The organism is Variovorax sp. 10L426, from assembly GCF_056395305.1.
This window is the reverse complement of record NZ_JBFTJF010000006.1, coordinates 281,004-325,097: the sequence shown is the minus strand read 5'-3', so window position 1 is coordinate 325,097 and position 44,094 is coordinate 281,004. Positions and strand designations below refer to the sequence as shown.

The 44,094-nt window shown below is 66.3% G+C and carries 35 protein-coding genes (1 of these 35 cut by a window edge); 18 read left to right on the top strand and 17 right to left on the bottom strand.

Features of this window, described 5'->3' with window-relative positions:
- Positions 1 to 151: 151 nt before the first annotated feature.
- Entirely contained in the window at positions 152 to 1,111 is a 960-nt protein-coding gene (locus tag AC1DHL_RS11830) for a LysR family transcriptional regulator (RefSeq protein ID WP_478098703.1), read from the bottom strand.
- Between the two features lie 89 nt (positions 1,112 to 1,200).
- Here AC1DHL_RS11830 and AC1DHL_RS11825 point away from each other — a divergent pair, with 89 nt between their 5' ends.
- From AC1DHL_RS11825 to AC1DHL_RS11785, 9 genes are all read left to right on the top strand, one after another.
- Positions 1,201 to 2,652 carry an aldehyde dehydrogenase family protein gene (locus AC1DHL_RS11825; protein ID WP_478162092.1) on the top strand — a complete coding sequence of 484 codons (1,452 nt, stop codon included), beginning with the start codon at positions 1,201 to 1,203 and terminating at the stop codon, positions 2,650 to 2,652.
- Positions 2,653 to 2,701: 49 nt separating this feature from the next.
- A complete protein-coding gene (locus AC1DHL_RS11820) occupies positions 2,702 to 3,667 on the top strand; it encodes an ABC transporter substrate-binding protein (RefSeq protein WP_478098699.1) in 966 nt (321 codons plus the stop codon).
- Positions 3,668 to 3,696: 29 nt separating this feature from the next.
- Positions 3,697 to 4,770 carry a multiple monosaccharide ABC transporter substrate-binding protein gene (gene chvE / locus AC1DHL_RS11815; protein ID WP_478098697.1) on the top strand — a complete coding sequence of 358 codons (1,074 nt, stop codon included), beginning with the start codon at positions 3,697 to 3,699 and terminating at the stop codon, positions 4,768 to 4,770.
- Positions 4,771 to 4,842: 72 nt separating this feature from the next.
- Positions 4,843 to 6,366 (top strand): multiple monosaccharide ABC transporter ATP-binding protein, encoded by a 1,524-nt coding sequence (mmsA, locus tag AC1DHL_RS11810; protein WP_478162099.1) that lies wholly within the window; start codon positions 4,843 to 4,845, stop codon positions 6,364 to 6,366.
- Positions 6,356 to 7,579 (top strand): multiple monosaccharide ABC transporter permease, encoded by a 1,224-nt coding sequence (gene mmsB / locus AC1DHL_RS11805; protein ID WP_478098695.1) that lies wholly within the window; start codon positions 6,356 to 6,358, stop codon positions 7,577 to 7,579. The genes mmsA and mmsB overlap by 11 nt, the downstream gene beginning before the upstream one ends.
- Positions 7,576 to 9,105, top strand: coding sequence for a sugar ABC transporter ATP-binding protein (locus AC1DHL_RS11800; RefSeq protein ID WP_478162091.1), 1,530 nt, complete (start codon positions 7,576 to 7,578; stop codon positions 9,103 to 9,105). The genes mmsB and AC1DHL_RS11800 overlap by 4 nt, the downstream gene beginning before the upstream one ends.
- A complete protein-coding gene (locus AC1DHL_RS11795) occupies positions 9,102 to 10,145 on the top strand; it encodes an ABC transporter permease (protein ID WP_478162090.1) in 1,044 nt (347 codons plus the stop codon). The genes AC1DHL_RS11800 and AC1DHL_RS11795 overlap by 4 nt, the downstream gene beginning before the upstream one ends.
- Positions 10,142 to 11,170 (top strand): galactofuranose ABC transporter, permease protein YjfF, encoded by a 1,029-nt coding sequence (gene yjfF / locus AC1DHL_RS11790; protein WP_478162089.1) that lies wholly within the window; start codon positions 10,142 to 10,144, stop codon positions 11,168 to 11,170. Before AC1DHL_RS11795 ends, yjfF begins: the two co-directional genes overlap by 4 nt.
- 20 nt (positions 11,171 to 11,190) lie before the next feature.
- Positions 11,191 to 12,927, top strand: a complete 1,737-nt coding sequence (locus tag AC1DHL_RS11785; RefSeq protein WP_478162088.1) for an IlvD/Edd family dehydratase — start codon at positions 11,191 to 11,193, stop codon at positions 12,925 to 12,927.
- Positions 12,928 to 12,933: 6 nt separating this feature from the next.
- On the opposite strand, the gene AC1DHL_RS11780 is transcribed toward AC1DHL_RS11785, so the two are convergent.
- The 5 genes from AC1DHL_RS11780 to AC1DHL_RS11760 all read right to left on the bottom strand — a co-directional run bounded on the left by AC1DHL_RS11780 (position 12,934) and on the right by AC1DHL_RS11760 (position 20,233).
- Positions 12,934 to 14,433, bottom strand: a complete 1,500-nt coding sequence (locus AC1DHL_RS11780) for a CYTH and CHAD domain-containing protein (protein ID WP_478162087.1) — start codon at positions 14,431 to 14,433, stop codon at positions 12,934 to 12,936.
- A gap of 30 nt (positions 14,434 to 14,463) precedes the next feature.
- Positions 14,464 to 14,715: a hypothetical protein gene (locus AC1DHL_RS11775; RefSeq protein ID WP_478098682.1), complete on the bottom strand. Its 252-nt coding sequence runs from the start codon at positions 14,713 to 14,715 to the stop codon at positions 14,464 to 14,466.
- 108 nt (positions 14,716 to 14,823) lie between these two features.
- On the bottom strand, positions 14,824 to 15,177 hold the full coding sequence (locus tag AC1DHL_RS11770; RefSeq protein ID WP_478162086.1) for a hypothetical protein: 354 nt from the start codon (positions 15,175 to 15,177) through the stop codon (positions 14,824 to 14,826).
- A 186-nt stretch (positions 15,178 to 15,363) separates the two neighbouring features.
- Positions 15,364 to 17,931 (bottom strand): cyanophycin synthetase, encoded by a 2,568-nt coding sequence (gene cphA / locus AC1DHL_RS11765; RefSeq protein WP_478098678.1) that lies wholly within the window; start codon positions 17,929 to 17,931, stop codon positions 15,364 to 15,366.
- A 61-nt stretch (positions 17,932 to 17,992) separates the two neighbouring features.
- Positions 17,993 to 20,233, bottom strand: a complete 2,241-nt coding sequence (locus tag AC1DHL_RS11760) for a cyanophycin synthetase (protein ID WP_478162085.1) — start codon at positions 20,231 to 20,233, stop codon at positions 17,993 to 17,995.
- Between the two features lie 127 nt (positions 20,234 to 20,360).
- Here AC1DHL_RS11760 and AC1DHL_RS11755 point away from each other — a divergent pair, with 127 nt between their 5' ends.
- The 3 genes from AC1DHL_RS11755 (at position 20,361) to queC (ending at position 23,880) form a co-directional block, all read left to right on the top strand.
- Positions 20,361 to 22,634 (top strand): cyanophycin metabolism-associated ABC transporter, encoded by a 2,274-nt coding sequence (locus tag AC1DHL_RS11755; protein ID WP_478098675.1) that lies wholly within the window; start codon positions 20,361 to 20,363, stop codon positions 22,632 to 22,634.
- The gene (locus AC1DHL_RS11750) at positions 22,631 to 23,107 is read left to right on the top strand and encodes a cyanophycin metabolism-associated DUF1854 family protein (protein ID WP_478098673.1); all 477 of its coding nucleotides are present in this window, start codon (positions 22,631 to 22,633) and stop codon (positions 23,105 to 23,107) included. Before AC1DHL_RS11755 ends, AC1DHL_RS11750 begins: the two co-directional genes overlap by 4 nt.
- A gap of 71 nt (positions 23,108 to 23,178) precedes the next feature.
- Entirely contained in the window at positions 23,179 to 23,880 is a 702-nt protein-coding gene (gene queC / locus AC1DHL_RS11745; protein WP_478162084.1) for a 7-cyano-7-deazaguanine synthase QueC, read from the top strand.
- Here queC and AC1DHL_RS11740 read toward each other — a convergent pair.
- Positions 23,859 to 25,631: an ABC transporter ATP-binding protein/permease gene (locus AC1DHL_RS11740; protein ID WP_478162083.1), complete on the bottom strand. Its 1,773-nt coding sequence runs from the start codon at positions 25,629 to 25,631 to the stop codon at positions 23,859 to 23,861. The two genes, queC and AC1DHL_RS11740, sit on opposite strands and share 22 nt — an antisense overlap.
- A 248-nt stretch (positions 25,632 to 25,879) precedes the next feature.
- Between AC1DHL_RS11740 and AC1DHL_RS11735 the strand changes: the two genes are divergently transcribed.
- The 5 genes from AC1DHL_RS11735 to phnX are packed head-to-tail and all read left to right on the top strand — an operon-like array spanning position 25,880 to position 31,677.
- Positions 25,880 to 26,914 (top strand): putative 2-aminoethylphosphonate ABC transporter substrate-binding protein, encoded by a 1,035-nt coding sequence (locus AC1DHL_RS11735; protein WP_478162082.1) that lies wholly within the window; start codon positions 25,880 to 25,882, stop codon positions 26,912 to 26,914.
- Positions 26,866 to 27,975, top strand: coding sequence for an ABC transporter ATP-binding protein (locus tag AC1DHL_RS11730; protein WP_478162081.1), 1,110 nt, complete (start codon positions 26,866 to 26,868; stop codon positions 27,973 to 27,975). Before AC1DHL_RS11735 ends, AC1DHL_RS11730 begins: the two co-directional genes overlap by 49 nt.
- A gap of 23 nt (positions 27,976 to 27,998) precedes the next feature.
- Positions 27,999 to 29,711, top strand: a complete 1,713-nt coding sequence (locus AC1DHL_RS11725; RefSeq protein ID WP_478162098.1) for a putative 2-aminoethylphosphonate ABC transporter permease subunit — start codon at positions 27,999 to 28,001, stop codon at positions 29,709 to 29,711.
- Positions 29,708 to 30,835 (top strand): TIGR03364 family FAD-dependent oxidoreductase, encoded by a 1,128-nt coding sequence (locus AC1DHL_RS11720; protein WP_478162080.1) that lies wholly within the window; start codon positions 29,708 to 29,710, stop codon positions 30,833 to 30,835. The genes AC1DHL_RS11725 and AC1DHL_RS11720 overlap by 4 nt, the downstream gene beginning before the upstream one ends.
- 14 nt (positions 30,836 to 30,849) lie before the next feature.
- Positions 30,850 to 31,677: a phosphonoacetaldehyde hydrolase gene (phnX, locus tag AC1DHL_RS11715; RefSeq protein ID WP_478162079.1), complete on the top strand. Its 828-nt coding sequence runs from the start codon at positions 30,850 to 30,852 to the stop codon at positions 31,675 to 31,677.
- Positions 31,678 to 31,694: 17 nt separating this feature from the next.
- On the opposite strand, the gene AC1DHL_RS11710 is transcribed toward phnX, so the two are convergent.
- The 3 genes from AC1DHL_RS11710 to gspF are packed head-to-tail and all read right to left on the bottom strand — an operon-like array spanning position 31,695 to position 35,284.
- Positions 31,695 to 33,113, bottom strand: a complete 1,419-nt coding sequence (locus tag AC1DHL_RS11710) for an 8-oxoguanine deaminase (RefSeq protein WP_478162078.1) — start codon at positions 33,111 to 33,113, stop codon at positions 31,695 to 31,697.
- Positions 33,114 to 33,145: 32 nt separating this feature from the next.
- Positions 33,146 to 34,045 carry a 5'-nucleotidase gene (locus tag AC1DHL_RS11705; RefSeq protein ID WP_478098661.1) on the bottom strand — a complete coding sequence of 300 codons (900 nt, stop codon included), beginning with the start codon at positions 34,043 to 34,045 and terminating at the stop codon, positions 33,146 to 33,148.
- 3 nt (positions 34,046 to 34,048) lie between these two features.
- Positions 34,049 to 35,284 (bottom strand): type II secretion system inner membrane protein GspF, encoded by a 1,236-nt coding sequence (gene gspF / locus AC1DHL_RS11700; RefSeq protein WP_478098660.1) that lies wholly within the window; start codon positions 35,282 to 35,284, stop codon positions 34,049 to 34,051.
- Positions 35,285 to 35,380: 96 nt separating this feature from the next.
- Here gspF and AC1DHL_RS11695 point away from each other — a divergent pair, with 96 nt between their 5' ends.
- Positions 35,381 to 35,950, top strand: a complete 570-nt coding sequence (locus AC1DHL_RS11695; protein ID WP_478098658.1) for a hypothetical protein — start codon at positions 35,381 to 35,383, stop codon at positions 35,948 to 35,950.
- 124 nt (positions 35,951 to 36,074) lie between these two features.
- On the opposite strand, the gene gspE is transcribed toward AC1DHL_RS11695, so the two are convergent.
- The 7 genes from gspE to AC1DHL_RS11660 form a co-directional block, all read right to left on the bottom strand.
- Positions 36,075 to 37,493: a type II secretion system ATPase GspE gene (gene gspE, locus AC1DHL_RS11690; protein ID WP_478162077.1), complete on the bottom strand. Its 1,419-nt coding sequence runs from the start codon at positions 37,491 to 37,493 to the stop codon at positions 36,075 to 36,077.
- Positions 37,494 to 37,570: 77 nt separating this feature from the next.
- Positions 37,571 to 39,859 carry a type II secretion system secretin GspD gene (gene gspD / locus AC1DHL_RS11685; protein ID WP_478098654.1) on the bottom strand — a complete coding sequence of 763 codons (2,289 nt, stop codon included), beginning with the start codon at positions 39,857 to 39,859 and terminating at the stop codon, positions 37,571 to 37,573.
- 2 nt (positions 39,860 to 39,861) lie between these two features.
- Entirely contained in the window at positions 39,862 to 40,659 is a 798-nt protein-coding gene (gene gspN, locus AC1DHL_RS11680) for a type II secretion system protein N (RefSeq protein WP_478162076.1), read from the bottom strand.
- Between the two features lie 5 nt (positions 40,660 to 40,664).
- Entirely contained in the window at positions 40,665 to 41,219 is a 555-nt protein-coding gene (gene gspM, locus AC1DHL_RS11675; RefSeq protein ID WP_478098650.1) for a type II secretion system protein GspM, read from the bottom strand.
- Positions 41,216 to 42,418, bottom strand: a complete 1,203-nt coding sequence (gspL, locus tag AC1DHL_RS11670; protein WP_478162075.1) for a type II secretion system protein GspL — start codon at positions 42,416 to 42,418, stop codon at positions 41,216 to 41,218. The genes gspM and gspL overlap by 4 nt, the downstream gene beginning before the upstream one ends.
- 136 nt (positions 42,419 to 42,554) lie before the next feature.
- The gene (gspK, locus tag AC1DHL_RS11665; protein WP_478162074.1) at positions 42,555 to 43,649 is read right to left on the bottom strand and encodes a type II secretion system minor pseudopilin GspK; all 1,095 of its coding nucleotides are present in this window, start codon (positions 43,647 to 43,649) and stop codon (positions 42,555 to 42,557) included.
- On the bottom strand, positions 43,646 to 44,094 hold the 3' portion of the coding sequence (locus AC1DHL_RS11660; RefSeq protein ID WP_478098644.1) for a PulJ/GspJ family protein. The gene runs 199 nt beyond the window's last position; the window shows 449 of its 648 coding nt (coding positions 200-648); its start codon lies beyond the right edge, outside the window; it ends in the stop codon at positions 43,646 to 43,648. Before AC1DHL_RS11660 ends, gspK begins: the two co-directional genes overlap by 4 nt.

Below are 44,094 nucleotides of genomic sequence, written 5' to 3'. Positions count from 1 at the left end.
GCGCAGCGGTACGCGGATCAGGGCTGCGCGTGTTTGAGCGAAGCGAGTTTCGCGCGGACCCCGCGTACCGTGAGCAGCGCAGGGCAGCCGCGAAGCGGCCGGTGACGTCGGCCGGCCCAGCGCACACCGCCCGCCTCCGCCACCCCAAACCTCAATCAGCCTCAAGCCGACGCCCATAGGCAGTGAAGCTCTCCGCCTTGAGCGCCCTCATCATCACCTTCGCTGCCGGCGACAAGAGACGATCGGTGCGGGTGATGATGCCGAACGCATCCATATGACAAGGCATCTCGATGGGCAGCAGCGCAACGATCCCGTGCGCCGCGTAGTAGCGAGCCACGTCGGTCGCGAGCACGGCCACCATGTCGCTCTGCTGCAGCATGCGTGTGATGAAGAGCAGCGCCGCCGTCTCGATCACGTTCAGCGGCGGCGGAAGGCCTTCCTCCTGGAACATCAGTTCGAAGCGATGCCGCAACACGCTGCCTGCGGGCGGCACGATCCAGCCCGCAGACACCAGGTCGCGCAGGCCCAGGCCCGTCATGCCCAGCAGCGGATGGCCGGGTCGAACGAGCGCACAGACGGGCTCCTCGGTGAGTGCTTCGTAGCGTACGTTTGTCTTATCGTGTTCCGCGAAGAGGCGTGCGACAAGCAGGTCGAGCTTGCCCTGTTCGAGCCGCTCCAGCAGCACCGGGCTGGTCTCGATCTCCAGCGACACACGCAGGTTCGGGTGATCGCGCTTGACCGCCGCGACCGCCGGCGGTAGCAACACCAGCCCAGGCGCCGTGATGGCGCCGATGTTGACCTGCCCCGCACTGCCGGCCTTGAGAGCCGTGAGTTCGTCATGTGCCTGGTTCAGGCTCGCAAGCGCGACGCGCGCGTGGCGGATCATGGTTTCCCCGTACCACGTCGGCCGCATGCCGCGCGGCAGGCGGTCGAACAGCGGCACCTCCAGCACGTCCTCGAGGTCCTTCAGCAGCTTCGAAGCCGCGGGCTGCGTCATGTTCAGCACCTGCGCGGCGCGATGGATGTTGCCTTCTTCGGCCAGTGCCACGAGCAGCAGCAACTGGCGGGTCTTGAGTCGCGCACGGATGAACCAGTGCGTGTAGTTGGTCATGGGGGTTTACCTGAATGCTTCTTCTGATATCCATTCCATCCAAATATTGATTGGAAAGATATTGGTGCGATTCCTACACTCGCCCCACTTTGAAGCGCAGCGACCTCCAGCAGAATGCACGGCAGCTCATCAACGGGCGCTGGGAGACGGGCGTGACCACGGGCGTCAGCCGCAACCCGTCCGACACCCGCGAGGTCGTCGCCGAATATGCGCGCGCCGATCGCAGCCAGACCGAGCGTGCCATCCGCGCCGCGGCCGATGCCTTTCCTCACTGGAGCCTGACCACGCCACAGCGCCGCGCCGATGTGCTCGACCAGATCGGCAGCGAGATCCTCGCGCGGCGCGAGGAACTCGGCATGCTGCTGGCGCGCGAAGAAGGCAAGACCTTGCCGGAGGCCGTCGGCGAGGCGGCACGTGCAGGCCACATCTTCAAGTTCTTTGCCGGCGAAGCCCTGCGCGGCGGCGGCGAGGCGCTGGCTTCCGTGCGGCCCGACGTGCTGGTCGACATCACCCGCGAGCCGGTCGGCGTGGTCGGCTTGATCGCGCCGTGGAACTTTCCGCTCGCGATTCCCGCATGGAAGATCGCGCCGGCGCTCGCGTACGGCAACAGCGTCGTCTTCAAGCCTGCAGAACTGGTGCCTGCGTGCGGATGGGCGCTGGCTGAAATCATCAGCCGCGCGGCACTGCCGGCGGGTACTTTCAATCTCGTGATGGGCAGCGGGCGCGAAGTGGGGCAGACGATCGTCGACAGCCCGCTCGTGGATGCCATCAGCTTCACGGGCTCGGTCGCCACCGGCGAGCACATCCTGCAGGCCGCCACCCAGCGTCGCGCCAAGGTTCAGTTGGAGATGGGCGGCAAGAACCCGCTGGTGGTTCTGGCGGATGCCGATCTCGACCGTGCGGTCGACTGCGCCGTGCAGGGTGCCTACTTCTCCACCGGCCAGCGGTGCACGGCGTCGAGCCGGCTGATCGTCGAAGCGCAGATCCACGATGCCTTCGTCGCGCGCCTTCGTCATCGTCTCGCTGCGCTCAAGATCGGCCACGCGCTGGAGCGCGGCACCGACATCGGCCCCGTGGTCGATGCCGCCCAGCTCGAACAGAACCTCACCGCCGTCGCCAATGCGAGCGAAGAGGGTGCCGAACATGTCTGGGGCGGCGAACGGCTGAAGCGCGCGACCGCCGGTCACTACATGAGTCCGGCGCTGTTCCTGGCCCGGCCCGAGCATCGCGTTGCGCGCGACGAGATCTTCGGGCCTGTTGCCTGCGTGCTGCGCGCCGACGACTACGCGCATGCGCTGGAGCTTGCCAACGACACGCCCTTCGGCCTGTGCGCCGGCATCTGCACCAAATCGCTTTCGCGCGCAATGCACTTCAAACGCCACGCCAAGGTCGGCATGACCATGGTCAACTTGCCGACGGCGGGCGTCGACTACCACGTGCCCTTCGGCGGCCGCAAGGCGTCCAGCTACGGTCCGCGCGAGCAAGGCCGTCATGCCGCGGAGTTCTACACCACCGTCAAGACCGGCTATGTGCTGGCCTGAGCGGACCGACAACCAGGGTTTCTTTCACCACGTTCAACAAGGAGACAACATGAAACTGAACCGTCGCACGCTCAACATCGCCCTCGCAACCGCGTCGCTCTCATCGCTGCTGCCGCTGAAGGCACTGGCGCAGCAGAAGATCGTCCTGGGCTTCGCCCAGGTCGGCGCCGAAAGCGAATGGCGCACGGCCAACACCGAGTCGATCAAGTCGGCGGCGAAAGAGGCCGGCATCGATCTCAAGTTCTCCGATGCGCAGCAGAAGCAGGAAAACCAGATCAAGGCCATCCGCTCGTACATCGCGCAGAAGGTCGACGTCATCGCCTTCTCGCCGGTCGTCCAATCCGGCTGGGACCCGGTGCTGCAAGAGGCCAAGGCCGCCGGCATTCCGGTGGTGCTGACGGACCGCGCGGTCGACAGCAAGGACACCTCGCTCTACGTGACCTTCATGGGCTCGGACTTCGTCGAGGAAGGCCGCAAGGCCGGCAAATGGCTGGTCGAGAAGGAGAAGGGAAACCCGGGACCGATCAACATCGTCGAGCTGCAGGGCACCGTCGGTTCGGCACCCGCGATCGACCGCAAGAAGGGCTTCGAGGAAATCATCAAGTCCGATCCGAAGTTCAAGATCATCCGCTCGCAGACCGGCGACTTCACCCGCGCCAAGGGCAAGGAAGTGATGGAAGCCTTCCTGAAGGCTGAGGGCAAGAAGATCAACGTGCTCTTCGCGCACAACGACGACATGGCGATCGGCGCCATCCAGGCCATCGAGGAAGCCGGCATGAAGCCGGCGCAGGACATCATCATCATCTCGATCGACGGCGTGAAGGGTGCCTTCGAGGCCATGATGGCCGGCAAGCTCAATGTGTCGGTCGAATGCAGCCCGCTGCTTGGCCCGCAGCTGATGAGCGCGGTCAAGGACATCAAGGCCGGCAAGCCACTGCCGAAGCGCATCCTGACGAAGGAAGGCATCTTCCCGATGGAAGTCGCCAAGGCTGAATTCCCCAGCAGGAAGTACTGAGCCGCCGATCCCAAAAAGGAGATTTCCCGATGAAAAGAAAATTTCTCAAAACCTTGCTTGCCGGCGCCGCGGCTACGTTGCTCGTCGGCGTCGCGCCGCTCGTCTACGCGCAGGACAAGGGCCTCGTTGCAATCTCGATGCCGACGAAGTCGTCGGCGCGGTGGATTGCCGATGGCTCGAACATGGTCAAGTACTTCAACGAGAAGGGCTACAAGACCGACCTGCAGTACGCCGAGGACGACATCCCGAACCAGCTCGCGCAGATCGAGAACATGGTCACCAAGGGACCGAAGGTGCTGGTGATCGCGGCGATCGACGGTACGACGCTGTCGGACGCGCTGCAGAAGGCGGCCGACAAGGGGGTGAAGGTGATCGCCTACGACCGGCTCATCAAGGGCTCGAAGAACGTCGACTACTACGCCACCTTCGACAACTACCAGGTCGGCGTGTTGCAGGCGCAGTACATCGAGAGTGCGCTGAAGCTGAAGGAGGGCAAGGGCCCGTACAACATCGAGCTCTTCGGTGGTTCGCCCGACGACAACAACGCCTTCTTCTTCTACAACGGCGCGATGTCGGTGCTCAAGCCCTACATCGACAGCGGCAAGCTGGTGGTGCGCAGCAAGCAGATGGGCATGGACAAGGTCTCGACGCTGCGCTGGGACGGCGCCGTGGCGCAGGCGCGCATGGACAACCTGCTGTCGGCCTACTACACCAAGGACCGGGTCGATGCGGTGCTGTCGCCCTACGACGGCCTGTCGATCGGCATCATCTCCTCGCTCAAGGGCGTGGGCTACGGCTCGGCCCAGCAGCCGATGCCGGTGGTGACGGGGCAGGACGCCGAAATCCCCTCGGTCAAGTCGATCCTGAAGAAGGAGCAGACTTCCACCGTGTTCAAGGACACGCGCGAGCTGGCGAAAGTCACGGTGGGCATGGTGGACTCCATGCTCGCTGGCAAGCAGGTGGAAGTGAACGACACCAAGACCTACAACAACGGCGTCAAGGTCGTGCCGTCCTACCTGCTCAAGCCCGTGAGCGTGGACGCGTCGAACTGGAAGCAGGCGCTGGTCGACAGCGGCTACTACAAGGAGAGCCAGATCAAGTAGCCGACAGTGCGATGCGGGGTCGGCCGGCCCCGCAGGCTCGAAGGAGACAGGGTGAACGATGTGATTCTGGAGATGCGCGGCATCACCAAGAGCTTTCCGGGGGTGAACGCGCTGGACAACGTCAACCTCGCGGTGCGCGCGGGAGAGATCCACGCCGTGGTCGGCGAGAACGGCGCGGGCAAGTCCACGCTGATGAAGGTGCTCAGCGGCGTGTATCCCTGCGACTCCTACGAGGGCGAGATCCACTTCGAGGGCGAGTTGCGCCGCTTCAAGGGCATCGCCGACAGTGAGAAGCTCGGCATCATCATCATCCACCAGGAGCTGGCGCTGGTGCCGTTGCTGTCGATCGCGGAGAACATCTTTCTCGGCAACGAGACGGCACGCGGCGGAGTGATCGACTGGTTCGAGGCCTATGCCCGCACGCGGGAGTTGCTGGCCAAGGTCGGACTCAAGGAGCCGCCGACGGCGCTCATCACCAACCTGGGCGTTGGCAAGCAGCAGATGGTCGAGATCGCGAAGGCGCTCTCGAAAGAGGTGAAGCTGCTGATCCTCGACGAGCCGACCGCCAGCCTGAACGAGAGCGACAGCGATGCCTTGCTGCGCCTGCTGCTGGAACTCAAGGCGCAGGGCATCGCGTCGATCCTCATCTCGCACAAGCTCAACGAGATCGCCAAGGTGGCCGATTCGATCACCGTGCTGCGCGACGGCGCCACTGTCGAGACCATGGATTGCCGCAGCGCGCCGATCAGCGAGGACCGCATCATCCGCGGCATGGTCGGACGCGACATGGCGCACCGCTATCCGGAGCGCACACCGGCCATCGGCGAGACAATCTTCGAGGTGCGCGACTGGCGCGTGCACCATGCGTTGCACGCCGACCGCGAGCAGATCAAGGGCGTGAACCTGCACGTCCGGCGCGGCGAGATCGTCGGGATCGCGGGGCTGATGGGCGCGGGGCGCACGGAGTTCGCAATGAGCGTGTTCGGGCGTTCGTACGGGCAGCGCATCAGCGGCTCGGTGCACATGCACGGCAAGGAAGTCGACGTCGGCACGATCCGCAAGGCGATCGACCACGGCATCGCCTACGTCACCGAGGACCGCAAGAGCTTGGGCCTGGTGCTGGAGGAGGACATCCGCAAGAACGTGAGCATGGCCAACCTGGCGGCCATCTCCGAGCGTGGCGTGATCGACGATGGCCGCGAGTTCAAGGTGGCGAACGACTACCGGCGCGCGCTCAACATCCGCTGCGCCGGGGTGAACCAGCGCGTCGTCAATCTCTCGGGCGGCAACCAGCAGAAGGTGGTGCTGAGCAAGTGGCTCTTCGCCAAGCCCGAGTTGCTGATCCTCGACGAGCCCACGCGCGGCATCGACGTGGGTGCCAAGTACGAGATCTACACCATCATCGACCAGCTCGCGAGCGAGGGTAAGGGCATTCTCTTGATTTCTTCCGAACTGCCGGAGCTGCTTGGCATGTGCGACCGTATCTATGTGATGAACGAGGGGCGCTTCGTCGCCGAGTTTCCTGTGGCCGAGGCTTCCCAGGAAAAAATAATGCGAGTGATCGTGGCCTCCGGGAGCAGCGTCCATGCCGCCTGAAGCAGAAGCCGTCAAACCGGCAACACCGATCACGCCGCCGGCGTCCGGCACGGCGACGGCCGAGCATGCAGGGTTCATCAAGAACAACCTGCGCGAATATGGGATGCTGATTTCGCTGGTTGCGATCATGGCGCTGTTCCAGGTCCTGACCGACGGCACGCTGATGCGGCCGCTGAACCTCACCAACCTGCTGCTGCAGAACAGCTACATCGTGATCATGGCGCTGGGCATGCTGCTTGTGATCGTTGCGGGCCACATCGACCTTTCGGTGGGCTCGGTGTGCGGCTTTGTCGGCGCACTCGCGGCGGTGTTGATGGTGGAGTACGACTGGCACTACGTGCCAACATTCATCGTGTGCCTGATCGCCGGTGGCGTGATCGGCGCGGCGCAGGGCTGGTTCGTGGCCTTCTTCCGTATACCGTCGTTCATCGTCACGCTGGCGGGCATGCTGGTGTTCAAGGGGCTCACGCTGGCGTTGCTGGCAGGGCAGTCGGTAGGGCCGTTCCCTGAAACCTTCCAGAAGCTGAGTTCGGGCTTCGTGCCTGACGTGATCGGCGGCGAGAGCTTGCGGACCACATCGCTGCTGCTGGGTGCGCTGGCCGCTGCGGCGCTCGTGTTCTTCAAACTTCGCGGGCGCGCGAAGCTCGCGGCGCATGGCATGGCGCAGGAGCCCTATGCCTTCTTCCTCGTCAAGAACCTGTTCTTCGCGGCGGCGATCCTGCTGCTGAGCTACCTGCTCGCGACCTACAAGGGTCTGCCCAACGTGCTGATCGTGATGGCGGTGTTGATCGTCGCCTACGACTTCGTCACGAACCGAACGACGGTGGGCCGTCGCATCTATGCGCTGGGCGGCAACGAGAAAGCGGCGCGGCTGTCGGGCATCAAGACCCAGCGGCTGGCGTTTCTCACCTTCGTGAACATGGGCGTGCTCGCGGCGCTGGCAGGCCTGGTGTTCGCGGCGCGGCTCAATACGGCCACGCCCAAGGCGGGGCTGGGTTTCGAGCTCGACGTGATCGCGGCCTGCTTCATCGGCGGTGCGTCGGCCTCGGGCGGCGTCGGCAAGGTCATGGGCGCAGTGATCGGGGCCTTCATCATGGGCGTGATGAACAACGGCATGTCGATCCTCGGCATCGGCATCGACTACCAGCAGGTGATCAAGGGACTGGTGTTGCTGGCGGCCGTCTTCATCGACGTCTACAACAAGAACAAATGAACACGCCCGCCACTCTCGATGTGTCGGTGCTGCAACTCACGGGCATCGACAAGCAGTTCAACGGCGTGCCGGCGCTGCGCGGCGTTGCGTTGCGGCTGCGGGCCGGCGAGATCCATGCGCTGCTGGGGCAGAACGGCGCGGGCAAGTCGACGCTGATCAAGGTGCTGACGGGCGTCTATGCGGCCGATGCCGGAGAGATGACGCTCGCCGGAAGTCCGATCAGGCCATCCTCGCCGATCGACGCGCAGCGCATGGGCATCAGCACGGTCTACCAGGAGGTGAACCTCTGCCCGAATCTCTCGGTGGCGGAGAACATTTTTTCGGGGCGCTACCCGCGCCGTGGCGTGGCGCAGGGCTTCCGCATCGACTGGGCCGCCGTCAACCGCGAGGCGCGCGCACTGCTGGCGCGACTCGACGTGCACATCGACGTATCGCGGCTGCTGTCGAGCTATTCGGTGGCCGTGCAGCAGATGGTCGCGATCGCGCGGGCGCTGGGTTTGTCGTCGAAGGTGTTGATCCTCGACGAGCCGACATCGAGCCTCGACGACGAAGAAGTGAAAAGCCTCTTCGCAGTGCTGCGCCGGTTGCGCGGCGAGGGGCTGGCGATCCTGTTCGTCACGCACTTCCTGAACCAGGTCTATGCGGTGTCGGATCGCATCACGGTGCTGCGAAACGGCGCCTGGGTGGGCGAGTGGCCGACCAGCGAACTGGGCCCACAGGCGCTGATCTCGGCGATGGTCGGACGCGAATTCGCGGCGCAGGCGACGGGGCATGCGGACCTGCCTCCGATCGACGAGAGCGCTGCCGCCGTCCTGGCCGCAGAGGGCCTGGGGCAGCGCGGACAGTTGCAGCCGGTCGACCTGCAGGTGCGCCCCGGCGAGATCGTGGGACTCGCCGGGTTGCTCGGCTCGGGACGTACGGAGTTGGCTCGACTGCTGTTCGGCCTCGCCAAGCCGGATCGCGGCGGCCTGAAGGTCGACGGCGTCGCGGTCGAGCTGGCGAGTCCGGCCGATGCGGTGAAGCATGGCCTTGCCCTGTGTCCTGAAGAGCGCAAGACCGACGGCATCGTGGCCGACCTTTCATTGCGCGAGAACATAGCGCTTGCTCTGCAGGCTCGGCGCGGCGTGCGCAACACGCTGTCGCGCGCCGAGCAGGCGGCGCTGGCGGAGCGTTTCGTCAAGACGCTGGGCATCCAGACCGCCAGCATCGAGACGCCGATCGGATTGCTCTCGGGCGGCAATCAGCAGAAGGCGGTACTGGCGCGCTGGCTGGCGATCGAGCCGCGCCTGTTGATCCTCGACGAGCCCACACGCGGCATCGACGTCGCAGCCAAGCAGGAGATCATGGACGAGATCCTTCGTCTTGCGCGCGGCGGCATGGCGGTGCTGTTCATCTCGTCGGAAATGAACGAAGTCGTGCGCGTGTCGCATCGCATCGTGGTGCTGCGCGAGCGGCGCAAGGTGGGCGAACTGCCGGCCGGAGCCAGCGAGGACGCGGTGTACGAGCTCATCGCGGCGGAACAATGACTCGCATGTTTCGCCATCGGCTGGCGTGGCCGATCATCACGTTGCTGATTCTGCTGGCGATCAATGCGGTCTTCAACCCGAGCTTCCTGCATCTGGAAGTGCGCAGCGGGCATCTGTACGGCAGCCTGATCGATATCCTCAACCGCGCGGCGCCGCTGGTGCTGGTCGCGCTCGGCATGACGCTCGTGATCGCGACGCGCGGGATCGACATCTCGGTGGGGGCCGTGGTGGCCATTGCGGGAGCGCTGGCGGCCTGGATGATCGGCGGCTCGCTGGTCGTGAGCAACGGCGCCGAAGCCGAGGTCAGCCGATTTCCGATGTGGCTGGCCATCGTCGCGGCGCTCGGCGTGGCGCTGGTCTGCGGACTGTGGAACGGCCTGTTGGTCGCGCGCGTAGGGATGCAGCCGATCATCGCGACCCTGATCCTGATGGTGGCCGGACGCGGCATTGCGCAGCTGATCACGGGCGGGCAGATCATCACGATTTACTACTCGCCGTTCTTTTTCGTCGGCAACGGCTATCTCCTCGGACTGCCGTTCTCGGTTTATGTGGCTGCTGCGGTGTTCGCGCTGGTCTATCTGGCGATCACGCGCAGTGCGCTGGGTCTTTTCGTGCAGTCGGTGGGCATCAATCCGAACGCGGCACGCGTGGCCGGCGTGCGGGCGCGCCGCATCATCGTGGGCGCATACATGTTCTGCGGCTTCTGTGCGGGTGTGGCGGGGCTGCTGATCAGCTCCAACGTCAAGAGTGCGGACGGCAACAACGCAGGCCAGCTGCTGGAGCTCGATGCCATCCTGGCCGTCACGCTCGGCGGCACGGCGCTCACCGGCGGGCGCTTCAGCCTGGTGGGCAGCGTGATCGGTGCACTGATCATCCAGACGCTGACCTACGGCATCTATTCGCTCGGCGTACCGCCGGAGATCAACCTGGTGGTGAAGGCGGCGGTTGTCTTCGCGGTCATGCTGCTGCAGTCGGCCGAGTTCCGCGCGAGCATCCGTCAGCTCGTGCAGCGGCCTGCGCGTGGGGAGATGGTTAGATGAGCGCAGTCGTACCCGAATCGGCGGTACCTGAATCGGACGCGCCCGCGAGGCGGCCGCGCACGCGGCTCAACCCGAAATACCTGCCGCTGGCCGCGACCATCTCGCTCTTCGTGCTGATGGCGACGCTGGGCTCGGTCTTCTACAACGGTTTCTTCTCGGCGCAGGTCTTCCTCAATCTCCTGATCGACAACGCCTTTCTCTGCATCGTCGCGGTAGGCATGACCTTCGTCATCCTCTCCGGCGGCATCGACCTGTCGGTGGGCTCGGTGGTCGCATTGACGACGATGGTCTCCGCGGCGCTTGTCGAGAAGCACGGCTGGAGTCCCGCGATCGTGATTCCGCTGGTGCTGGTCATGGGCACGCTGTTCGGCGCCTTCATGGGGGTGCTGATCGAGCGCTTCCGGCTGCAGCCTTTCATCGTGACGCTGGCGGGGATGTTCCTCGCGCGCGGGCTCTGCTATCTGATCAGCATCGATTCGATCAGCATCACCAACGAGGCCTACTCGCAGATCTCGCAGTGGCTCCTGCCGGTGTGGGGCACGGCATCGATCTCGCTCAGCGGCCTGATCGCGCTGGCGATGGTCGCGCTCGCGGTGTTCGTCGCGCACTACACGCCGTTCGGCCGCACGGTGTACGCGATCGGCGGCAACGAACAATCGGCGGTGCTGATGGGGCTGCCGGTGCGCTCGACCGTCATCGGCGTCTACACGCTCTCGGGCTTCTGCTCGGCACTGGGCGGCGTGGTGTTCACCTTCTACATGCTTTCGGGCTATGGGCTGCACGCGGTGGGGATGGAGCTGGATGCGATCGCGGCGGTGGTGATCGGCGGCACGCTGCTCACCGGCGGTGTCGGCTACGTGATCGGCACGTTGTTCGGCGTGCTGATGCTCGGGATCATCCAGACGCTCATTTCCTTCGACGGTACCCTGAGTTCGTGGTGGACGCGCATCGTGGTCGGCGTCCTGCTCTTTGTCTTCTGCCTGCTGCAGCGCCTGTTCTCGGCGCGTGCGGCGGAGCGTCCCTAGGCTTCACCGAAATCCCCCGCATGTCCGACACACCGAAAAAACTGCGCTCGACCGAATGGTTCGGGTCGGCCGACAAGAACGGCTTCATGTACCGCAGCTGGATGAAGAACCAGGGCATTCCTGATCACGAGTTCGACGGGCGGCCCGTCATCGGGATCTGCAATACGTGGTCGGAGCTGACGCCCTGCAATGCGCACTTCCGCAAGATCGCCGAGCACGTGAAGCGCGGCATTTCGGAAGCAGGCGGGTTTCCGGTGGAGTTTCCGGTGTTCTCCAACGGCGAGTCCAATCTGCGGCCGACCGCGATGCTGACGCGCAACCTCGCGAGCATGGATGTGGAGGAGGCGATTCGCGGCAACCCGATCGATGCGGTGGTGCTGCTCACGGGCTGCGACAAGACCACGCCGGCATTGCTGATGGGCGCGGCGAGTTGCGACATTCCGGCCATCGTCGTCACGGGCGGGCCGATGCTCAACGGCAAGCTCGAAGGGCACGACATCGGTTCCGGAACGGCCGTTTGGCAACTGCACGAGGCGATGAAGGCCGGCGAGATCGACGTGCACCAGTTTCTTTCGGCCGAAGCGGGCATGTCGCGTTCGGCAGGCACATGCAACACCATGGGGACCGCCTCGACCATGGCCTGCATGGCCGAGGCGCTGGGCGTCTCGCTGCCGCACAACGCGGCGATTCCGGCGGTGGATTCGCGCCGCTATGTGCTCGCGCAGATGTCGGGCATGCGGGCCGTGGAGATGGCGCGCGAAGGGCTGACGCTGTCGAAGATCCTCACGCGCGAAGCGTTCGAGAATGCGATACGTACCAACGCCGCGATCGGCGGCTCGACCAATGCGGTGATTCACCTGAAGGCCATCGCAGGGCGCATCGGCGTCGCGCTCGAACTCGAAGACTGGACGCGCATCGGACGCGGCACGCCGACACTGGTCGACCTCATGCCCTCGGGGCGCTTCCTGATGGAGGAGTTCTACTACGCGGGCGGTCTGCCGGCAGTCTTGCGCAGGCTCGGCGAGAACGGCCTGTTGCCGCATCCCGACGCGCTCACCGTCAACGGCCGGTCGCTGTGGGACAACGTGCGCGAGGCGCCCAGCTACAACGACGAAGTGATCCGCCCGCTCGACAGGCCGCTCATCGACGACGGCGGCATCTGCATCCTGCGCGGCAACCTGTCGCCGCGCGGCGCGGTGCTCAAGCCCTCCGCCGCTTCACCCGAGTTGCTCAAGCATCGGGGCCGTGCGGTGGTGTTCGAGGATTTCGATCACTACAAGACGCGCATCGTCGATGAGTCGCTCGACGTGGATGCGAATTCGGTGCTCGTGATGAAAAACTGCGGGCCCAAGGGCTACCCCGGCATGGCCGAGGTCGGCAACATGGGGCTGCCGCCGAAGCTTCTGCGCGAGGGCATCAAGGACATGGTGCGTATTTCCGATGCGCGCATGAGCGGAACCGCGTACGGCACGGTGGTGCTGCACGTTGCACCCGAAGCGGCCGACGGCGGTCCGCTCGCGGCGGTGCGGGACGGTGACTGGATCGAACTCGATTGCGAGCAGGGCCGCCTGCATCTCGACATCAGCGATGCGGAACTGACCGATCGCCTGGCGTCCATCGCGCGTGCGCCGGCCCATGTGAAAGGCGGTGGCTACCAGCGGCTCTATGTGGAGCACGTGCTGCAGGCCGATGAAGGCTGCGATTTCGATTTTCTGGTCGGGTGCCGCGGCGCTGCCGTGCCGCGGCACTCTCATTGAATCTCACTACCAGAACGGACGTGCCTCGGCCACTTTGTCGAGCGCCTTCCGGCATTCGACGGCGCTGGCGGGCTGGCGCGCGCTGAGCCATCCCACCGCGAACCATGCGTGTCCGTCGTGGGCGGCGTTCTCACGATACGCGGCAATCGCGACCGCGGTGTCGTTGTGTTCGCCGAGCGCATCCTGCGCGGGTTCGAGTTGCTTGAGATAGCGCTTTGCTTTCGCGCCGAACAGCGGAGCGACGAACTCGCCGAGGTAGCGCAGCCGTTTGAGCCGCTTTCGCACGCGATGCTGCGCGGCAGGTTCGAGATCCTCGAATCGGCGGCCGTCGCGTGTCACCTGCCGATGCAGCTTCGAAAGCCGTTCGCGCAGCGCATCGCGAGGCGGTCCGGCGCATTCCGCCTCCTCACGCGTGATCTCGTCCATCGTCTCGACGGGCAGCGATGCAGCGATCAGCGCCATGAGCACGGACTGGAATGCCGGGCCCCGCACCACATCGCGAGGATCAGGCAGGTCGGCGAAGCTGCCGGCCCAATCGACTGGCGGCGCGCCGATGGCTTCGAGCGCCGGCTGCACGGTCTGGGTGAGGTGATCGTGATCGCGCTGCTGACCGAGCGCGCGAAAAGCGTCCGTCAGCGCCGGATCCCACGTGGGGTCGATGGCGGGCGCAAGTTCCGCCATCTCGCGCAGTGCCGTTCGCAGTCGGCGGATGCCGACGCGCAACTGATGCACGTGCTCGGCGTCGGTACTGCCGGCGGCGACTTCGCTTGCATTGGGGAGGATTTGCGCCAGGCAGGTCTTGAGCACGGCGCGGAAGACTTCCGGCGCGTCCAGATCGTTGTGCAGTTCCGGTGCACGGGCTTTCACCGCATCACCAAAGAGCGTGCCTTGTGCCAGCCGCTGGCCGCGTACGGATTTCGACACGGTGTCGAGCCAGAGCTCGTACCGGTTGCGCCAACGCTGGGCGAGTTCGAGCATGGATCGCGGACTGCCGCCTTTCAGCTCGATCTCGAGTTCGCACAGCGCGTGCGCGCGTTCGCCCGCGCGCACTTCGCCGCGATCGAAGGCCAGTTCGACCAGCGCATCGCCGGTGCGCATTTCGCGCGTGGTGCGGCGGACGTCCGTGCCATAGAGGGGAACGAGTTCGACCGTTGCCGGGTCGTGGCCGGCCTTGCGGCATGCGTCGCGGATCAGGTCGCCGACGGGCGTGCCTTCATGCCGCGCGATGCTGGGCACGGGCACATCGCGTGCGCCGGCGGGGGGCAGATCCACATTGTGTTCGTGGCGCTCGAGCAGGCTGTTGGTCGGCGCCTTGGCGGTCTGCCGCCACGCCTGGCCTTCCTTGCGCAAGCGAAGCACCAGGCGCTCGGCGGCCAGCGCGCCGTCCGCCGTGTCGAAGTAGCGGGCGCGCAACCGCTCGACGTGCGAGCGGCCACGGGCCACCGCCGCTTCAACCGCGGCCCGGTGCTGCGGGTCGACCTGGAACTTGAGTTCGAATTCGGTCACTGATCCGTTGTCGCCGCTTGCGCGTCGCAATCAGCCCGGCAAGTCGGTGACCTGCTGCGCCAGATCGAACAACTTGGATTTGCTGGCGTAGTAGCGATCCAGGCGCCATTCCTTCAGGATGTCCATCGCCAGCTGGAAGCTCTTGTAGTCGAGGTCATAGAGCGTGACGAGTTCGAAGCTGTGCTCCGATTCGAGCGCCAGCACCAGGCGGGCAAGGATTTTTGCCGACTCGTTGGTCGGGTCGGTTTCGATGAATCGACGGGCGACCTTGATGGCATTCATGGGGAAGTTTTCCTCGTTGAAACTAGCCCACGACTATATCCAGCGCCGCCGCGCCATTTGTGACAGCCGCGTGACGAAGCGGGATTTCCGTTCAAGCGCAGCAGAAGTCTATTGCGCGGGTACCGGCGTCTCGGTCGTGCGAATCACGCCGCCTCCCAGCACGCTGCCGCTGATGGTGGTCGATCCGGCGCCGGTGATCCGCGCTTCGCAGGCTGCACGGTCGGAGGGCGGCTGCCGGCTGCAGCGCGCAAGCGCGTTCTGCCGCAACGTGGCGTCGTCGACCTTGGGGAAGGACGTCTGGGCCGCCGCGCCTCTTTCGCGAAGGCACGCCTGCTTGTTCTGGTGCACACCGTCGCAGGGGAGCGACGACTTGGAGGAAGACTGGGCAAGGGCGGCCGAGGCGGCAGCGAGGCCACCGGTCGCCACGAGGACTGCGAGACACGAACGAAGAGCGTTCTTCATGGGTACTCCTTGGGTTGCGGCGCGGCCTTGCACCCGAGAGGATGCGCTGCCTCACGCCGGCGGAAATCGGAGTATGCGAGACGAAAGGACCTGAGACCAGCCCCCCTCGCCTCGCCTTCGTGTCGGACCAGTCCGGCAAAAGGGCGGGCAGACGACTCGCAGAAGCATTTCGCCCGCCGCGGCGGGTCAGCCTTCGGCGATGCGCTTGGCCAGGTGGGCGAGCGCTTCCTCGACCTGATCGACCAGGATCAGCGAGAGGTCGCCGGGCTGCAGGCGTGCGAGGGCGGAATCGATGGCGATGAATTCGCCGCGGATCTCGTCGACGAAGCGCGTGCGCTGCGCGCCCTCGAGCCCTTGCCGCAGGAGTGCCATCACCTCGCCGTCGGCGCGGCCACGCTGGGCCGCGTCCTGATAGAGGATGACGTCGTCGAAGGCCTCGCCGAGGATCGCGGTCTGGTCGCGAATGTCGCAATCGCGGCGGTCGCCCGCGCCGCTGATCACGACCGAGCGCTTCTTCGCGGACATCGTGTCGACGGCGGCGACCAGCGCCCGCATGGCGTCGGTGTTGTGGCCGTAGTCGGCGATCACGGTCGCGCCGCGATAGTCCATCACGTTGAAGCGGCCCGGCACGCCCGCGGCGTCGTTCTTGAAGCTGGCGAGGCCGCTGCGGATGGCATCCCAGTCGAGGCCCACGGCCCAGGCCGCGGCGATCGCTGCCATCACGTTGTCGACCTGGAAGCCGATGGTGCCGTTGCGGGTGATCTGCACGTCGCGCAGCGGAATGCGCTCCCGCCACGAGCCTTCCGCGGCGATCACCGCGTCCTGGTCCACATAGACCGTGCGCCTGCCCTGCGCGCGGTGCGTGGCCATCACCGGATGCTGGCGGTCGGCGGTGAAGAAGATCACGCTGCCGGGGCAACTCGCTGCCATCGCGGCGACGTTCGGGTCGGCCGCGTTGAGCACGGCGTAGCCGGTGGGCGCCACGTTGCGCACGATCACGCGCTTGAGAACGGCCAGGTCTTCCACCGTCGTGATGTAGTTCAGGCCGAGGTGGTCGCCGCTGCCGATGTTGGTCACCACTGCCACCTGGCAGCGGTCGAAGCCGAGGCCTTCGCGCAGGATGCCGCCGCGCGCCACTTCGAACACGGCCGCGTCGACATCCGGATGGAGCAGCACGTTGCGCGCGCTCTTCGGGCCGCTGCAGTCGCCGCTGTCGGTCTGGCGGCCGTCGACGTAGACACCGTCGGTGTTGGTCATGCCGGTGCGCAGGCCGCTGGCGGCGAGCAGGTGGTTGATCAGTCGTGCAGTCGTCGTCTTGCCATTGGTGCCGGTCACGGCCACGACCGGGATGCGGCCATCGTCGCCGTGGGCGAAGAGGGTGTCCATCACCGCTTCGCCGACCGCGCGGCCGCGGCCGAACGAGGGCGAGATATGCATGCGCAGCCCGGGCGCGGCATTGACCTCGACCACGCCGCCGTGCTGTTCTTCGAGCGGGCGCAGCACGTTCTCGCAAACCATGTCGACGCCGCAGATGTGCAAGCCGACCATCTGAGCCGCATCGACCGCGCGCGCGGCGACTTCGGGATGCACCGTGTCGGTCACGTCGGTGGCGGTGCCGCCGGTCGAAAGATTGGCGTTGTTGCGCAGCACGACGCGCTGGCCGAGTGCGGGCACGCTCTCGGGTGTCAGGCCTTGCGCTTCGAGGCGGCCGACGGCAATGTCGTCGAGCCGGATCTTGGTGAGCGAGGTCGCGTGCCCCTCGCCGCGGCGCGGGTCCTGGTTGACGATGTCGACGAGTTCGCGAACGGTCTTGGCGCCGTCGCCGATCACCTGCGGCGGATCGCGGCGGGCCGCCGCCACCAGCCGGTCGCCGACGACGAGCAGGCGGAAGTCGAAGCCGGGAAGGAATTTCTCGACCATCACCTCGCCGTAGACCGCTGCCGACGCGTAGGCGGCATTGAGCTGCTCGCGCGACGTGATATTGACCGTGACGCCCTTGCCCTGGTTGCCGTCCTGCGGCTTGACGACCACCGGCAGCCCGATGTCCTGGGCCGCGGCCCAGCCGTCGTCGGCGTCCGTCACCGGACGGCCGAGCGGAACGGGTACGCCGGCCGCGTTGAGCAGTTGCTTGGTGAGTTCCTTGTCCTGCGCGATGGCTTCGGCGACGCCGCTTGTGCTGTCGACTTCGGCCGCCTGGATGCGGCGCTGCCTGGAACCCCAGCCGAACTGCACCAGGCTGCCGCTGGTGAGGCGCCGGTACGGAATGCCGCGTGCGACGGCCGCGTCGACGATGGAGCCGGTGCTCGGGCCGAGGCGTTCGGATTCGTCCAGATCGCGCAGCTCCGTGATAGCCGCCGTGGCGTCGAATCCCGCGCCGTTCTGCGCGGCGTCGATGAGCTGCCTGGCCAACTCCAGCGCGCGGCGGCCGACCGCTTCTTCGCTGTACTGGAAGGTGACCTGGTAGACGCCTTCCTCGATGGTGCGCGAGGTATGGCCGAAGTTGACTGCGCAGCCCGCCTGCGCCTGCAGCGCCACGGCAGCGTTTTCGAGCACATGGGCCAGCGCAAGCGGCTGGCCGAGCACGATCGGATGCAGTTCGCCGATGGTCGGGAAGAGCGCGCGAAGGCGAGGCTCGAAGCCGGCCAGGCGCCCGATGGCGTTCTCGTCGTCCTTGCAGTTGACGATCGCCTCGATGCAGGTGTGGCGGCTCCAGAGATTGGGGCCGCGCAGGGCGCGGATGCGTGTGATGTCCATGTTGTTATCTCCCTCCGTTGCTTCGCGCCGCTTGCGCGGACGCGAAGCGCGGGGGTTTCATCTAGGCAAATTGGTGTTCGGGTGCAACCAGCGTCTGCGACAGTTGCAGCGATGCAAGTGCAGCCTGCAGGTCTGCTTCGAAGGCTTCGACGCCGGCGCCGATCAGGTTGAGCGGGATGCCCAGCGCCCAGGCTGCGGCGACCGCGGCCAGCAGGCTTTCGAGGCTGACGCCGACATGCGTGGCACGCCAGATGGTGAGCCGGCCGAGTCCGGGCAGGAAGGACTCGCTGCTGCCGTTCGCCAGGACCACGCGGTCCTGCCGCACGACAACGGCCTTGCCGCCATCGGCCCGGTGCTTCGCCAGCGCTTCGGCCTGCGGGTCGGCGGCATAGAGGATCACGGCGCCATCGCACAGCGGCGCCAGGCTGGCCACGCGCGGGTCGGCGGCATTGAGAACGGCGGTGCCTTCGGGCAGCACGACGTCCACCTGCGTGCGCAGCACCTTGACCATCTGGTCGCTCTCGGTGATGTCGAATTCGGCAAGCGACTCCGAGCCTTCGAGGTCGGTCACGATGCCGACTTCGCAGCGGTCGTAGGCGAGGCCGTCGCGCAGGATGGTTTCGGCGCCGTTCTCGATCACCACGGCCTGCACGGCGCGGTTCACCAGCAGGCGATGGCCGGCATGCCAGTTGGCGCTCGGGCGCGCGTCGACCCGACGCCGATCGAGGAAGAGGCCGTCGCTGCAAGCCAGGCCGGTATGGCGGCCGCCGAGGCCGATCAGCCAGGCGACCAGCCGCGACAGCACGGCCGTATCGCGCGAGCCGGCCACGCCGACCACGGGGATGCGGCCCGGTGCGTCGTCCGGGAACAGGTGGTCGCAGATCGCGCGGCCGACCGGGCGAGGCGAGCCGACGGCCGGCTTCAGGTGCATCAGCAAGCCGGGACCGGCGTTGACTTCGACGATCGCGCCGCCCTGGGCCGCGAGCGGCTGGGCGATGTCTTGCGCCACGAGGTCGATGCCCGCGATGTCCAGGCCGACCACGCGGGCGGCAAGGACGGCAGCGTGCGCGACTTCCGGATGCACCTGGTCGGTGCAGTCGATCGACATGTTGCCGTTGCGCTGGATCGTGACGACCCGGCCCGATGCGGGCACGGATGCGCCGTCGAGATCCTGGCGCTTGAGTTCGAGCTGAAGCTTGGCGTCGGTCTCGAGGACGATGACGTCCAGCGGATATTCCTCTTCCGCGCCGCGACGGGGGTCGCTGTTGAGCTGGCTGTCGATGAGCTGGACCACGGTCGACGTGCCGTCGCCGGTGACGGTGATGATCTCGCCGCGCGCTGCGGCGACCACCTGGCCGCCGACCACCAGTAGCCGGTGCTCCGACCCGCGGATGAAGCGCTCGACCATCACGTCGCTGCCCTCGGGCTCGGCGACCGCGAAGGCGGCGATGACCTCTTCCCGTGTGTGGAGTTCGAGCGAAACCCCACGGCCGTGGTTGGCGTCGGAAGGTTTGACCGCCACAGGCAGGCCGATGTCCTCGGCGGCGTCCCACGCTTCCTCGGCATTGGCGACGACCTGGCCTTCAGGCACCGGCACGCCGCAGCTCGCGAGCAGTGATTTGGTCAGTTCCTTGTCGCTGGCGATCGATTCGCCGATGGCGCTGGTGTAGTCGGTCTCGGCCGTCCAGATGCGCTGCTGGTTGGCACCGTAGCCGAGCTGCACCAGGTTGCCGCTGTTGAGCCGCATGTGCGGGATGCCGCGGTCGGTGGCTGCGCCCACGATGCAGGCAGTGCTCGGGCCCAAGTAGCAATCCTCGACCTTGGCCTTGACGGCATCGACTGCGCGCTGGACGTCGGCGGCGTCGAAGGGGGCGTTGTTGATGGCAGCCATCAGCAAGCGGTGGCCTTCGGCCAGGGCGACGCGGGCGACCTGTTCATCGCGGGCGCGGAACACCATCCGGTAGACGCCATGCTGCGAGGTGCTGCGCGTCTGGCCGAAGCCGGTCGGCATGCCGGCGAGATTGAGCAGTTCGATCACCACGTGTTCCAGCACATGGCCGGCCCAGGTGCCTTCGGTCAGGCGCTGGATGAAGCCGCCGCGCTCGCCGACGCCGCAGTGGTGCTCGATCAGCGCCGGCAGCAGCGTGGTGAGCCGGTCGGTGAAACCGGCAATGGTGTTGGACGGATGGTCCTCCAGCGCGCCGAGGTCGAGCCAGACCTCCAGCACGGGGCGGTAGGTCCACAGGTTGGGGCCACGCAAATAGTTGATGCGCAGCAGGCGGATGTCGTCGAAACGGGTCATGAAAACGTTCGATGTGCTTTGGCCGAGCACTGCGGCGCCTTCAGGCGCACCCATGGCGATCGGTCAGAATCGGCGCCCGGCGAGCGCCATGAAGGGTCCGGCAGCGGGCCGGAAATATAGAAACACAATGCAACATCACGATCCAGTCGGCACCCCGGAGGGCGAATCAGAAGGAGCTTCGGAAGCTTTAAAAAGCCGGCTCTCTGTCGCGGAAAACGTTCTGGCGACGCTCCCGGTTGACCTCGACGGGGAACTTCGGTTTACATCCGGTCTGCTGGCGCTGACAGACCGCCGCCTGATGGCGCGCGACGCCGGGGGCGCCTGGTCCGAATGGCCGCTGCCGGCGGCGGAGTTGGACCTGCATTTGGCCGATCACGCCGGGATAGGGACGCTCGATCTGCAGGACGGCAGGGGCCGGTTGGCTCGCTGGCGCTACACGCTGGCCCAGCAACCGGCGGCACTGCGCCTTCAGAAACTGTTCACGCAGCAGGTCGCTGGAGTCGCGCAGGTGACAGCCGCCGGCGCCGACGCCGATGAGGCGGCGGTCGAACCCGAACTTCAGACGCCGCCGTCGACCTGGGTGCTGTTGCGCCTGGGACGCTTTGCCAAGCCTTACCGCAAGCAGTTGATCAGCGGCTTTCTCCTGACGCTGGCCTCGACCGCCGCGACGCTGGTGCCACCGTATCTGACGATCCCGCTGATGGACGACATCCTGATCCCGTTCCAGAACGGGCAGAAGATCGCCGTGGCGAAGGTCGTGATGTTCCTCGGCGCGCTGTTGGCCTCGGCCCTGGTGGGCTGGGCGCTGGGCTGGGCGCGCACCTACCTGCTGGCGCTGGTATCCGAACGCATCGGTGCCGACCTGCGCACCACCACTTACGAACACTTGCTGACGTTGCCGCTGGATTACTTCGGCGGCAAGCGCACCGGCGACCTCATGGCGCGCATCGGCTCGGAGACCGACCGCATCAACGTCTTCCTGTCGCTGCATGCGCTGGATTTCCTGACCGACGTGCTGATGATCGCCATGACCGCGGTGATCCTGTTCTCGATCAATCCGCTGCTCGCGGTCGTGACGCTGGTGCCGCTGCCTTTCATCGCGTGGATGATCCATGTCGTGCGCGACCGGCTGCGCACCGGCTTCGAGAAGATCGACCGCGTCTGGAGCGAGGTCACCAACGTGCTCGCCGACACCATCCCCGGCATCCGCGTGGTGAAGGCCTTCGCGCAGGAAAAGCGCGAAGCCAACCGATTCCGGTCCGCGAACCTCTACAACCTGCAGGTCAACGACAAGCTCAACAAGACCTGGTCGCTCTTCACGCCGAGCGTGTCGCTACTGACCGAGATCGGGCTGCTGGTGGTCTGGGGCTTCGGCATCTGGCAGGTGGCGCGCGGCAGCATCACGGTCGGTGTGCTCACCGCGTTCATCGCCTACATCGGCCGCTTCTATACGCGGCTGGATTCGATGAGCCGCATCGTATCGGTCACGCAGAAGGCGGCGGCCGGTGCCAAGCGCATCTTCGACATCCTCGACCATGTGAGCAACGTCCCGGAGCCGGCCAACCCGGTGAAGGTCGAACGCATCCAGGGCCGCATCGAGATGGCCGACCTCGGCTTCCGCTACGGCAGCCGCGCGGTGATCCGCGACCTCGACCTCGTGATCGAACCGGGCGAAATGATCGGCCTCGTCGGCCACAGCGGCTCGGGCAAGAGCACGCTGGTCAACCTGATCTGCCGCTTCTACGACGTGACCGATGGGGCCATCAAGGTCGACGGCACCGACATCCGCCGCTTCGCCGTGTCGGACTATCGGCGGCATGTGGGGCTGGTGCTGCAGGAGCCTTTCCTGTTCTTCGGCACGATTGCCCAGAACATCGCCTACGGCAAGCCCGACGCCACGCGGGAGGAAATCGTGGCCGCGGCTCGCGCGGCGCATGCGCACGACTTCATCCTGCGCCTTGCGCACGGCTACGACTCGCTCGTCGGCGAGCGCGGCCAAGGGCTGTCGGGCGGCGAGCGCCAGCGCATCAGCATTGCGCGTGCATTGCTGATCGACCCGCGCATCCTCATCCTCGACGAGGCCACCTCGGCGGTCGACACCGAGACCGAGAAGGAAATCCAGAAGGCTCTCGACAACCTCGTGAAAGGCCGCACGACCATCGCGATCGCGCACCGGCTCTCCACGTTGCGCAAGGCCGACCGGCTGGTGGTGATGGATCGCGGCGAGATCGTGGAAGTCGGGCCACATGACGCGCTCATGGAAAAGCAGGGTGCCTATTGGCGGCTCTACCAGGCGCAACTTCGGCAGGCTGATGACGAGAGCGCGGGGGCAGCCGCCGAGCGTACGGCGGTGGCAATGGCCCTGGGTGGCCACGCAGCCCATCCGGCGGGGGACGCATGAGCAGCATGAACAAGGGATTCCAACTCGAACGCGATGCTTTCGGGCGCCTCGTGCTGACCGATGCCGAAGGCGTGCGCCACGTTGGCGTCGTGCCGGTGCGGGCCTTTCCGCTCACCGCGCCGGACGACGGTATTTCGCTGGTCGGGACCGATGGACGCGAAATCGTCTGGGTCGACCGCATCGCCGATCTGCCCGCGCCCTTGCGCACGCTGCTCAACGAGGATCTTGTCGCGCGCGACTTCGCGCCGACGCTGCTGAAGCTTCACCGGGTGTCGAGCTTCGGCGTGCCCAGCACGTGGCACGTGAACACTGACCGCGGTGAGACCAGCTTCGTGCTCAAGGCCGAAGAGGACATTCGACGGCTGGAAGGGGGCGCGCTGCTGATTGCGAGCGCGCATGGCGTGCAGTTCCGCATACCCGACGTGAAGGCGCTGGACCGCCCATCGCGCAAGTTGCTCGAACGCTTTCTTTGATACGGATGGTGGTGTAGTCGTCTGCGCCCGGGGGTGCCAAACTCGTGGTTTTTTCCGAAACCGCGATCGCCATGCACACCACCGCACTCGTCCTCTTCTCCGGCGGCCAGGACTCCACCACCTGTCTGGCCGATGCGCTCGACAAGTACGAGCGCGTGGAGACCGTCGGTTTCGACTACGGACAGCGTCACCGGATCGAGTTGGACGTCCGGTCCAAGGTGCTGGACCAGGTGCGGGAGCGCTTCCCGGATTGGGCGCCGCGGCTCGGTGACGACCACATGCTGTCGGTCGATGTGCTGAAACAGGTCAGCGCTTCTTCGCTCACGCAGGACATCGCCTTCGAGATGCAGGCCAACGGGCTGCCGAACACCTTCGTCCCGGGGCGCAACCTGTTGTTCATCACGCTGGCCGGTGCGCTGGCCTATCGGCGAGGTCTGGACGTGATCGTCACCGGCGTGTGCGAGACCGACTACTCCGGCTACCCGGACTGCCGCGATGACACCATGAAGGCGATGCAACTGGCGCTCTCGCTGGGCATGGACCGGCGCCTTGTGGTCGAGACGCCGCTCATGTGGATCGACAAGGCAGAGACCTGGTCGATGGCGCACCGCCTGGGCGGCGAGGCGCTGGTCGAGTTGATCGTCGAGGAGACGCACACTTGCTATCTCGGCGACCGCACCCAGCGCCACGCATGGGGCTACGGCTGCGGCAACTGCCCTGCCTGCGAGTTGCGCGCGCGAGGCTGGGAACGTTACGTGGCTTCGACCCTGTAGCGGGCGGCGCCGCCGTCGGATTCGGGCACCAGCGTCCAGCGCTTGTCGTGGAAGCTGCCGACCGAGGCGCGGTGCGCGATCGAGACCATCGCGCCACCGGCTGCGCGGACGCCGGCTGCGAGGCGCTTGTACAGTGTTTCCTCGGCTTCGGCGTCGAGTGCGCTGGTGGCTTCATCCGCGAACAGCCATGCCGGTTTGCGCAACAACACACGGGCGATCGCGAGGCGTTGCTGCTCGCCGCCTGACAGCTTCTGGCTCCAGGCGTCGCTGTCGTCGAGGCGGCTGGCAAGGTCGGGCAGCAGGGCTTCGTTCAGCGCCTGCACGAGCTGCTCTTCGGTGAACTCGCTGGCCGCGTGCGGATAGGCGAGCGCATCGCGCAGCCGGCCGTTGGGCACGTAGGGCCGCTGCGGAATGAACATCGCGTTCGCGGGCATCGAAACCTGGCCGTTCGCGAAAGGCCAGATGCCGGCGAAGGCACGGAACAGCGTCGACTTGCCGCTGCCCGAAGGACCTTGCAGCAACACGCTTTCGCCGGGCTGCACCGACAGCGCAGCATTGCGGATCAGCGGCGCGCCGTCGGGCAACGCGACGCTGACGCCAGCCGTGCGCAGGCCCTGGCCGCTGACGGCAGGCGTGCGTTCAAGGGCGCTCTTGCTGTCGGCGTGGGCGCGCATGGCGGCCTCGAACGAGGTGAGCCGGTCCGCCGTGGCACGCCAGACGGCGACGCGGTCATAGTTGTCGACGAACCAGCTGAGTGAGTCCTGCACCCGCCCGAAGGCGGAGTTGACCTGCATCAACTGGCCGAGCTGGATGGCGCCGCTGAAGAAGCGCGGCGCTTGCACGATGAAGGCGAAGATCACCGAGGCCTGGCCGAACGAAGCCGTGAAGGCCACCAGGTTCTTCTGCTTGTTGATGAGTTGCAGGTAGTTCTTCAGCACGGAACCGAAGCGCAGCTTGAGTTGCCCGTGTTCGACCTGTTCGCCACGGTCGAGCGCGATGGCTTCGCTGTATTCGCGCACGCGCACCAGGTGATGGCGGAAGTCGGCCTCGAAACGTTGCTGCTGGTAGTTGAGCCCGATCAGCGGCCGGCCGATGTAGTGCGTGATGACAGTGCCCGCGGCGCAGTAGAGCAGCGCAATCCAGACCATCGAGCCGGGAATCGTGTGTTCGGTGCCGAAGAGCGTGAAGCTGGTGATCCCGCTCAGTCCCCACAGGATGCCGATGAAGCTCACCAGCGTGACCACGGCGTTGAGCAGGCCCATCGACAGCGTCATCGTGTAGTCGGTGAAGATCTGCATGTCTTCCTGGATCCGCTGGTCGGGGTTGTCCGGCGACTGGCCGTCGCGCTGGCCGTAGCGCGCCAGTTCGAGATGGTAGAAGGTGTGGTCGGCCATCCAGCGTGCCAGGTAGCTGCGCGTCATCCACGCCCGCCAGCGCAATTGCAACAACTGTGTCAGATAGAACTTGAGGATCGCGATGACGATGTATGCGGCGGCGATCCAGCAGAAGAAGACGATCTCGCGCCAGAACACCGCCTGGTCCTTGTTCTGCAACGCGTCGTAGAAGCGCGCATACCACTGGTTGTTGAGCACCAGCATGTAGACCACGCCGAGATTGAGCGCAACGATCGCGGCGAGCAGGCCGCGGGCGATCCATTTCTCTTCCGATTGGAAGTAGGGCGCCGCCAGTGCGCCGATACGCCGCAGGGTGGAGATGATGTTCTTGGAGCCGTCTGGAGAAGTCATGGGCATGAGCATGGGTGCACGCCCGAACGGCGCGTTGCCTTTCATCGTAGCGCCGGGACGCGCCGCAGTCTTAATCGGCGCTGAAACATGAATTCGATGACTTCGGCGTGACAGCTGGGTGGCGAGCCGTCATTTGGGGGAGGGATTTGACAAACCCTTGTCACATCTCCCTCCCATCATCAGCCGGCTTTGCGCCGAACGCGCACCGATCGGCGGCCTTGCCCGCCATCTATCCAATACCGAAGAGGAATCTCATGTTGCGTCGCACTTTTCAATGGACCCTGCCCGCCCTTCTGCTGACCATCGGCGTCGGCGCGGCCGCGCAAGGCCGTACGGAGCTGCTGGTCTACACCGCGCTCGAAGCGGACCAGGTGCAGGCCTACAAGGCGGCCTTCGAGAAGGACAACCCCAACATCGAGCTGAAGTTCGTCCGCGATTCCACCGGCATCGTCACTGCAAAGCTGCTGGCCGAGAAGGCCAATCCGCAGGCCGACGTCGTCTGGGGCCTGGCCGCCACATCGCTGATGCTGCTCGACAAGGAAGGCATGCTCCAGCCCTATGCGCCGAAGGGCCTCGAAGCCATCAAGCCCACGATGCGTGACAGCGCCAACCCGCCCAAGTGGGTCGGCATGGACGTGTGGTCGTCCGCCATTTGCTTCAACACCGTCGAAGCGCAGAAGAAGAACCTGCCGAAGCCGACGAGTTGGGCCGACCTGACGAATCCCGTCTACAAGGGCCAGATCACGATGCCGAACCCGGCCGCGTCGGGCACCGGCTACCTGATGGTTTCAGGGTGGATCCAGATGATGGGCGAGCAGAAGGCGTGGCAATACATGGACGCGCTGCACCAGAACATCGGCATCTACAGCCAGTCCGGCAGCAAGCCCTGCCGCCAGGCCGGCGCAGGCGAATTCGCGCTGGGCATGTCCTTCGAATACCGCGCCAACAAGACCAAGCGTGACGGCGCGCCCATCGACATCGTGTTGCCCAAGGAAGGTCTCGGCTGGGACATGGAAGCCACCGGCATCATGAAGACCACCAAGAAGCCCGAAGCCGCGAAGGCCTTGGCCGACTGGGCCGCGACGAAGCAGGCCAACGAGCTCTACGCGAAGAATTTCGCGGTGCTCGCGCTGCCGGGCATCCAGGAGAAGCTGGAATTCGTGCCGGGCGACGTCGAAAAGCTGCTGGCCAAGAATGACTTCGACTGGGCTGCCGCGAACCGCGAGCGCATCCTGGCCGAATGGTCGCGCCGCTACGAATCGAAATCGGAGAAGAAGGCGCCGCAGTGAGTTTTCTTTCCCTGCGTGGCATCGGCAAGTCGTTCGGCGCGACGCGGGTGCTGGACGGCATCGACCTGGACGTCGAGCCGGGCGAATTCGTGTGCCTGCTCGGGCCATCGGGCTGCGGCAAGACCACGCTGCTGCGCATCGTTTGCGGCATCGAGCACGCGGACGCCGGCAAGCTGGAACTGAACGGCCAGGACATCGGCGGGCTGCCGCCGGCGGCACGCGGCTTCGGCGTCGTGTTCCAGTCGTACGCGTTGTTTCCCAACCTCACGGCGGCGCAGAACATTGCCTACGGCCTGCAGCCGACCGGCGCGTTGGCGCGCGAGATCGCCAAGCGATCGCGCGAGATGCTCGACCTGGTCGGCCTTGCCGCGCACGCCGACAAGTACCCCGTGCAACTTTCTGGCGGGCAGCAGCAGCGCGTGGCGCTGGCGCGCGCGCTCGCGCCGAATCCGCGGTTGCTCCTTCTGGACGAGCCGCTCTCCGCGCTCGATGCGCAGGTGCGCGCGAGCCTTCGCGGTGAAATCCGCGCGCTGCAGAAGCGGCTCGGCGTCGTCACGATCATGGTGACGCACGACCAGGAAGAAGCGCTCTCGATGGCCGACCGCGTCGTGCTGATGCACGACGGCCGCATCGAACAGGCGGGCACGCCCGGCGAGTTGTATCACCGTCCGCGCACGCGCTTCGTCGCCAGCTTCGTCGGCCGCATGAACATGCTGCCGGCCACGGTACTGCCCGATGGCAAGGTGCGCGTGCGTGACAGCGAACTGCTGTGCCCGTCCGGCGACGTCGGCGTAGGTAGCCAAGCCACGGTTGGCATCCGGCCCGAGCACGTCGTGGTCCGTCGATTCGGCGACGACGTCGGCGCCAACAGTTTCGCCGCCCGATTGCTGGCCACCGAGTTCTTCGGCAACCGCACCGCAGCGCGCCTGGCCTGCGAGCCGCTGGGCATGGAGATCGAGGTGGACTTGCCGATCGACCACCGCGCCGCAGATCCGCTGGTGCCCAGCAGCATGGTGCATATCCAACTGCCGCAGCACGCGTTGTCGGTGTTGGCGCGTTGACCGCGCCCCTTCGCGCCGATCCCGTGGACGTGTCGACGCGCATCGTTCCTGCCGTCGAGCAGGCCAGGCAGCGCGGCGCATTCGATCGCGATCGTTGGCTCGTCGGCATTGCTGCGTTGCTGGCCGTGGCGGCGCTGGTCGTCATCGTGGCGCTGCCGGTGGGCGCCCTGGTCGGCCAGAGTTTCTTCGACCGCGCCGGAGGCTTCGTCGGCCTCGCGAACTTTGCCCGCTATCTCGACAATCCGGCGCTCGTGCGCTCGGCCTTCAACAGCGTCTGGCTTGCGTCGGTGAGCGCGGTGCTGTGCACGGGCATCGCCTATGTCTATGCCTACGGCCTCACGCTCTCGTGCATGCGCGCCAAGGGGCTGCTGAGAGCCATCGCGCTGATGCCGCTGCTCGCACCGTCGCTGCTGCCGGCCATCAGTCTCGTCTACCTTTTCGGCAACCAGGGCGTGTTCAAGGGCTGGCTGGGCGATGTGTCGATCTACGGACCGTTGGGCATCGTGCTCGGCTCCGTGTTCTGGACCTTGCCGCATGCGCTGCTCATCCTGACCACCGCCATGTCGACCTCCGATGGTCGCCTCTACGAAGCCGCGGAGACGCTCGGCGCGTCGCGCTGGCGCGTCTTTCGCACGGTGACCTTGCCGGCGTCGCGCTACGGGCTGATCGTGGCCGGCATGGTGGTGTTCGTCCTCGTCATCACCGACTTCGGCGTCCCCAAGGTGGTCGGCGGCCAGACCGGCGTGCTCGCCACCGACATCTACAAGCAGGTGGTCGGACAGCAGAACTTCCAGATGGGCGCGGTCGTGGGCTTCGTGCTGCTCGTTCCGGCCGTCCTGTCGTTCATGGTCGAGCGCCGTGTGCGCAACCGGCAGGCCGCCGCGTTGTCGGCACGTGCCACGCCGCATGGGCCGGAACCGGTGCCCGTTCGCGACCGCGCGCTGTTGCTCGCCTGCGTTCTGATCGCTGCGTGCATCGTGGTGATGATCGGCATGGCGGTGTTCGCATCGTTGGCGACCTACTGGCCCTACCAGCTCGCGCCGTCGCTCAAGAACTACGACTTCGGCAACATGGACGGCGGCGGCTGGGGCAGCTACGTCAATTCGCTGCGCCTTGCGGTTGGCGCGGCGGCGGTGGGGGCCATCGCGACCTTTCTTTCGGCCTATCTGGTCGAGAAGCCGCGCCATTTCGGTCTGTTGCGCGAGCTGCTCAATCTGCTGGCCAACCTGCCGCTGGCGGTGCCCGGGCTGGTGCTCGGCGTGGGCTACATCTTCTTTTTCAATTCGTCGTCGAATCCCCTGCATGGTCTCTATGGCGGCATGGCGATCCTCGTGGTGTGCACGGTGGCGCATTTCTTTTCGGTTGCCCACCTCACGTCGCTGACCGCGCTGCGCCAGCTCGACCGCGAGTACGAGCTGGTGTCCGAGTCGATGGGGGTGCCTTTCTGGCGCACGCTATGGCGTGTGCACTTGCCGGTCGCACTGCCCACCGTGCTCAACGTCGCGGGCTACTTCTTCGTCAACGCAATGACGACGGTGTCGGCAGTGGTCTTTCTCTACTCGCCGCAGACCACGCTGGCGGCGATTGCCGTGCTGAACATGGATGACGCCGGGGACGTGGCGCCGGCGGCGGCCATGGCCTCGCTGATCATGCTGACGGCCGCGATCGGCCGCGGCCTTTTTGCATTGGCGGCGCGTTCCACGCTCGCCAAGACCCAAGCCTGGAGAAATCGATGAGTGCAGCAGGCACTTCCTTTGATGTGATCGTGGTGGGCGCCGGCATCGTCGGCCTGGCCCATGCCTATACCGCCGCTGCGAGCGGCCTGAAGGTCTGCGTGGTGGAACGCGACGCCGCGTGCATCGGCGCGTCGATCCGCAATTTCGGCTTCGTGACCGTCACCGGTCAGGCGCCTGGCGACACCTGGCGGCGAGCCATGCACTCGCGCGACGTGTGGACGGCCATCGCGCCGCAGGCCGACATCGAGATCGTTCACCGCCATCTGTGGTTGGCGGCCTATCGGCCGGAAGCGCATGCGGTGCTCGAAGCGTTCTTGCGCACGCCGATGGGCGAGGCCTGCCAGCTGATCGAGGCGGCCGAGGCCCAGGCCAAGGCACCCTCGCTGCGTCTGGAGGAAGCGCGCTCGGTGCTGTTCAGTCCGCACGAACTGCGCGTCGAGTCGCGCACCGCCATCGGCCTGCTGACGCGCTGGCTGGCTGAAGTGCACGGCGTGGCGTTCCGTTTTTCCGAGGCCGTGCTCGAAGTCGCGACGCCTCGCGTGCGCACGTCGCGCGAAACCCTGCACGCAGAGCGCGTCGTCGTCTGCACCAACACCGAACTGCACGGCCTCTTCGCGGACCGCATCGCCGCGCACCCGCTGCGACTGTGCCGGCTTCAGATGCTGCGTGTTCAGCCGGAGGCCGGGTTCCGTCTGCCGGGCTCGGTGATGATGGACCTGAGCCTCGTGCGCTACGAGGGCTACAGCACGTTGCCTGAAGCGGCGGCCTTGCGCGCGCGCCTTCAAAAAGAGGAAGCGGCGTCGCTGGCGCATGGCGTTCATCTGATCGTGGTCCAGAGCGCCGACGGGTCTCTAGTGGTCGGGGACTCGCATCACTACAGCGCGGCGCCCGAGCCGTTTGCAATGGAAGAGGTGGACCGGCTGATCCTGCGCCACCTGCGCTCGACGCTCGATCTGGAGCAGGCGCAAATCACCGAACGCTGGACCGGTGTGTACCCTTCGTCGCCTGAATTGCCCTGCGTGATCGATGCACCTGACAATGCCACCCGCGTGGTGCTGGTCACCAGCGGCACCGGTGCGAGCACCGGGTTCGGTATTGCGCGCGACGTCTTCGATGCATGGTGAAAAACATGAGCAACATGAGCAATCAGACCCAATCCCTCAGGGCTGTCGTCTTCGACTGGGCCGGCACCATCGTCGACTTCGGCTCCTGCGCGCCCATGGGCGCCTTCGTGAAGCTGTTCGAACAGTTCGGCGTGCAAATCACGATCGCCGACGCTCGCGGTCCGATGGGCATGGCCAAGTGGGACCACATCAAGGCGGTCGGCAGCCTGCCTTCCGTGGCCGCTCAATGGCAGGACCGGCACGGCCGAGCCTTCACCGATCCTGACGTGGACCAACTCTACGAGGTGTTCACGCCGATGAATGCCGCGAGCGTCCGGGATCACATGGACTTCATTCCCGGCGCGCTCGATGCGGTCAATGCATGCCGCGCCCGCGGACTCAAGATCGGATCGACCACGGGCTACAACAGGCCGATCATGGAAGTCGTGGTGCCCATCGCCGCTGCGGCAGGCTATGCGCCCGACAACCTGGTCTGCGCAGGCGACCTCGCGGTGGGGCGGCCGTCGCCGCTCATGATGTATCGATGCTTCGCCGATCTGGGCGTGTGGCCGCCGCAGACTGTGGTCAAGGTCGACGACACCGGCGTAGGCCTCGCAGAGGGGCGCAATGCGGGCACCTGGACCGTCGGCGTTGCGATCAGCGGCAACGCATTGGGTCTCACGCACGGTGAATGGCTTGCGCTGGATGCGGGCGAGCAAGCCGCGCGGCGTGCTCAAGCGACGGCGCTGCTGCAGGAAGCCGGTGCCGACTATGTGATCGACAGCGTCGCGGACCTGCTGCCTGTGCTGGACCAGATCGAGGCAAGGCTCGCGCGCGGCGAGCGGCCGGCGGCGCCGGACTGATCCGCTTCTCGGCAGATTCAGGCTGTGTGCGGGTGCCTCGCGCGCTCGTACAACGTGCGCGCGAGTTCGCGATGCCGCGCCAGCAGCGGCGCGAGTTCGAAGTCCAGCAGGCGACCTTCGCGAATCCGCACGCGTCCGTTGATCACGCTCAAGGCAGCGCCGGCGGGCTGGCAAAACACCAGCGCGGCGACGGGATCGTGACCGGCGCCTGCGTGCGCGACGCCGCGCAAGTCGAAAGCCACGATGTCGGCCGACATGCCCGGCGCCAGCGCACCGATGTCGTCGCGGCCCAGCACGCGTGCGCCGCCGATTGTCGCGATCTCCAGCGCCTCGCGCGCCGTCATGGCTGCGGGGCCGAAGCCCACGCGCTGAAGCAGCAGCGCCTGGCGCGCTTCGCCCAGCATGTGGGCGCCGTCGTTCGACGCGCTGCCGTCCACGCCCAGGCCCACCGGCACGCCCGCGCGCCGCATCGCGCCGATCGGAGCGATGCCCGAGGCCAGGCGCATGTTCGAGCAGGGGCAATGCGCCACACCGGTGCCGGTGCGGCCGAAGAGCGCAATGCCGGCCTCGTCGAGCTTGACGCAATGCGCGTGCCACACGTCGCGGCCGACCCAGCCCAAGTCCTCGGCGTATTCGGCGGGTGTCATGCCGAACTTCTCGCGCGAATAGGCGATGTCGTTGTCGTTCTCGGCGAGGTGCGTGTGCAGCGAGACACCGCGCTCGCGCGCGAGTTCGGCCGACAGGCGCATCAGGTCGCGCGAAACGGAAAAGGGCGAGCAGGGTGCCAGCACGATGCGGCGCATCGCGTGGCGAGAAGGGTCATGCCAGCGGCCGATGAGCCGTTCACTGTCGCGCAGGATGACGTCTTCGGTCTCGACGACTTCGTCCGGCGGCAGACCGCCGAGGCTCTGGCCGACGCTCATGCTGCCGCGCGACGCGTGAAAGCGCATGCCCATCGCATCGGCCGCCTCGATGGAGTCGTCGAGCCGCGAACCATTCGGGAAAAGATAGAGGTGATCGCTGGTCGTCGTGCAGCCCGAGAGCATGAGCTCCGCCATCGCGGTCTGTGTCGACACGCGGATCATCTCGGGCGTGATGCGTGCCCACAGCAGGTAGAGGTTGGTGAGCCAGCCGAAGAGTTCGGCGTCCTGTGCCTCGGGCACGGCGCGCGTGAGGCTCTGGTACATGTGGTGGTGCGTGTTGACCAGTCCCGGCATCACGACGTGGCCATGCATGTCGATCGCATCGGCCTGGCCGTTTTGCAGCGCCTCGGCGTAGATGGCCGGCAATTCGGATGTGGCGCCTGTCCATGCGACCGCAGGTCCCTCGGTGACGACCGCCCCGTCGAGGATCTCTCGCCGGGCGGAGTCCATGGTGACCAGCACCTCGGCGTGGCGGAGGATCAGTGGCCGATGGTTTGTGGCTGAAGAGGACATGTCGATCGTTCCGCCTGATGAGCGCGCCGTTGTCAGCGCTCGTTGCTGATACCGCTGGCGACGTGTCCCGCGGGCACATGCCGCGCGGCCGCGTCGACGTGGCCCGTCTGGTCGTCGAAGAAAAAGTCGGGTTCGAACTCGCGCAGGAACTCGCCCTTGGGCAGACCGCCGAGGAACATGGCCTCGTCGACCTTGATGTTCCAGTTCATCAACGTGCGGATGGCCCGCTCGTGCGCGGGCGCACTGCGCGCGGTGACCAGCGCGGTGCGGATCCGCATGGCCGGATTGCTCGCCCGCTGCAGCCGGTGCAGTGCTGCGAGCAGTGGCTTGAATGGCCCCTCGGGCAGCGGGAGTTCGGCTTTGCTGGATTCGTGCAGTTGAAAGGCATCGAGTCCTTCGGCCTGGAAGACGCGTTCGGCCTCGTCGCTGAAGAGCACCGCGTCGCCGTCGAATGCGATGCGGACTTCGTTCGGATAGGCATCGCTCGCATGCACCGATTCGACCAGCACGCGTGCGGCCGGGAATCCGGCGCCGAGCGCCTCGCGCACGTCCTCTGCGTTCACCGAAAGAAAAAGATGTGCGCGCAGCGGACGCAGATAGCCGAAGGGCGGCCGCCCTTGCGTGAACACGCCGCGTTGCAGCGTGATTCCGTTGGCCACCCCCGAACGGAACACGCGCATGCCGGAGACGGGATCGTTGCGCGACAGGATCACGACCTCGACGCGCTGTTTGCCGTCGTCGTTGAAGCGCAGCAGCTTGCGCACCAGCGAATAGGCGATGCCCGGTTGCGCCGGCACGTTCAGGCGCTCGAGCTGGAGCTTCATGTAGCCGGCGTCGTCGCCAGATTCGAAGATGCGGTTTTCCTCTTCGAGATTGAAGAGCGCTCGCGACGAGATCGCGACCACCAGCTTGTCGTCGAGGGAGACAGCCATACGCTACTTCACGAATTGGTTGAGTTGGATGATCGGCATGAGCACTGCCAGGACGATCAGCATGACGACGCCGCCCATTGCCACGATCAGCAAAGGTTCGAGGATGGTGGCGAGGTGCATCGCCCGCCGCTGGACTTCGGCACCGAGCTGATTGGCGGCGCGCTGCAACATCAACGGCAGGGTACCGGTCTGCTCTCCGAGACGCGCGAACATCGAGACGATGCCCGGAAAGCGTTTCTTCTGCGCCAGCGCGGACGCGAGCGGCGCGCCTTCGCGCACCAGCACCAGCGCGTCGAGTGCATCGGCACGCATCGCGCGGTTGCCGAGCGTCTCGGAGGCGGCCTGGAGCGCACGCAGGATGGGAACGCCCGCCGTGGCCAGCATGGCCAGCGTGCTGGCGAAGCGCGCAGCGTTGTAGCCGCGTGAGAGCTTGCCGACCAGCGGCAGGTTGAGCCAGGCCGCATCGAACCTCTCGCGGATCGCCTCTCGCGCCAGCGCCATCCTGGTGACGATGACCCCGACGACGATCACGCCCAGCATGACCCACCCGTAGTTGCGGACAAAGTCGCTGAGCGCCAGCATGGCGACGGTGAGGATCGGCAGCGCGCGTTTCGTTCCGGCAAACACGTTCGCCACCTGGGGCACCACGTAGCTCACCAGGAAGATCACGATCACGATGGCGACCAGGGTCACGATCGCCGGGTAAAGCGCCGCACCGACCAGCTTCTGTTGCAGCGCCTGCCGTTGTTCGAGGTCGTCGGCCAGTCGCTCGAGCACGAGGCCCAGGTTGCCGCTCTGCTCGCCGGCGCCGATCACGGCCGTGTAGATGGGTGAGAACTCGCGCGGATGCTGCGACAGTGCGCGGCCGAAAGGGGAGCCCGCATTGACCTCGGCGCGCAACGAGGCGACGAGGTTGCGTTGCGCTTCGGTCTCGGCCTCGTCGGTCAGCGCCGTGAGCGCCCGTTCGAGCGGCAGCCCGGAGGACACCAGGCCGGCGATCTGGCGCGTCCAGACCGCGAGCGTCGTGGAATTGAAGATGCGGCCGCCACCGATCACCCGGCGCAAGCCCCCCGAGGCGGACGCGCCGCCGCTTTCGACACTGCCGACGGCCGTCACGGTCAGCGGGATCAGCGCCTGGGCGCGCAGCATGCCGCGCGCGCTGCGCGCGGTATCGGCTTCGAGCACGCCCTTGCGGGCTTGCCCCTGTTGGTCTATGGCTTCAAACGAATAGGCAGGCATGGAGGGCTGACAGCAAAATGCGCGAAACCGCATTGTCGGCGCTCGGCAAGCTGTTTCGTCGCGCGACTTGCATCACGCCACTCACGGGAGTTCGCCATGCTGATTCGTTGTATTGCTGTCATCGCTGCGCTGCTGGGGGCGGTCGCCGTTCCTGCCTGGGCCCAGCCCGTTTTCGACGGCTTTCTGTGCTGCAACCTGCGAACCGACGGCAGTTGGGCGAGCGACAGCAACTATGCCGAAAGTGGTAAGCGCATCATTCCGGTCGGCACGCCCGTGCGAGTGACGGGCTACGGCCGCAATCGGGTTCACGTCGAGCTCAACGGCGGCAAGCAGGACATCGGCAACGACTACAGCCGCGACATCGACCTCGGCACGTTCGCGCAGCGCTGGGTGGTCAAGGAAGATCCCGCAGCGAAGCTCGCGACCTTTCCGCCTAAGATCCGCGACGCCATCAAGGCGGCCCGGGTGACCAAGGGCATGACGCGCGAACAGGTCGCCATGGCGGTCGGATGGCCGATCACCAGCGAGAACCCGAGTCTCGATGCCGAGATCTGGCGGATGTGGATCAGCAGCTTCTCCGAATACCAGATTCGTTTCGACAAGTCGGGGCGGGTGGTCGAGGTCGTGACGGATCCGCAGACCAAGAACCTGGTGGTTCAAGACTAACCCCCAGGCTTGAGGTTCAAGACTCACCCCCAGGCTTGCTCGCTTCGCGTAGCCGCCAACCCCCTTGCAGGGGGCGCCGCCTGCGGCCCGGCGGAGCCGGTTCCGCGGCGGCTCCCGGACTCGGTTATTCGCGGGTGACCCGCAGCAGTTCGGCGCGGGAGGTAATGCCGGCCTTGACCAGTCGTTCGCCGTCTTCGCGCATCGAGCGCAGGCCGCCGCGTTCGCCCGCGACGAAGATCTCGCTTTCGGGGGCGCGGTTGTGGATCAGCGATTGCACGGTGTCGTCGGCCACCAGCAGTTCGAAGACGCCGGTACGGCCCTGGTAGCCGGTCTGGCCGCAGGCTTCGCACCCGACCGGTGTCGCTTCTCCGCCGTGGGACGGCGTCGCGCACACGGGGCACAGTTTGCGCACGAGGCGCTGCGCCAGCACGCCGAGCAGCGAGGAGCTGAGCAGGAAGGGTTCCACGCCCATGTCGGTCAGGCGCGTGACGGCGCTGACAGAATCGTTGGTGTGCAGCGTGGCGAGCACCAGGTGTCCGGTAAGGGAGGCCTGGATCGCAATCTGCGCGGTTTCAAAGTCGCGGATTTCGCCGATCATGATCACGTCCGGGTCCTGCCGCAGGATCGCGCGCAGGGCCTTGGCAAAGGTGAGTTCGATCTTGGCGTTGACTTGTGTCTGCCCGACGCCCGGCAGCTCGTACTCGATCGGGTCTTCGACCGTCATGATGTTGCTGCTGCCGGCGTCGAGGCGGCTGAGCGCAGCGTAGAGCGTGGTGGTCTTGCCGGAGCCGGTCGGCCCGGTGACGAGGATGATGCCGTGCGGCTGCTCGATCAGGCGTTCGAAGCGCGCAAGCGTGTCGCCCAGCATGCCGACGGATTCGAGCGTGAGCTTGCTTTCCGACTTGTCGAGCAAGCGCAGCACCGCGCGCTCGCCGTGCGCGGAAGGCAGCGTCGACACGCGCACGTCGACCGCCCGCGTGCCGATGCGCAGGCTGATGCGGCCGTCCTGCGGCAAGCGTTTCTCGGAGATGTCGAGGTCGGCCATGATCTTCAGCCGCGAGATCAACGCCGCGTGCAGCGCGCGATTGGGCTGGACCACTTCGCGCAGCGTTCCGTCGATGCGGAAACGCACCGACGATGTCCGCTCATAGGGCTCGATGTGGATGTCGCTCGCGCCGTCGCGCGCCGCCTGCGTGAGCAGCGCGTTGAGCATCCGGATGATCGGCGCGTCGCCGGCCGATTCGAGCAAGTCCTCGACGGCAGGGAGTTCCTGCATCATCCGCGAGAGATCGGCGTCGCTCTGGACTTCGCTCACCACGGCCGCGGCGTTCGATTCGCCCTGCGCGTAGGCGGCGCTGATGCGCTGCGCAAGCTGCTCGGGGGCGAGCGGCTCGAAGAGCTTGACCGGGTATTTGCGCAGGACCTCGCCGAGCGCGCTGCGCGGCGGCACCCTCGGCATCCAGAGCGTGAACTGGCCGGGGTCCGTTTCTTCGAGCAGCAGCTGCTGGCCGCGCGCGAAAGCGTAGGGAAGAGGGTAGCGCATCAATGCCTCTCGGCTCTCATTCGAAGGCAATGGGGAATTATCAAGCGCAGCATCGGGTTCGACAACGCGGCCCGACGCTAAGGCAGTTCGCGTGAAGTCGCCGGATCCGCCGTCGGCGGCAAGGCGCCTTTCAAGGGCGAGGACCCGAGCTTCTGGACCGGCGCCACCGGCGGCGGAATGAGCATGGTGCCTTCCTTTCGGAGGCTGCCTGCCTCGCTGCGCCGAGGCTCGGGCAGCGCCGGCACTATCGGTGCTCCGTTCACGTTGCTCAGCATTGCATTGCTCTCGGGTTGCACCTGCTGCTGCAGGCCCCGTATCGTGTCGTATCTCTCGTTGGCGACCCCGGCAGTCGTGGCCGCGTCACGCATCACGACAGGCCGCAGGAACATCATCAGATTGGACTTGTCCCGCTTGCGGTTTTCGCTCTTGAAGAGGTTGCCGAGCACCGGAATGTCGCGGGCCAGCGGGATCCCGTCGATGTTGTTGCTGTAGTTGTCGGACAGCAAGCCGCCCAGCATGACCAGGCCACCGTCTTCGACCAGCACGCTGGATTCGATCGAGCGCTTGTTGGTGGTCGGGCCGTTGGCCGCGTTTTCGGTTCCGGCCTGAACCGTGGAAGTTTCCTGGAACACCGTCATCTTCACGGTGCCGTTTTCGTTGATCTGCGGGCGCACGCGAAGCGTCAGACCCACGTCCTTGCGTTCGATGGTCGTGAACGGATTCACCCCGGCGGCCGTCGGCTGGCTGGCGAAACTGCCGGTGACGAACGGGACGTTCTGGCCGATGACGATCTTGGCCTCTTCATTGTCGAGGGTCAGGAGATTCGGCGTCGACAGCAGATTGGCATCGGCGTCGCTGCTGAAGAAGTTGGCGATCGCATTGAGCACGAACTGGCCGCCAACTTTGGACCCGCCGCCGACGTTGAGCCCGCCTCCCAGGCCCGCCAATGCCGCAGCGCTCGTCGCGGGGGTGTTGGCTATCAGGGCTCCGGTGAGCGCCAGGATATTGGCGCCGGACAGGCTGGAGTTGGTGCCGATGACGCCGTTGTTGCCGATCGCACTCTGCCACTGGACGCCGAATTGCGCCGCCTTGGTGGCGTTGACTTCGACGATCAGCGCCTCGATCATGACCTGCGCGCGTCGGCCGTCGAGCCTGTCGATGACGGCGCGAATTTGACGGTACTGTGGTTCGGAGGCGGTGATGATCAGCGAGTTGGTCGATGGGTCGGCCTGAATTTGGCCGCCGGTCGAAGGCTGGTTCGCGTTGTTGACCGGCGCGGTTGCCGCGGGGTTCTGGGACATGCCCCCGAGGTTGCTGGCCGTCTGAGCCGTCGTGGCCTGGGCCGCTGCGCCAGTCTGCGACGGATTGGTGCCCGTGGCGCCGGCACCGCCGCGCGCTTCGGCGGACATCGCGGCGCGCAGCGTGACGGCCAGCCTGACCGCATCGGCGTTCTTCAGATAGACCACGTACACATTGCCCGCTGCGCCGTTGCCGGTATCGAGCGGCGGGCGGTCGAGCTTGTCGATCAGCGTGCGGACCAATTGGGCGCGCGCGGGATTGGCGGCGCGCACGATGATCGAGTTGCCGCGCGGATCGGCGAGCAGCGTGGTGCGGAACGATGCGTCCGCCGTGCCCGGCGCAGCGCCGGGCACGGCGCCGCCAGTGCTGGTGCCGCCTTCGAGCAGGCGCGTGACCAGCGGCACCATGTCGGACGCCACCGAGTACTTGAGCTGGATGACGTCGATGTCGGATGCGTTGGGCACGTCGAGCGCGGCGATGATGCGCGCCAGGCGACGCATGTTTTCCGCATAGTCGGTGATGACCAGCGAGTTGTTGCCCGGGTTCACGTTGATCGTGTTGTTGGGCGCGATCAACGGACGCAGGACCGGCAGCATGCTGTTGGCCGACTCGTAGTTGAGCTTGAAGACCTGGGTGATGATCTGGTTGCCGCTCACGCTCGACGCCGTCGGCGTGGTCGTGGTCACCGCGTTGCTTTGCAGCTTGGCATCGGCCTCGGGCACCACCTTGTAGAGGCCTTCGGATTGCACGATCGCGAAGCCCTGCAGGCGCAGCGCCGCGGCGAACTGGTTGAACGCCGCCTCCGGAGAGATCGCCCGATCGGTCTGCAGCGTGATCTGTCCCTTGACGCGCGGGTCGACGACCACGTCGCGACCGGTCACGACCGCCATGGTCCGCGCGACCGATTCGATCTCGGCGTTGGTGAAGTTCAGCGTGATCGGCTCGCCGCGACGCGGTGCGGCGACTTCCTGCGCGAATGCGAAGGGGGGCATACAGGCCGCGACCAGCATCTGCGCTGCGAGCGCGAGGGTGCCGATGCGGGTGCCGTACGAAGTTCTTGGCTTCATGGTCAACCCAATGTGATGAGCGAGCGGGCGCCTTCGCGCCGCCCGATGATGTTCAACAAGTTCGAAAGCGCGTCTTCCCGCCCCGGCGCGGCGCTTGCCTCGCCGTCGAAATGCAGCGAGGTCCCGTTCCATCGGCCGCTGCCGCTGAGTTGCAGACTTCCGTCGCGGGTGGTCAGCAGGAAGGTCGGCGATGACCCTCCTTCGAGAGCGATGCGATAGCTGCCCATCGGCCTCAAGGTCGAAAGGCTGGAGGAAATGTCGACCGCATCGAGCGTCGCATGGCCGGCGATTGCCAGCCGTGGGCCGTTCCAGCGCAGGGTGAATGCCTGCATCGAAACGTCCAGCACGCCTTCGAGCTTGAGCGTGTTCCATGGTGCACCGAAGCCGGTGAGCAGGGCCGCGGGCCATCGGGACTGGCCGTCGCGCCATTCGAGTTCGAGGCCGGTCGCGCGCGGGCGCGCCCTGAACGCCAGCGGCTTGACGGCGCAGCACGGAATGTCGAGCGCCGCCGTCACGCCATCCCAACGCGGCCGCACCGTCCAGCCGAGCGTGCCCGGCAGTGAGACGGGTTCGGCACCGCCGACGCCGCTGGCGAACACCAGCCCGGCCGTGCCGGTCCAGATCGTGCCGCGTGCGTTGACGAGCTGCAGGTGGCCGTTGGTCCATTGCGAGAGGCCAGCCGCCAGCCAACGTGCCGGGGCGAAGAAGGACAGGGCCAGCGCAATGCCGATCAGCGCACCGAGCATGGCCCAGCGCCAGCCGGCAGCAGCTGAGGTGGATGAGGAAGAAGAGGCGGCCATGCGAGTCAGCGTGCCGGCAGGCTCATCACCAGGGTGCCGTCCCAGCGCGCGCCCGAAGGTTCGGCGGCCGGGGATGCCGGCGGCGCCTTGTCGCTCTGTGCGTTCTGTGTGTTGCGGGTCAGGTGCACTTCGCGAGGCACCGCACGGGCGTTGTTGCGGGCCTGGGTGAGCCACTGCGCCAGCGCTTCGGCCTGCGCGCCGCGAAGCGCGATGGTCGCACCTTCGCCTGCTCCGGCGGATTGCAACTGGGCGACACCGCCGAGGTCCTTGCGCACCGATGTTTCCAGGCTTCGCAGGGCGTCGTCGCGATTTGCGCGCGGCTGCGACTGCAAGGCTTTTGCCTGCGCCTGGAGGTTGATCATCTGCTGCAACTGGGCGTCGAGCTGGGCATGCTCGCCGGGCGCGGAGGAAAGCGTGCGCAGCGCGGGCGCCAGCCCCACCCACCAGAACAAGGCGACCAGCACCAGCGTGCCGGCTGCGAGGATCATGCGTTGTTCGCGCACGTCCAATTCGGACCACCAGGCCTTGCGGCGTGCTTCGATGACGTCGAGCCACTTCATCGCGTGGCCTCCACCTGGACGAGGAGGAGGTCGCCCTCGCTGCGCGCGTTGTAGCCGCGCGATGAAAGGGCGGCCGTCACCTTGCCGGTCTCGGAAGGTTGGAGGCCGAGGCCGCGCAGCCGGAGTTGCCCACCGCTGAAGTCGATGGCCGTCGGCGTGCGGCCCGGGGGAAGACTTGCCGCCAGGGCGCCGAGCATGGGTTCGAGATCGTTGGCGGTGACGCCGCCGGTGGCTTGCTGCAGGGCTGCGACTTCGCGTGTCATCTGAACGGGTGCATCGACCACTAGTTGCACCGAAGGAAAGGTCTGCGTGAGCACGTTGCGTACGGCGCCGCGCTTGGCCGCAAGGGCGTTGCGCTCTTTCCACGCCCATGCATTGAGGCCGATGAGTTGCGTGAGCAGCAGGATCAACACCCCCCAGCGCGCAGCACGCCACCGCGGTGCGCGCCAGAGTTCGCGGGCGACGGCGACGGCCTTCTTGCTCGCGCGGGCTCGTCCGGTGGACGCGAGGTCGAATTGCGCCAGATCCCAGGGTGACTGGGTGGCCTGTAGCCATCGTTCCGCCGGCTTGACAATGGGCACGCGCTGCCCGAGCACACTCTCTGCGAGTTCGGCAACCGCAGGCTCGGCGAGTGCGGTGGAACCCGGAGGGAGCGGTCCGGCCAGCGAAAGGGCGGCGGCGTCGAGCGGCAGCATGGCAACACCCTCGGCACCGCAGACCACGCAAAGTGGTGCATCGGGCTCGCCGATGGCGATGAGCGTCGAAGGAACGCCCGCCGGTCGCGGCGTGAATTCGGGAACGATGCGCGTGACGCGCCGGCCTGCTGTTTCGAGGGCCTGCACGGCACCTTGCAGCCAGAGGCGGTTGCATGCCGCCACCCAGACAGGCGAGTCGGCGCGGGCACCGGGTTCGAGGGCAAAGTGCAGGGCTTCGGGCTCGTCGAGCAGGCGGTCTTCGAGCAGGCCGTTGAGTACCGAGCGCAAACGCGTGGTGCTGCTCAGGCTACCTTGCGGCAACGTCACCTGGTGCCAGGAGATCGCGGCGGAAGGCACGCCGACGATGACTTCATCGCTCGTCGGCAACAACGCAGCGGGCGCAGTCCCCTGCGACCGCAGCTTGCGGCCGTCGCTGGACCAGTCCGCCCAGCCGTATTCGGTGGTGGCCGATGCGGATGTGACAGGAATGGTTACAAGCAGCACGGGCGTCCAAGGAGGTAAAGGGCCGTCATTGTAGGAGTGAGGCCACAGTGGTTGCTACAGAATTGATAGCGACTTGCCGAGATGCTACGGGCGTTGCGCTTATTTGTGACCCAAAAGACTGACAAACGCAAAAGCTTCAGGATTTGGATGGGGGCAACGTGGCGCCTGCGCCACGTTCGCGCCACACGATGCGGACGTCGAGGTTGTCGCGCCGCAGCAAGGTTTGTTCCTCGACCCAGGCGTTATCGAGGCGCAGGCGGGCATGCACTTCGAAATAGTTGGTAGCAACGGTGTGGTCAGCGTCGGTGAACTGCGTCGAGCTTTCCTGGACAAGCAGGTTCGCGTCGGCTATGGACTTGAAGTACTTTCGCGCCCGAGCTTCAACCAGCCTCTTGGCGCCCGCAAGGTCCAGCTTGGACACGCTTGCATAGATGGCCTCCGCGCTGGCGGTATTCAGGTTGAGCTTCGTGGTCGTCGGCAGCACCGTGACATAGGGTTCCAGCGCCGCCGCCGTGGAAGGTGACAGCCCGAGCCAGACCAGTTGGGCGGTGTGCTGGGGCATGAGGGGCCCAGTGGTCGCCGTGCTGGTGTCGGTGGTTGTCACAGGCGTTGTTGTCGTGGGTGTCGTCGTTGTCGTGTTGGCGGTGGTACCGGTGGATCCGGCAGTGTTGGATGTCGCATCGGTGACGGTACCGGTGTTGCTGGTCGGCACGGCGGCCGCGGCTGGCAGGGCGCGTTGCAGGTTGCTGGTCAGTGTCGCGACCTCCGATTCCGGGAGGCCCAGCAACGCGAACAGTTTTTTGAACGCATCAACGGCGGAAGTCACCGGCTTGCCGCCTTGGACCAGATTCATCACGTTGAGCTTGGATTGGGCGTCAATGATCTGTCCCGAAAGATAGGCGTCCGGCAGCCCTTCGAGTTGGTCGCTCGAGACGTTCTTGTCGCCAGCCAGGAAGCTCGCCAGCTTGGCTTCGGCCAGCGGAATAGCCCAGGGCTCGGCCAGGTAATCGGCGCCGGTATTGGCGCGCGAATCTTCCCGCAGGATCAGGCGTGACCAGTCGAGTGCGCCGATCAGCACCCAGCTCGCTTGCATCCGCGCGCGCTCGGCGCCCTCGACCTCGGTGGCACGCCATTGCTGCCAGAGCGCGCCCACGGCAAACGTCGCGACGAGCGTGACGGTCAGCATGGCCGTCAGCAACGCCGCGCCGAGTTGGGTTCGCCTCTGCTTCATGTCTTGGGCACCGTCACGGAAGGGCGCACCCAGTCGCGGGTGATCAGACCCGCAAGCGACGCGCCTTGCGGAAGACCGATCACCAGTCGAACGCCGTCAGGCAGCGGGGTGGTCGTCCCCAGGGTTTCGGCGCTGACCGCAGGCCCCCAGATGTCATTGCGGAAGTAGGAAACCTGCCAGTCGGTCAGCGGCATCAGATCGACCTGGGCATCGCCCGCCTGGCTGCCGCCGCCTTGCGCCCAGGCGGAAGCGCGGTCCCAGGCTTGCTGCCATTCGTCATGGGTGGCGAAGCCGGGAGACTGCCAGCGACTCCAGTGTGTGCCGGTGGCGGCATCGGTGCGCACCGTCCAGGCCACGACGTAGACCGAAGGCACGGAGGCGTCGGTGCTGCGTCGGGTGAGGCGCAGCACGCGGCCATCCCAGTCCATGGCGGGCGTTCGCAACA

Coding starts and splice junctions, on each gene's coding strand:
- gspM (WP_478098650.1), bottom strand. CDS start 41,219: ATGAAGTGGCTCGACGTCATCGAAGCACGCCGCAAGGCCTGGTGGTCC.
- gspD (WP_478098654.1), bottom strand. CDS start 39,859: ATGAAGCCAAGAACTTCGTACGGCACCCGCATCGGCACCCTCGCGCTC.
- gspN (WP_478162076.1), bottom strand. CDS start 40,659: ATGGCCGCCTCTTCTTCCTCATCCACCTCAGCTGCTGCCGGCTGGCGC.
- AC1DHL_RS11750 (WP_478098673.1), top strand. CDS start 22,631: ATGAGCAGCATGAACAAGGGATTCCAACTCGAACGCGATGCTTTCGGG.
- AC1DHL_RS11795 (WP_478162090.1), top strand. CDS start 9,102: ATGACTCGCATGTTTCGCCATCGGCTGGCGTGGCCGATCATCACGTTG.
- chvE (WP_478098697.1), top strand. CDS start 3,697: ATGAAAAGAAAATTTCTCAAAACCTTGCTTGCCGGCGCCGCGGCTACG.
- AC1DHL_RS11720 (WP_478162080.1), top strand. CDS start 29,708: ATGAGTGCAGCAGGCACTTCCTTTGATGTGATCGTGGTGGGCGCCGGC.
- AC1DHL_RS11820 (WP_478098699.1), top strand. CDS start 2,702: ATGAAACTGAACCGTCGCACGCTCAACATCGCCCTCGCAACCGCGTCG.
- queC (WP_478162084.1), top strand. CDS start 23,179: ATGCACACCACCGCACTCGTCCTCTTCTCCGGCGGCCAGGACTCCACC.
- AC1DHL_RS11755 (WP_478098675.1), top strand. CDS start 20,361: ATGCAACATCACGATCCAGTCGGCACCCCGGAGGGCGAATCAGAAGGA.
- AC1DHL_RS11705 (WP_478098661.1), bottom strand. CDS start 34,045: ATGGCTGTCTCCCTCGACGACAAGCTGGTGGTCGCGATCTCGTCGCGA.
- gspK (WP_478162074.1), bottom strand. CDS start 43,649: ATGAAGCAGAGGCGAACCCAACTCGGCGCGGCGTTGCTGACGGCCATG.
- AC1DHL_RS11730 (WP_478162081.1), top strand. CDS start 26,866: ATGGTCGCGCCGCTACGAATCGAAATCGGAGAAGAAGGCGCCGCAGTG.
- phnX (WP_478162079.1), top strand. CDS start 30,850: ATGAGCAATCAGACCCAATCCCTCAGGGCTGTCGTCTTCGACTGGGCC.
- gspE (WP_478162077.1), bottom strand. CDS start 37,493: ATGCGCTACCCTCTTCCCTACGCTTTCGCGCGCGGCCAGCAGCTGCTG.
- mmsA (WP_478162099.1), top strand. CDS start 4,843: ATGCGCGGCATCACCAAGAGCTTTCCGGGGGTGAACGCGCTGGACAAC.
- gspF (WP_478098660.1), bottom strand. CDS start 35,284: ATGCCTGCCTATTCGTTTGAAGCCATAGACCAACAGGGGCAAGCCCGC.
- AC1DHL_RS11740 (WP_478162083.1), bottom strand. CDS start 25,631: ATGCCCATGACTTCTCCAGACGGCTCCAAGAACATCATCTCCACCCTG.
- AC1DHL_RS11710 (WP_478162078.1), bottom strand. CDS start 33,113: ATGTCCTCTTCAGCCACAAACCATCGGCCACTGATCCTCCGCCACGCC.
- AC1DHL_RS11695 (WP_478098658.1), top strand. CDS start 35,381: ATGCTGATTCGTTGTATTGCTGTCATCGCTGCGCTGCTGGGGGCGGTC.
- AC1DHL_RS11760 (WP_478162085.1), bottom strand. CDS start 20,233: ATGACCCGTTTCGACGACATCCGCCTGCTGCGCATCAACTATTTGCGT.
- AC1DHL_RS11800 (WP_478162091.1), top strand. CDS start 7,576: ATGAACACGCCCGCCACTCTCGATGTGTCGGTGCTGCAACTCACGGGC.
- mmsB (WP_478098695.1), top strand. CDS start 6,356: ATGCCGCCTGAAGCAGAAGCCGTCAAACCGGCAACACCGATCACGCCG.
- AC1DHL_RS11830 (WP_478098703.1), bottom strand. CDS start 1,111: ATGACCAACTACACGCACTGGTTCATCCGTGCGCGACTCAAGACCCGC.
- AC1DHL_RS11770 (WP_478162086.1), bottom strand. CDS start 15,177: ATGAAGAACGCTCTTCGTTCGTGTCTCGCAGTCCTCGTGGCGACCGGT.
- yjfF (WP_478162089.1), top strand. CDS start 10,142: ATGAGCGCAGTCGTACCCGAATCGGCGGTACCTGAATCGGACGCGCCC.
- cphA (WP_478098678.1), bottom strand. CDS start 17,931: ATGGACATCACACGCATCCGCGCCCTGCGCGGCCCCAATCTCTGGAGC.
- AC1DHL_RS11775 (WP_478098682.1), bottom strand. CDS start 14,715: ATGAATGCCATCAAGGTCGCCCGTCGATTCATCGAAACCGACCCGACC.
- AC1DHL_RS11735 (WP_478162082.1), top strand. CDS start 25,880: ATGTTGCGTCGCACTTTTCAATGGACCCTGCCCGCCCTTCTGCTGACC.
- AC1DHL_RS11785 (WP_478162088.1), top strand. CDS start 11,191: ATGTCCGACACACCGAAAAAACTGCGCTCGACCGAATGGTTCGGGTCG.